The sequence below is a fragment of the Pleionea sp. WD8-19 genome (assembly GCF_055326765.1).
In genome coordinates this window covers 115,344-158,764 of sequence record NZ_JBUZOU010000011.1, presented here as the reverse complement: position 1 = coordinate 158,764, position 43,421 = coordinate 115,344, and the positions used below count along the sequence as shown (strand labels likewise).

Annotated in this window: 33 protein-coding genes (1 of these 33 only partly in view); 27 read left to right on the top strand and 6 right to left on the bottom strand. The window is 42.8% G+C overall.

Annotation, left to right across the window (positions count from 1 at the left end; genetic code table 11):
* Positions 1 to 124: 124 nt before the first annotated feature.
* Together barA and ACTUJY_RS14025 are read right to left on the bottom strand one after the other, a co-directional pair.
* Positions 125 to 2,929, bottom strand: a complete 2,805-nt coding sequence (gene barA, locus ACTUJY_RS14030) for a two-component sensor histidine kinase BarA (protein ID WP_463616732.1) — start codon at positions 2,927 to 2,929, stop codon at positions 125 to 127.
* A gap of 9 nt (positions 2,930 to 2,938) precedes the next feature.
* Complete coding sequence (locus ACTUJY_RS14025) at positions 2,939 to 3,910, bottom strand: ABC transporter substrate-binding protein (protein ID WP_463616731.1); 972 nt, start codon at positions 3,908 to 3,910, stop codon at positions 2,939 to 2,941.
* A 240-nt stretch (positions 3,911 to 4,150) separates the two neighbouring features.
* Between ACTUJY_RS14025 and ACTUJY_RS14020 the strand changes: the two genes are divergently transcribed.
* The 13 genes from ACTUJY_RS14020 (at position 4,151) to ACTUJY_RS13960 (ending at position 24,200) form a co-directional block, all read left to right on the top strand.
* Positions 4,151 to 4,930 carry a 3'-5' exonuclease gene (locus tag ACTUJY_RS14020; protein WP_463616730.1) on the top strand — a complete coding sequence of 260 codons (780 nt, stop codon included), beginning with the start codon at positions 4,151 to 4,153 and terminating at the stop codon, positions 4,928 to 4,930.
* 77 nt (positions 4,931 to 5,007) lie between these two features.
* Positions 5,008 to 6,339, top strand: a complete 1,332-nt coding sequence (gene rlmD, locus ACTUJY_RS14015) for a 23S rRNA (uracil(1939)-C(5))-methyltransferase RlmD (RefSeq protein WP_463616729.1) — start codon at positions 5,008 to 5,010, stop codon at positions 6,337 to 6,339.
* 154 nt (positions 6,340 to 6,493) lie between these two features.
* Positions 6,494 to 8,701 (top strand): GTP diphosphokinase, encoded by a 2,208-nt coding sequence (gene relA, locus ACTUJY_RS14010; RefSeq protein WP_463616728.1) that lies wholly within the window; start codon positions 6,494 to 6,496, stop codon positions 8,699 to 8,701.
* A 75-nt stretch (positions 8,702 to 8,776) separates the two neighbouring features.
* On the top strand, positions 8,777 to 9,577 hold the full coding sequence (gene mazG / locus ACTUJY_RS14005) for a nucleoside triphosphate pyrophosphohydrolase (RefSeq protein ID WP_463616727.1): 801 nt from the start codon (positions 8,777 to 8,779) through the stop codon (positions 9,575 to 9,577).
* Between the two features lie 152 nt (positions 9,578 to 9,729).
* Complete coding sequence (locus ACTUJY_RS14000; RefSeq protein ID WP_463616726.1) at positions 9,730 to 11,553, top strand: DUF885 domain-containing protein; 1,824 nt, start codon at positions 9,730 to 9,732, stop codon at positions 11,551 to 11,553.
* Between the two features lie 235 nt (positions 11,554 to 11,788).
* On the top strand, positions 11,789 to 12,097 hold the full coding sequence (locus ACTUJY_RS13995) for a hypothetical protein (protein ID WP_463616725.1): 309 nt from the start codon (positions 11,789 to 11,791) through the stop codon (positions 12,095 to 12,097).
* 78 nt (positions 12,098 to 12,175) lie between these two features.
* Positions 12,176 to 12,526, top strand: coding sequence for a hypothetical protein (locus ACTUJY_RS13990; RefSeq protein ID WP_463616724.1), 351 nt, complete (start codon positions 12,176 to 12,178; stop codon positions 12,524 to 12,526).
* Positions 12,527 to 12,593: 67 nt separating this feature from the next.
* A complete protein-coding gene (locus ACTUJY_RS13985) occupies positions 12,594 to 12,821 on the top strand; it encodes a hypothetical protein (RefSeq protein WP_463616723.1) in 228 nt (75 codons plus the stop codon).
* A gap of 262 nt (positions 12,822 to 13,083) precedes the next feature.
* The gene (locus tag ACTUJY_RS13980) at positions 13,084 to 20,700 is read left to right on the top strand and encodes an RHS repeat-associated core domain-containing protein (RefSeq protein ID WP_463616722.1); all 7,617 of its coding nucleotides are present in this window, start codon (positions 13,084 to 13,086) and stop codon (positions 20,698 to 20,700) included.
* Positions 20,675 to 21,322: a tetratricopeptide repeat protein gene (locus tag ACTUJY_RS13975; RefSeq protein WP_463616721.1), complete on the top strand. Its 648-nt coding sequence runs from the start codon at positions 20,675 to 20,677 to the stop codon at positions 21,320 to 21,322. Before ACTUJY_RS13980 ends, ACTUJY_RS13975 begins: the two co-directional genes overlap by 26 nt.
* Before the next feature lie 194 nt (positions 21,323 to 21,516).
* Positions 21,517 to 21,837: a hypothetical protein gene (locus tag ACTUJY_RS13970; RefSeq protein WP_463616720.1), complete on the top strand. Its 321-nt coding sequence runs from the start codon at positions 21,517 to 21,519 to the stop codon at positions 21,835 to 21,837.
* A gap of 66 nt (positions 21,838 to 21,903) precedes the next feature.
* Complete coding sequence (locus tag ACTUJY_RS13965) at positions 21,904 to 22,275, top strand: hypothetical protein (protein ID WP_463616719.1); 372 nt, start codon at positions 21,904 to 21,906, stop codon at positions 22,273 to 22,275.
* Positions 22,276 to 22,352: 77 nt separating this feature from the next.
* Positions 22,353 to 24,200: a M48 family metallopeptidase gene (locus ACTUJY_RS13960; protein ID WP_463616718.1), complete on the top strand. Its 1,848-nt coding sequence runs from the start codon at positions 22,353 to 22,355 to the stop codon at positions 24,198 to 24,200.
* Between the two features lie 428 nt (positions 24,201 to 24,628).
* Here the strand turns inward: ACTUJY_RS13960 and ACTUJY_RS13955 are convergent, their stop codons facing one another.
* Positions 24,629 to 26,557 carry an endonuclease/exonuclease/phosphatase family protein gene (locus ACTUJY_RS13955; RefSeq protein WP_463616717.1) on the bottom strand — a complete coding sequence of 643 codons (1,929 nt, stop codon included), beginning with the start codon at positions 26,555 to 26,557 and terminating at the stop codon, positions 24,629 to 24,631.
* Between the two features lie 550 nt (positions 26,558 to 27,107).
* Here ACTUJY_RS13955 and ACTUJY_RS13950 point away from each other — a divergent pair.
* On the top strand, positions 27,108 to 27,833 hold the full coding sequence (locus tag ACTUJY_RS13950; RefSeq protein ID WP_463616716.1) for an alpha/beta hydrolase family protein: 726 nt from the start codon (positions 27,108 to 27,110) through the stop codon (positions 27,831 to 27,833).
* A gap of 79 nt (positions 27,834 to 27,912) precedes the next feature.
* Here the strand turns inward: ACTUJY_RS13950 and ACTUJY_RS13945 are convergent, their stop codons facing one another.
* Positions 27,913 to 30,099, bottom strand: coding sequence for a S9 family peptidase (locus ACTUJY_RS13945; RefSeq protein WP_463616715.1), 2,187 nt, complete (start codon positions 30,097 to 30,099; stop codon positions 27,913 to 27,915).
* A 319-nt stretch (positions 30,100 to 30,418) separates the two neighbouring features.
* On the opposite strand from ACTUJY_RS13945, the gene ACTUJY_RS13940 reads away from it, so the two are divergent.
* The 13 genes from ACTUJY_RS13940 (at position 30,419) to ACTUJY_RS13880 (ending at position 42,057) form a co-directional block, all read left to right on the top strand.
* The gene (locus tag ACTUJY_RS13940; protein ID WP_463616714.1) at positions 30,419 to 32,053 is read left to right on the top strand and encodes a CTP synthase; all 1,635 of its coding nucleotides are present in this window, start codon (positions 30,419 to 30,421) and stop codon (positions 32,051 to 32,053) included.
* A gap of 17 nt (positions 32,054 to 32,070) precedes the next feature.
* Complete coding sequence (gene kdsA / locus ACTUJY_RS13935) at positions 32,071 to 32,913, top strand: 3-deoxy-8-phosphooctulonate synthase (RefSeq protein ID WP_463616713.1); 843 nt, start codon at positions 32,071 to 32,073, stop codon at positions 32,911 to 32,913.
* Positions 32,914 to 32,976: 63 nt separating this feature from the next.
* Positions 32,977 to 34,257, top strand: a complete 1,281-nt coding sequence (gene eno / locus ACTUJY_RS13930; RefSeq protein WP_463616712.1) for a phosphopyruvate hydratase — start codon at positions 32,977 to 32,979, stop codon at positions 34,255 to 34,257.
* 69 nt (positions 34,258 to 34,326) lie between these two features.
* Complete coding sequence (locus tag ACTUJY_RS13925; protein ID WP_463616711.1) at positions 34,327 to 34,608, top strand: septum formation initiator family protein; 282 nt, start codon at positions 34,327 to 34,329, stop codon at positions 34,606 to 34,608.
* A 101-nt stretch (positions 34,609 to 34,709) separates the two neighbouring features.
* Entirely contained in the window at positions 34,710 to 35,441 is a 732-nt protein-coding gene (ispD, locus tag ACTUJY_RS13920; protein ID WP_463616710.1) for a 2-C-methyl-D-erythritol 4-phosphate cytidylyltransferase, read from the top strand.
* Positions 35,438 to 35,917, top strand: a complete 480-nt coding sequence (gene ispF, locus ACTUJY_RS13915) for a 2-C-methyl-D-erythritol 2,4-cyclodiphosphate synthase (RefSeq protein WP_463616709.1) — start codon at positions 35,438 to 35,440, stop codon at positions 35,915 to 35,917. The genes ispD and ispF overlap by 4 nt, the downstream gene beginning before the upstream one ends.
* Positions 35,914 to 36,942 (top strand): tRNA pseudouridine(13) synthase TruD, encoded by a 1,029-nt coding sequence (gene truD / locus ACTUJY_RS13910; RefSeq protein ID WP_463616708.1) that lies wholly within the window; start codon positions 35,914 to 35,916, stop codon positions 36,940 to 36,942. Before ispF ends, truD begins: the two co-directional genes overlap by 4 nt.
* 51 nt (positions 36,943 to 36,993) lie before the next feature.
* Entirely contained in the window at positions 36,994 to 37,740 is a 747-nt protein-coding gene (surE, locus tag ACTUJY_RS13905; protein WP_463616707.1) for a 5'/3'-nucleotidase SurE, read from the top strand.
* On the top strand, positions 37,737 to 38,405 hold the full coding sequence (locus ACTUJY_RS13900) for a protein-L-isoaspartate(D-aspartate) O-methyltransferase (RefSeq protein WP_463616706.1): 669 nt from the start codon (positions 37,737 to 37,739) through the stop codon (positions 38,403 to 38,405). The genes surE and ACTUJY_RS13900 overlap by 4 nt, the downstream gene beginning before the upstream one ends.
* Positions 38,406 to 38,538: 133 nt before the next feature.
* Positions 38,539 to 39,123: a YqaA family protein gene (locus tag ACTUJY_RS13895; protein WP_463616705.1), complete on the top strand. Its 585-nt coding sequence runs from the start codon at positions 38,539 to 38,541 to the stop codon at positions 39,121 to 39,123.
* 129 nt (positions 39,124 to 39,252) lie between these two features.
* Complete coding sequence (locus tag ACTUJY_RS13890) at positions 39,253 to 40,182, top strand: peptidoglycan DD-metalloendopeptidase family protein (RefSeq protein WP_463616704.1); 930 nt, start codon at positions 39,253 to 39,255, stop codon at positions 40,180 to 40,182.
* Positions 40,183 to 40,286: 104 nt separating this feature from the next.
* Complete coding sequence (gene rpoS / locus ACTUJY_RS13885; RefSeq protein WP_463616703.1) at positions 40,287 to 41,237, top strand: RNA polymerase sigma factor RpoS; 951 nt, start codon at positions 40,287 to 40,289, stop codon at positions 41,235 to 41,237.
* Between the two features lie 127 nt (positions 41,238 to 41,364).
* Positions 41,365 to 42,057, top strand: a complete 693-nt coding sequence (locus ACTUJY_RS13880; RefSeq protein ID WP_463616702.1) for a DNA-3-methyladenine glycosylase I — start codon at positions 41,365 to 41,367, stop codon at positions 42,055 to 42,057.
* Positions 42,058 to 42,113: 56 nt separating this feature from the next.
* Here the strand turns inward: ACTUJY_RS13880 and ACTUJY_RS13875 are convergent, their stop codons facing one another.
* Together ACTUJY_RS13875 and mltF are read right to left on the bottom strand one after the other, a co-directional pair.
* Positions 42,114 to 42,674: a cob(I)yrinic acid a,c-diamide adenosyltransferase gene (locus ACTUJY_RS13875; protein ID WP_463616701.1), complete on the bottom strand. Its 561-nt coding sequence runs from the start codon at positions 42,672 to 42,674 to the stop codon at positions 42,114 to 42,116.
* A 111-nt stretch (positions 42,675 to 42,785) separates the two neighbouring features.
* Positions 42,786 to 43,421, bottom strand: partial view of a membrane-bound lytic murein transglycosylase MltF gene (gene mltF / locus ACTUJY_RS13870; RefSeq protein WP_463616700.1) — the final stretch only. The gene runs 894 nt beyond the window's last position; 636 of the gene's 1,530 nt are visible here — the last part of the coding sequence; its start codon lies beyond the right edge, outside the window; the stop codon is at positions 42,786 to 42,788.

The window sequence follows — 43,421 nt, the reverse complement described above, 5'->3', positions numbered from 1 at the left end:
ACTTAGAACTTAGAACTTAGAACTTAGAACTTAGAACTTAGAACTTAGAACTTAGAACTTAGAACTTAGAACTTAGAACTTAGAACTTAGAACTTAGAACTTAGAACTTAGAACTTAGAACTTTTCAAGCAAACTCAACAAACGACTGCTCAACTCGCTCCATTTCATCGATCAGTTTTTTATGATGACTGGTGATATCGTTTTTCAACCCATGTTTTTTTAACGTCGTTTCATAGGCATTGGCCAGTTGGGTCAATTGGGGTACGCCGACATAACAAGTGGCACCGTGAAATTTATGAACTGCTTTTTTGAGTTCTTCGAGTGACTGCGAGTCGTAAGCCGCGACAATTTGTTCCCGCGCTTCCGGAATGTGTTTGATCAACATTTCCAGCATATCTTTGGCAAGATCTTCCTTGCCTCCGGCCATTTTAATGCATAATTGCCAATCAATAGCGGCTTGTTCTGATTCTTTTACGTCATCTGATTTGGTTGGTTCCACCGCAATCGCTTTTTTACGAACGGGCTGCGGACGGTTGTGAGTCCATTTCATTAACGTTTCCTCCACCTGTTCTAAACTGATGGGTTTGGTCAGGTAATCGTTCATACCTTCCGATAACAGTTTTTCGCGTTCACCCATCATGGCGTGTGCGGTAAGCGCGATTATCGGTGTACGTTGATTTAAGCGGGTTTTACGAATGCGTCGCGTGGCTTCTACACCATCCATTTCGGGCATTTGTATGTCCATAAAAATTAAATCAAACCCTTCTTTTTGCGCATGTTCTACCGCTTGTGCGCCATTCGTTGCGGTTGCAACGGTTACGTCATAGTCTTGTAAAAATACGGAGATCAGTTTTAGATTGGCGTCATTGTCGTCAACGGCCAGAATATGCAGTGCCTCGAAAGGCGATTCTTCTTCAATGGTCACTGCACTGCGCATTTGCAATCGCTGTTCTTCGTCGAGCAGCTCTTGCAGTGCATTTTTCAGTTGATGATGAGCAATCGGTCGACTGATACATTCATGCGCGCCTAAAGCCATCAACTGGTTGATTTGCTGTGCTTCTGGTGTGGCGAGCACAGCTATAACCGCGCATTCCAGCTTTTCTTTTGCAAGCTTTAAGAGGTGCTTGATTTCTTCCTGATGTTGTTCAAAATCGCTGCAGTCGATCAGTAAAAAGTCGATGGTTTTTTCGGTATTCGCGGCGTGCTCCACCATACGAATAAATTCGTCCATATCACCGCATGCCCGTAGCCGCATCGCCCAGCGCTGCAGCATATGCTCTATTGAAAGGCGGGTCGCTTCAAGGGGCTCGTAGTAATAAATGCGCTTTTCTTCCAAAAAGTTTAACGCTGAATCGCTTTCAATAAACGATTCAAAATCGCGATTCACTTGAATATTAAAATAGAAATTGGAGCCTTCACCAGGGCGTGAATCAAGACCAATAGCACCGCCCATTTTTTCCACCAGTTTTTTGGATATCACCAGACCCAGACCAGTACCACCAAATCGACGCGTGGTGGTGGTATCGGCTTGACTGAACGCTTGGAAGAGCACTTTCTGTTGCTCCGGTGACATACCGATGCCTGTGTCACTGATGGTGAACTTTAAATTCACTTGTTGTTCGTTTTCGTCTTCCAGCATCACGCGAACAATGATGGAGCCCGACTCGGTGAACTTTACTGCATTATTCACCAGGTTAGTAAGTACTTGTTTTAAACGTACCTGGTCACCCAAAATGGATTGCGGTACATCGGAATACACCAGTGCGGCTAGCTCCAATTGCTTTTCTTGGGCCAATGGCGCGATTAAGTTAAGCACTTCATCGACGCATTCACGGATATCCAGCGAGGCTTCGTCGAGTTCCATTTTTCCAGCTTCGATTTTCGAAAAGTCGAGGATGTCATCAATAATGGAAAGCAAGTTGTTGGCCGACTTATGAATGGTGTAAAGAAACTCGCGTTGTTTGTCGTCGAGTTCGGTTCGAAGTAATAAGTTGGTAAAACCGATCACACCGTTCATTGGCGTTCGGATTTCATGACTCATGTTAGCAAGAAACTCCGACTTCACTCGACTGGCTTCAAGCGCTTGTTTACGTGCCATGTCCAGTTCAACATTTTGAACTTCGAGCGTTTCGAGGGTCTGACTCAAGTCGGAAGTGGCCTGTTCAATGGCCTGTTGCATTTCTTCACGGGCTTCGTACAAGGATTTGGCCATGTCGTTTACCCCGCCTTGCAGGGTACTGAGTTCGCCGGTCGCTGCGCCTTCTACGCGAGTATTTAGCTTGCCTTCCTTAATGCGATTCACTGCATGTGCCAGTTGAATGATCGGAATGGTCACCGCGCGTGCCATGCGTTGCGCTAAAAAACCACCCACCGATAATCCGGTGATCAAAATCACCACCGAAGCAATAATGGTTTCGTATTGACGTACGGCGGAGAAGTCTTTCGTCATGTGCAACGCGACATAGCCCAAAATGGGCTCCGCGGGTCGGTTGGAAGGATCGGTTTCGGTCAGGTTCAGCGGTTGGCTGTAAATTGGGTAACGGATAATCACGCCGGAATCCACATTAAACCATTGCTCAATGGAGGGCACAGCGTTACTTTCGGCCTGCAAGGTATTGATTTGTGAGCGTGTTCCGGTATGGGCAAATAGGCGGTTGTGTTTGTCGTAAATGGCGATTGAGGTTATGTCTTCATCGCCGTCGCGCGCCAAGTCGATTAAGCGTTTGAGGATAGGGTAGTTGGCCACCATGACACCGTACTCACTGGCGTAAGCGAGGTTTTTGGCGACCGTAAGGCCACGATCCAGCTGAGTGCTTTTTAAGTCATGCACGCGAGCGCCAATAAAGTACACACCCATGACCAGCGCAATAATACCCGTTGGCATCAGCGCCAGAAGCAGTACTCGAGTTCTTATTCCCCAATCAAACATAGTCCACAACTATTGATTTATTACTCTGGCGTTCTGAATAGACTGAACCAACGGTTGTTCTTCCAGCTGGTCCACGCCAAAAGAGCGCATGACATTGTAATTAATTTTAATTTCAAAGGTTTCTGGGTAAACCGGTATAAACGGTTTATTGCGATTATCCAGCATTTGTAACACTTGTTTTGCAGTTTGCCGACCCAGTTGATAGTTATCGGTGTAAATCGCAGCCACGGCGCCAACATCTGAGAAATTTCGCGTTACACCAATGACCGGAATTTGGTGTCGAAATGCGGTAAGTAAATGACTTTTTATGTTGTCCGCGGTGTAAATATGATCGTCAAAAATGGTGACGATCAAATCGCTTTTTAGCGCCAGTCGTTCCAATACGCGCTGCGGCAGGTCGTTGTTACGTACAATATTAACAATGGGCGACAGCTGATAGCTTTCCATCACTTCGTCAAACAGGGGCTTTAAACTTTTTGTATTTTGGCTAAGCAACAGGCCAACACGTCGGTATTGCGGTAACGCTTGTCGGATCAAAGTCGCAAATCGCTCAAAAGGTTGATCGAGAAAAATGCCACTGACCACTCTTTCTGTTTTAAGCGATGCTTTATGCAGCGCTCGCAGCTCAGCCTGATGAACCTTTATTGCGAATATCGGTAAACCGGTGTTGGCTTTTAATACCTCGCGGGTTGAATCGGTGCCCACGACGATTGCCAAGTCAAAGTCACCCGAAAGTTGTTCGCTTAACTCGGCATGTGTCAGGTTTTGGTTGTTAACCAGGTTCAGCCGCACCAATCGCCCGGCATTTTTCCGAGTGTATTCACGAAATCCTTTTAATATTGCCTGATAGCTTGCCGATTGGTTATCGAGTACAAACACCACACGAGGAATGTCCGTACTGCTGTCTTCCGCGCTTTCTACTGTGTTGGGAGCCAACATCACAAGTAAAAATAGCAAACTGATCAAGCGTAATAGAGGCAAATCATGGTCCTTAATACGAATTTCTAACCTTGACTGGTGAGTGGCAGAGCATCAGAGTACAATGCCGCTCCTAATAGTTTCCAGAAGCTGTTCAGCGGTTATTTCTTTGACGTACGACAAACACAGCTAGCGTTAATCACCACAGCTTTGAGTCGAATGGAGTTAAACCAAACCGAACGGCTACCCTATTCAATAATAAACTAAGCCTTTGAAAATAAGAAATATTACCAGAAACGACTGATGAATGTATTTGTATTTGATATAGAAACGGTGCCTGATGTTGAGGCCGGTCGCAAAATTTACGAGCTGGACGGCTTGTCGGATGCCGGTGTGGCCGAAGCGATGTTTCAGTTAAATCGACAGAAATCTCAATCGGACTTTTTACCGCATTATTTGCATAAAGTGGTCGCCATTTCGGCCGTGTTTCGCTATCGCGACTCGATTAAAGTATGGTCACTGGGTGATGAAAACTCATCTGAGCAGGAGATCGTTCGACGCTTTTTTGATGGCATCGATAAATATTCCCCGGTGCTGGTGTCGTGGAACGGCAGTGGATTCGACTTGCCGGTATTACACTACCGGGCACTCAAATACGGTGTTTGCGCTGCACAATACTGGGATATGGGCGAACTGGATTCCGGTTTTAAATGGAACAACTACATCAGCCGTTATCATGCGCGACATACCGATGTGATGGATCTGTTGGCTATGTACACCGGTCGTGCCAATGCACCCTTAGATCACATTGCCACCATGCTGGGCTTTCCCGGTAAAATGGGCATGAGCGGTGCAAAAGTTTGGGATGCCTATCTCAATGGCGATATTCGTGGTATTCGCAATTATTGTGAGTCCGACGTGCTGAACACCTACCTGGTGTATCTCAAGTTTGAATTGATGCGCGGTCATATTGATGAATTGACCTATGATAAAGAGTGCCAGTTGTTAAACGACATGCTTGCGAATGACACTGCACCACATTTACAGGAATTCCTGTCGATCTGGAATTCAACAAAAGTCTAGAGTGCAGTGGTTTAGGGTGTCGAAACGGATACGTCATCCTGAATATTGCATTCCTATAAATGAGAAGTAGCTCTACCATGCCAAGAAGACGTAAACGCAAACCCATTCCCGAACAACCGGTCGAAGTGACCATCGAAAAACTCTCACACGAGGGGCGCGGAATTGCGCATCTCGATGGCAAAACATTGTTTGTTGACGGTGCATTACCCGGCGAAAAAGTGGTCATGAAATACGCCGCTGTTCACGGTAAGTTTGATGAAGGTTACGCGCTGGAAGTGATCACTCCTGCCGACGAACGTGTGTCAGCTCCGTGCCCGCATTTTGAACAATGTGGTGGGTGTAGCCTGCAGCATATGTCGAATACCGCGCAAATAGCGTTTAAACAATCCATTTTAAAAGAGCACTTTTTACACTTTGGCAATATCGAGCCTGAGCAATGGCTCAGTCCTTTGCAAACCGAAACGCTTGCTTACCGAAAAAAAGCTCGGCTGGGTGTTCGTTGGGTTGCGAAAAAAGAATCCTGCCTGGTTGGTTTTCGTGAAAAACGCAGCAACTTTTTAACCGAAATAGAGCAATGCCCGGTGTTGATTGAAAAAGTGGATCAACTCATTATGCCACTGCGACAAATGATCAGCACGATGGATGCGAAACAATCCACTCCGCAAATAGAGCTGGCCGCAGGCGATGAGCAAATTGCGTTTGTGGTCCGTCATATGCAGCCACTAACCGATGAGGATCGCAGCAAGTGGTTAACGTTTGCAAAAACGCACCACATTGAACTTTACTTTCAACCGAAAGGTCCAGATACGGTGCATAAAGTCTGGCCGGAAGACAACAATCCTCGACTCAGTTATCGATTGCCCGACTTTAACGTTGAGCTGAAGTTTCATCCCATGGATTTTACGCAAGTGAACGCATCCATTAATCGAGAAATGGTGTCGTTGGCGATTCAACTGTTGGAACCTCAAAAGAATGAACGCGTACTGGATTTGTTTTGCGGGTTAGGCAACTTTACGATTCCCTTGGCAACCGTTGCGTCAGACGTCATTGGTGTGGAGGGCGTCGATGCGATGGTCAAACGCGGTTACGAAAACGCCGAACACAATCAATTAACCAATGTGAATTTTTATCAGGCCGATCTGCAACAAGACTTTAGTGATAAAAGCTGGGCGAAAGAAGGTTTCGATAAAATTTTGATCGATCCGCCGCGTAGCGGAGCACTCGATGTGGTGCAATACCTATCTAAGTTTGGTGCTAAACGCATTGTTTATGTTTCCTGTAATCCAGCAACCTTAGCGCGCGATGCAGGTGTAATGAAAGAGCAAGGCTATCGACTGGTGAAAGCCGGTGTGATGGACATGTTTCCGCACACGGCGCATGTTGAGTCCATTGCTGTGTTTGAAAAATAAGTTTGAGCTTGAAACGTTAAAACGTTATTTAAATAGAGGTTGTAAAACCCGTTTTAAAGACGTGTCATTGGCCTTTATGCCAATGACACGATCTGAATGACTTAATGCATTTTTGAGCTTAGCGGAACATTTACTTTTAATTTAGAGTAAACGCATGGTAAAAGTAGCAGAAGATCATTTCGTTGATTTTTCTCACACCGATGACCCGCAATTGTGGTTGTCGCGATTACCCCTGCAATACAGCGAAAAGCAGCAACAACTCATCGCCAATGCTTTTGCTTTGGCGCGCGAAATCATTGAAAAAAATGAAAAATGCAAAGGTGACTTCAAAGAAGGGCTTTGCATTGCCGATATCTTGATTCATTTGCATGTGGATGCCGCAACACTTTCTGCAGCGCTTTTGTACCCGCTTTACCAATCCGGACATTTAAATGACGAAATGCTTGCCGAGCGTACCAAAACCGTCGTTGCTAATTTATGCAAAGGCGTTAAAGGAATGGACGCCATTTCGACACTGCAACAAAAACAATCGAACAAAGCCGACGGTCAGCAAATGGACAATTTTCGTCGCATGTTATTGGCGATGGTGGATGATGTTCGGTTAGTGCTTGTGAAGTTGGCTGAGCGACTGTCGGTTTTACGTGAAGCTAAAAATGCTGATGAAGAAACCCGCGTGTTGGTCGCGCAGGAGATCAGTGATATTTATGCGCCTTTGGCGAATCGGTTAGGGGTGGGGCAACTGAAATGGGAAATGGAAGATCTCGCCTTTCGGTATTTAAATCCTGCGCAATACAAATACATTGCTAAGAGTCTTGATGAACGGCGCGTTGATCGTGAGCGTTACGTTAAGCGAGTGATAAAAACCATTCAGCAAGAGTTGGAAAAAGCCGGCATTTATGGCGCCGATATTATGGGGCGGGCCAAGCATATTTACAGTATTTGGCGCAAAATGCAGCGTAAAAATGTGGGCTTTGAAGAAATTTATGATGTGCGAGCGGTGCGCGTTTTAGTGGATGAAATTCCGCAATGTTACGCCACGTTAGGTGTGGTTCACGGTTTGTGGAAGCACATTCCAAAAGAGTTTGATGACTACATTGCGACGCCGAAAGAAAACGGATATCGATCGTTACATACTGCGGTGATTGGGCCAGAAGGTCGAACCATAGAAATCCAAATCCGAACCAAAACCATGCATCAAGAGTCGGAGCTCGGTGTCGCTGCGCATTGGCGTTACAAAGAAGGCGCTAAAGCACAACAAGCCGGTTTTGAAGCGAAAATTTCTTGGTTGCGACAGTTGTTGGAATGGCAAGAAGAAGTGGTCGATGCCAGTGAGTTTTTGGAAGAGTTTCGTAATGAAGTGATCGAAGATCGTATCTACGTGTTTACACCGCAAGGGAAGGTGATTGACTTACCTATGGGCGCCACACCGGTCGACTTTGCTTATCATGTGCATTCGGAAGTGGGGCACAACTGCCGGGGGGCTAAAGTGGGAGGCCGTATTGTTCCGCTAACTCATCAATTGCAAACTGGCGAGCAAGTTGAAATTTTAACCACAAAAAACGGTCATCCGAGTCGCGACTGGCTGAATCCGCACAACGGTTACATTCGTTCTTCGCGTGCACGTGCCAAAATCCATCAATGGTTTCGTCATCAGGATAAAGATAAAAACGCCGCTGCCGGGCGCACCATTTTGGAAAAAGACTTGCAACGCCATGGGTTGGAAAACGTCGACCTTGAGCGACTCGCAAATAAGTTTAACTTCCATCATATTGATGAGTTACACGCGGCAATAGGTGCAGGCGACATCGGCATGACGCAGGTGATCAACAGCATTCGGTCGATGCAGGGAACGCTGGAAACACAAAAAGAAAAGAAAGTTTTTCAACCGCCAACGCGTCGTAAAAAAGAAAATACCAAAGGTATTCAAATTGAAGGCGTCGGCAGTTTGCTCACGCGTATTGCCGGTTGTTGCCGCCCCGTTCCTGGTGATTCGATTAAAGGCTACATCACCCAAGGACGAGGTGTGGTCGTGCACCGGCAAGACTGCAATTATATTTTAAAAGCCAATGAAAACTCACCGGAACGGCTGCTGGAAGTTTCTTGGGGCGATCGTAGCGATGAAATATACGAAGTCGATATTTTAGTGGTGTCTTACGACCGCAAAGGGCTGTTAAAAGATATCACAACCGTTTTTGCCAACGAAAAAGTGAGCGTGGAAAAATTAACTTCTGGCATCGATAAAAAAACGCAAACCTCGCGCATCAATGTGCGCGTGAATGTTGAAAACACCAATAAGCTTTCGCGAGTATTGGCCCAGCTGAGTCAAATATCCAACGTGATTGAAGTGAAACGGCAAGGGTAACAAAAAGTACTAGGCTCTAAGCACTAAGCACTAAGCACTAAGCACTAAGAACTCAGAACTCAGAATTAAGAACCCATGAAAAAACACCCTATCACACAACTGATATCCATAATGGCCAAACTTCGCGATCCAGATGGCGGATGCCCATGGGATCTTAAGCAAACCTACAAAACCATTGTACCCTTTACCATCGAAGAAACTTATGAAGTCGCCGATGCGATTGAGCGGGAAGATTACGATGAGCTCAAAAAAGAATTGGGCGACCTGTTATTTCAAGTGGTGTTTTATTGTCGATTAGCCGAAGAAGAAAGTCGATTTGATTTCAATGACGTGGTTGAGGCTGTGTGTCACAAGTTAAAGGTTAGACATCCTCATGTTTTTGCCGATGCTTCATTCGATTCCGATGAAGCATTGCATAAAGCTTGGGAAGATCAAAAGCACAAAGAGCGACAAGAAAAAGACCATAAAGCGAGTTTGATGGACGATGTACCCTTCAGTTTACCTGCTTTAAAGCGCGCCCAAAAACTTCAAAAACGGGCGGCAAAACAAGGTTTTGATTGGCCAGACCTATCTGGTGTATGGGATAAGCTGGATGAGGAAATTTCCGAAGTGAAACAAGAAATAAAGCCCGAGCTTACCGAAAGTGAAAAAGAAAATCTTGAGCACGAAGTGGGGGATTTATTGTTTGTTGCTGTAAATTTAAGTCGCCACTTGGGGTTTGACGCCGAAACCGCTTTACGTAAAGCAACACGTAAGTTTGAGCGTCGTTTCCGAATGATGGAACAACAGATCGAGCGTGAAAATAAAGACTTGTCGAACTTGTCCCTCGACGAGATGGAAGATTTTTGGCAACAAGCAAAGCAGCAGAGTGATTAATTCGGTCATTAAAGTCGTATCCGGGGAATTCATACATGGATTTATGCCATTAGAACAACGCAGGAGCAGTTGTCGAGAGCGAAGCCTCTCCCAACAGCTGAAGTAATAATCCCAGGAATGAGAATATTATTCCTGAACGGCGAGGAAAGTTTATGTTAGCGACACTGTCTAAAATCCTATTTAAGAGGATATTTTTTGTTTTTGTAGTGCTCGTTTTTTTTAACCTTAAAACGGTTGAAGCGAAAAAACAATCGGAAGCTGAAAAAGCCAATGCGCTGTATGAACAATTTTACCAGACGGTTTTGTCGCTTAATCCTGTTTATGCCACTTATCTGGGAGAAAATAAATACAATCATATTCTCCTAAATTCCTTTTCAGAATCTTACGAAAAGCAATCGCAAGCTCAATACCAAAAATTGTTGAGTGAGGCTCAGTCCATCGATGCAACTCAATTAAACGATCAACAACAATTAAACCGCGAACTGTTAGTCCATCAGCTTCAAACGGAACTTATGTGGTTGCAATACAGCAATCGATTAATACCCATCAATCAATACCACAATTACATGAATAGGATTGCAGGGTTAGGATCTGGGAACGATGCACAACCATTTAATACCTTAAAAGACTACGAAAACTGGCTACAGCGTATTGATTCAATACCGGAAATTGTTGATCAAATGATTATTAATATGAAACAGGGGATTGATCAAGGGTACGTGCAACCAAAAGTGGTGATGCAAAAAGTATTGCCCCAGTTAGCATCGGTTATCACGCCTATGGTAGAAACCAATATTTTTTATCAGCCTATTGCCCAGTTTCCAAAACACTTCTCGGCGAGTCAAAAACAGTATTTGATTAATTTTTACAGTAAAGCGATAAAGCAAAAAGTCATTCCCTCGTACTTAAAACTGCATAACTTTATTAAAGACGTCTACATTCCACTCGCACGCGAAAGCGTTGGTCTTTATGCTTTGCCCGATGGCAAACAACGTTACCAGGCGTTAATTGCTTATTATACCGGAAGCCAGCTTTCAGCAGACGATATTCATCATATTGGCTTAGCCGAAGTTGAGCGAATACAGCTCGAGATTCAGCAAATCATGAAACAAGTTGAATTTGGCGGAAGCTTAAACGCGTTTTTTAAACACACGCAAACGGAAGCCGAATTTTATTATGATTCTAAAGAACTTATGTTAAGTGCTTACCGCGATTTGGCAAAGCAGGTGAACCGACAAACGCCGCGGCTTTTTCAACATTTTCCGCGTGCAACTTACGAAGTGCGTGCCGTAGAGCCCTACCGCGAACGTTCGGCGTCCAGTGCGCAATATCAACCGGCGTCGCTCGATGGCCGACGGCCTGGCATTTTTTATGTGAACACTTACCATTTGAAAGCCTTGCCAAAGTACGAAACCGTGGCCACCTTTTTACATGAAGCCTCACCCGGGCATCACTTTCAAATCTCGTTGCAACAAGAGCTGGAAGACATTCCCAAATTTCGTAAGTTGGCGACGGAAAAGTCGTTTATTGAAGGTTGGGGGTTGTATGCCGAATCTTTAGGGCATGAGTTGGGGTTCTATAACGATCCTTATCAACATTATGGCTCTTTGACGATGGAGTTATGGCGGGCGATCCGTTTGGTGGTGGATACTGGGATTCACGCGAAGCAATGGAGTCGAGAACAAGCAATTAATTACGCAATGAAAAATGCGCCGGTTACCGAGCACACCGCAATCGCCGAAGTTGAACGCTATATTGCTAATCCGGCGCAGGCGTTGTCATACAAAATGGGGCAGTTGAACATTCAAAAGCTAAGAAAAAAGGCCGAACAACAGCTTAAGGAAAATTTCGACATTAAAGCGTTTCACAATGAAGTGCTTAAAGATGGCGCCTTACCGTTATCGATTTTAGAGCGAAAGATTGAGCGTTGGATATTGAAGCACCAAAAGTGGGCAGCGAGGGAAGCGAAGGATTAAGCACAAGTAGTATTTGTAAACTATAAGAAACAGGTTGATATAACAAAGTAAACGCTATTTAAAATGTACTCGAAACTTAGCGCTTTTAAGGTGTGTAATATTACACATTTATGACAATTTTTATTGGCTTTGCCAATGCGGATTTGTATAATTGCGCAAACTTTAGTCGAAGCTACACGCCTAGTGTTTACTACGGATGGTAAAAGCTGTAACCAAACCTTTGGGGAACCCATTAATGCGAACGCTGTTTCTCGCAACTGCACTTTTTTCTTGTTTGTTGGCCTCAGCCGACTGGCATCACGGTAAAATCAATATGATCGCCATCGGCTACGATGGCAAAACCATATCCATCGGCCAAGATGGTTTCACCAAAAATGACTGCACCTGTTACAGCACCTGGCCCAACCGCTACTGCCTCGATCGCACCCGCGAATCTTTTAAAGACGAATACGCCTTACTGTTAGCTGCCAAAGCACGTGATAAATCCGTTTCCATCAATATCGATGAGACCACCTGCAAAATCATCGCAGTTTACGAAAGCTAATCTTACACTCAATTATTTTATTTAACCGTAGCCTGGGTGCAGCGTAGCGAAACCCGGGAGTAACTCGGAGTTTACTCAATGAAAATGCCGTTCCTTTTAGCCATCACCTTATCATTCATAAGTTCTTTTTCCTATGCTGCCAACACTTGGTATTGGGGAAAAGCAACCATGGTTCAAACCGTAGAGCCCGATGGTAGTTTTCTGGTTTATATTGAAAACAACACATTAAAGGAAACCTGCAAATTTGAACGTATAAGAGCGAATGTTTCTGACTTAGGATTAGAGCGAACAAAAGCTGCTTTTTCTATGGCACTGACGGCGGTTGCTTCTAGAAAGTTATACGGTGTTGTGGTTGATCTTCCTGCTACGGGTGAAATTTGTACGATAAGCCCGACGACCTCGCAAGGTGCGGGAATACGAGCAAACTAATATTACTTTTTAAATTGTAGCCTGGGTGAAGCGTAGCGAAACCCAGGATTACCCCGGAGTTTATTTAATGAAAAAATTAACGCTGATTATTTGTTTACTACTGGCAACTGGCATTCAAGCAAACGATAAGTATGGTGATTGGACGAAAGTAGATCTGATTTATTCGAATACAAAAGGAAGTCCTTACATCCAGTTTGGTGAGAATAGTATGCCTGGTTGTTATGGAAATAAAGGGGGTATCTCCCAAATGTTGACAACAGTGAATTCTCTAGGTTGGTTTATTCGACAATATTAGCTGCAAAAATGTCGCAAAAAAATATACGCGTTTATTATTCGATCAACGATCGGCCAGAAGGGTACAACGGTTGGGGGCTTTGTAATATTGATGCTGTAAGTATTCAATAAACGCCATAGCCTGGGTGCAGTAAAGCGAAACCCTGGAAACCGAAATTTAAAAACTCAGCTTCTGCTTCTGTATAACAGCTGAGTTACACAAGTTTAAAACTTAACCACACTATCTTCACGGATAGATTCTAAAAATCGTTTTGGGGAAAATGATGAGAAGTATTAGCTCTTATATATTAATCACTCTAACCTATTTTTTATGTGGAGCTAATTTAGCTCATGCTACGGAGTCTTCTATTACTGTAGGAAACTGTAATATTCCTCAAGGTCAACAAACCTGTGAAGTTAATTTGGTGTGGACTAGTCCTACTAATGGTGGGGGATGCGAGCCCAATCAGTTTTGTGAAGACCCGAAAGCAACGAGCTCAGGGCCTAATACTACCTGTGTTTATCAAGGTGTTTTCCCCAATCGAAAAACATTGTTTTGCGCGGCTTCAGGAAACGAAACGATAAACATCACTGCAGGTGACCACAGGTTTGATCTTGAGAACGAAATCAACGGTGTACTTGCTTATACCAATGTTTCCATCAGCTACGACAGCTTCAATTACCCCTTCAACTGGACGACTCAAACGCATAAAGAGATCATCGGTGATTTCGATGGTGATGGCGATAATGATATTTTTGTACAGCCGCTTCTTAAAACGGCTCAGGCTGGCTTGTTTCCCCAAAGTCAGAATGATTATTACAACTCCGCTATTCACCGTGCTTGGACAGGTCAACATCCGCAAGTATCGGTCATTGAAAACTGGAGTGATGAAGTTTATTCCGCTTACGCTTCTAACTTGAGTAGCCACCCCGGCGATGAAATTCTTTTAATTGGTAAACGTGATATCGTCTTAATTCATGGAGATGTAATTACTCCTATTGTGTTAAAGCCAGATGTTGATAGTGCCATTATTTCATTCGATTCTAATGGAACCGCACATTTGAGCGAGTTTGATTTTGGAATGGATATTTCTAGTTACGAAATCAAATTTGTAGACCTTAATGGTGATGGCTTAAACGAAATTTTTGTTCAAAGTAAAACTCGTGGCAGCGATTCTTATCTGTTAAATAACGATGGCAGTTTAAATCAACGACTACAAAGCGGCATTTATGGATTTGATTGGTCGATTTATGGAAATGCTGAAATTATCGACTCGGATGGCGATGGCGATTTAGATTTAGTTATTTATGATTCGAATGGCTTTAGATATAGCATTGAGCCAATTCCATCGGGTGAGTTGGCTGTTATACCTGAACGTGACCTCGAATCTGATGCTGTTGGTGCGATTGCAGGAGATTTTCGTGTTGACGAAAGTGGGCAAGCGAACTATGTAATACCTATTTATACGCCTACTGGTGTAGCGGGGGTTAAGCCATCCATCAGTCTGACATACAACTCTGGTGCTGGTAATGGTCATATAGGTGTGGGCTGGAATATTACTGGACTATCTTCAATTTCACGTTGCCCAAAACACCATATTGTTGATGGGGAGTTTGGAAGTGTTAATTTTGATTATGAAGATCGCTTTTGTCTTGATGGCCAGAAGCTTGTTTTAATATCCGGAGAATACGGCCAACCTGGATCTGAATACAGAACTGTGATTGATTCTCAAACGAAGATCATTGCTGTAGGTACATCCGGAAATGGGCCTGATTATTTTAAAGTTTGGAGAAAGGATGGTTCATATAGTGAATTTGGCTCAGAATCAACTTCACAATTTAGAACAAACTTGAATGGAGTTGTTAAGGATACTGTATTTATTTGGGGGCGAAGCTTTACAGAAGATCGGTTTGGTAATCGTATAAATTACTACTTTAATAAGAATGAAAATGAAGGTGAATTCCATTTAGATAAAATTGAATATGGTCCAAACAATAGAATCAAAATCGAGTTTAATTATTCTAACTATAGAACGGATTCTAAACAAGGTTACTTTGCAGGTGCAAAAACGAAAATCAGCAAGTTACTCGATAACATTGTTGTCACTGATAATTTTATAGAAGTTAGAAAGTATGATTTAACATTTACTAAAGGGAATTCAAAAGCTAATCGATTGTACCAGATTAAGGAAAGCAAGGATGGAGTTGAATTGCAGCCGACAACTTTCTTTTGGGCGAATCCTGAAAAAGGTGTGGTTGGTACTCCACAGGAAATAAATGGAGTTGTTGGTTTATTTGTAGGGACTTTCTACAACGATGGAGATGACTATACTCCCGAATGGGCATATTTTAAGAAGAATGAAGTTGGTGGGACCGGTTATATGGTATCTAGAAAATATCGGTTTGACACAAATACAAATATGTATGTTGCTGAGTGTGAAAAATTTATTAGAGGAAGTTTTATAAATAGTGAAACAAACTACTTGCCAATTGATCTCAATGGGGATGGTGGCGATGAGATTGTGTATGGCGCACAAAATGAGCTATGGCGAGTAAACATGAGCGACTTGTGTGAATATGAAAATGGATTTGATAGAAGTGAACTAATCGCATGGATTGACTCAGGTGAAAGTTGGACATTTGGAGATGTTGACGGAAATGGTGAGCCTGATGTTATTTATGTTAGAGACGGTATTCGTTACGTTCGTTACAACAATGCTGGTGAGTTTTCAGATGAGGCTGAATTAACAATAAACTTAGATTCGGTTGTAACTGATAACACTGATCCCGATAGGCTGGTTGATGAAGTAATTAAGATTGACTTGAAAAATGGGTCAGATGCAGACTTGAATTTAGATGGCCGTCTAGATTTATTTGCAAAAGTAACGAAGTCATACAAAATAAATCAAGAAAATATGGACTTTCATTGTCAGAAAAATCCAAGGGACCCAGTTTGTTATGATATGTCAGCACGTCTAGCTTTGCTAGATGAGGATGAAGATAGTTGGGTTACTTTTATCTATGCTGGGGACAATGTTTTTAATGAGTTTATGAACATCGGCGATTTAGGAAGCGCAGTTCAAACAAATAAAGATTTCATACTCGTAGATATTAATTTGGATGGTAACGTAGATTTAGTTTATAAAGGTCCAAACTATTGGAGATATCGTATTTTTACGGGTAGAGAATATTTGGCGATTCAAGATACTCCCGTATCAATATATGGAGCGGTTTTCTTCGCGGATCATAATCAAAATGGGATAGGAGAGCTGATCTACGCATATGATGAGCGACTTCATTATAGAGAAATTTCTGGTAGCGGGGCTCTAAGTAATACTCAAGTTGATATGAATATTCACTATGACACTTTTGCAACTCAAGTAGACTTAAATGGAGACGGAGAACTCGATTACTACACTACCCGGAAAAAATCTGACCATGATGGTGCTCACTATCGAAACTACGCAAGTAAAAATAAATCTCCTTTTGAAGCTACAGATCGAATTACATCAATTGATAATGGAGTTGGAATAGAGACAAATATTACCTATAAATCGATTAATGATCCTGAACAACCTGATCTGTATGAAGAACAAAAAGGCTGGTTTATGTATGAAGGATATAAAACTCACTACATAAAAGGTGCAAGATATGTTGTTCAGAAAGTTGAGAGTTCTTCACCTTCTCATGACGATCCCAGCAATATGATTGGCATTGAGTATCGATATGGAACAGCTATGGTTCAACCATCTGGATTTGGAAATTTGGGCTATAGCTGGCTAGAAACTATAGACCTACAAAGCAATATGATTGTTCGTACGACTTATTCTCAGAAATATCCGCTTATAGGATCTCCTGTGGAAACAGTTACTTGGTTTGGAGAACGTACGGATGAAAAACGCGTAAGCAAGGCTAAAAGTGAGTATATAGTTCATGATACAGGTGATTATTTTGACGCACATGACAATGTAAAAGATATTTTAATGCCTACTCTTGAGAGAAGTAGTGAACTATTTTGGGATATCAATGTAGATGATGCTGGAATCTTTACTCAAGGGAGCATTATTAATCAAAATATTACGATTACAAAACAGAATGAGTTTGGTGAGGCTACTGAAATTAGTGTATTTGAGTGTTATGGGGACCAATTAGATTGCGACGAAAATAGCACTTGGAGAAGTAAAGTTCATACAGACAATATGTATTACACCGTAGATAAAGATTTATGGACTTTTGGTCGACTAGAAAGGGTAACTGTTACACATGAAAAAAATAACAAACGAATGGTTAAGCGGACAACTGCTTTCGAATATTACCCATATACAGGTGCGCTAAAAGCAGAAATTATTGAGCCTGATTTTATAGTAGAAAATAAGTATCTAAGAACTGAATATGAATATGATTTACATGGAAACATAGTAAAAACTATAACATGTAGCGTGAATGTGGATTGTCAGAGTGAAATGAAAGATACTTTAGATAATGTTTTCCATATTCATCGCGTTTCTTACACCGAGTATGACTCTACTGGCCGGTATGTAATTAAAAAGAAAAATGGTTATGGGCAAACTACGAGCCATATTATTAGTCGTAATGAGTTAGGTCAGTCAACAAAAATAAAAGATATTTCTGGCAACGTGACTGAATCTCGATACGGAACTTTCGGACAAGTATACTTTACTCGCAGTGATACAGGTTCTTGGACGAAAGTTACGAAAAAGAAGTGTTCTTCAATTTCAAATTGTCCTGCTTCAGCGGAAATAGAAACTAGAGCGGAACAAGCCGGAGGCGGTTATTCGTTTACTTATCATGATGCATTAGGAAGAGAAGTTCAGACACTTACCCGCAACTTCACTAACGATGGATATATTAAAAAGACTAATAGTTTTAACTCTAAAGGTTTACTATTTCAAAGTTCTGTTCCATATTTAACGAATAAGCAAAGTGATGGTGAACTAACAACTTATTATTATGATTTATTAGACCGAATAATACGTATTGATCACCCAAATGGTGGAAAAAGTTACAAGTATTATGATGGATATGATGCTGACAAACAGTTAGTTGTTACGCGTATAGAAAATGAACTGCAACAAATCAAAACGGAATACAAAAGACCTGACGGAAAACTACGAATAGTTAAAGACTTTATCGGAAATGAATTGCGATATGGATATGACGCAACAGATAACTTGCTGTGTGTATGGCTTAATGATGTAGAGCAAAATTGTTCTTCTTATGACCAGTTGGGCAGAAAAACATGGATGCGAGATATCGATAAAGGTGCGAGAAATGAAAAGGAATGGTCGTATCAATATAATGCATTAGGTGAATTGGTTAACCAAAAAGATGCGAAATCACAACTAACTAAAATATATCGAGATCGATTAGGTAGAGTGATAAGAAAGTCTATGTTAACTCACGCTTTGGGCGAATATACGAGTGATGCTCGGTGGACCTTTGATAACAGTACAGTTATTCGCGGCTCCACAGGAAAATTAATTGAGCAATTTGATGTTGTGAATACTGAGCTGACCACAGAGTTTGAGTATGACAATTTCGGTCGAAATGACGTTACTAAAACTATTATCAATGGAGAGTTTTTTGTTTCTGAAACAAAATATGATCAATTTGGTCGTGTATTTCAGTCGTTTGATATAACTGGTGGGGACTATGGTTTGCGCTATGTTTATAACAATACTGGGTACCTCTATCAAATTAAAGAAACCCGCGGCGGAATAAACGGAAATATTTACCGAACGATTAACGATATGGACGCCTATGGAAATATTATTAGTGAAACACTGGGTAATGGTCTTACTACAACTCGAACATTTTTTCCTGATTCTGGACTCGTGAATACTATTTTTACCCAGAATGAGGCGGGTAATTCAATTCAAGATTTAGAATATTCTTGGGATCTAATTGGCCGTCTGGAGTATAGAAAAGAACACAAGCATTCATTTGATACTATTTTAACGGAGAGTTTTGGATACGATGATTTAAATCGAGTTACCCATATTAATGGGGATGAGCACTTTATTTATGATGAACTAGGAAATATTCGAGAAAAACTAGGTGTAGGAGAATATTCTTATGGCACGAAATGTGGAGAAAACAATGTATTGGCGGGTATACATGCTGTTACTAAGGTTGGAGATATTGAATATTGTTATGATTTAAACGGCAATATGATTAAAGGAGATGGTCGTTTAATGGAATATACTACTTTCAATAAAGTCAGTCGAATATCAAAAGACGGACACATTACAGAGTTTGAGTATTCCACTTCAAATAACCGTTACAAGCGTGTCGATAACGGAAGTAATGGTACAACTACAACTTATTATATTGGAAATGTTGAAGTAGTTAGAAAATCTAACGGTACAACGAAATTTAGAAGAAATGTTCCTGGTGCAATTGTTGAAGTTGACTCTAATGAAATTGCGAGTACAAGTTATTTGCATATCGATCATTTAGGCTCAACAGATGTAATCACGGATAATAATGGAAATATTGCAATTGATTCGAATGGAAACCCTGCTGACTACAGCTTTGATGCCTTTGGACAAAAGCGAAACTCTGCAGAGTGGAATCCATCAATTATTCCAAGTGCTTTCAGACCTGGTGACATCACAACAAGGGGTTACACGGGTCACGAAATGCTAGAAGATGTTGGTGTGATTCATATGAATGGGCGTATATATGATCCAAAGCTTGGGCGATTTATGCAAGCCGACATATTGATTGACGGTGCTACTGACTCTCAAGGTTACAATCGTTATACGTATGTTCGAAATAATCCTTTAGCAAATACGGACCCAAGTGGTTATGCACATATTAGTGGCGGTATGCAAAATTGGTCGAGTGTTGTTAGGGCGCTTGACCCAATTCAGCGATATGGAGCCGACCATTACGATTGGTGGGCAGGAGCTAATATATTCGCAGCAGGTGTAGCCGGTGCCTATGCATGTAAAAATCCCTCTTGTGCAGCATGGTTTTCTGCTGCGGCTACTGCTCATCAAACAATGTTGGCAGGAGGCAATCTAAAAGATAGTGCTACTGCAGGAGCAAAAGCTTGGGTCACAACATATTTTGTAGCTTCCGTTTCTCCCGAAATAGGGGCATCGAAAGGCACTCTTTTTGAAAAATCTTTGGCTCATGGTGTAGTTGGAGGCGTTTCATCTGTAATTAATGGTGGTAAATTTGGACATGGATTCGCTAGTTCTTTTCTTTCGAAGTATTTGTTAACTAAATCAGGGTTAAGAGGAATGGGGGATGAAAGTATCAGTGCCAAAGCAACTCGCTCGGTAGTTGCTGGAATAATAGGAGGAACTATTTCTGAGGCTACTGGTGGTAAGTTTGTGAATGGTGCAGTGACGAGTGCTATTCAGTGGGCTTTGAATGCTGAAAGTCAGGGAGGAAGAAAAAGGAAAGGTGCGGATTTTATCAAGTACACTCAAAAAGATGGTGCGTTATATGATGTTGCCGTCGCTATGGAGAATATGTCTGGTGTTCATGAAATGGCCGCGCATGGCGGTGAAGAGCACCTTACTATTGAAAATGCAAATACACCCTGGCAAGTTGATTGGGTTGCTGAAGATATCATTACTCTTATACATGAAGGTAAATTACCAGGTTATATTAGTGGTAATGACATAATGTTATTGTCTTGTTTTGGAGGTGTTGAGGGGGGATTAGCACAACAAATTTCCAGCAGGTTTCCTGAAATTAAAGTTGTAGGACATACGGGGTTTATTGCTGGGTACACGCATACAGACGGAGTTGTTGGCTTCAGTGCAGCCCCGCAAAATCCTGAAGCAACATGGAATATTTATCAAAACGGCAAACTAATTAAATCTTATGGAGGGCATCATGCTAAATTTAAGTTGTATAAATAAAAAAAATATACTTTTGCTGTTCTTCTATATTTTTTGTAGCTCTTTGTATGCTTGTTTGTGTAACCTGGATGAATATGAAGAGCGAAAAACGTCACTTGATAGGCGCTTGTCTGATAGTGATGTAAATACTTTATGGATGGACTTCATATTTTTTAAAAATTGCTCTGATCGTGAACTTATGAAAACAGTTGGTCGAGAGCTAAATAAATATGATGATGCTCGCTCGAAATACTTCCATTATGTAGCATTTATTAAAGATGAACCTCAAGTGGCGATAATAAGTTTAAAACGTTCTGCTGAATTAGGGTATGCAGAAAGTATGAGGCGTATAGCTCAGTATTATGAATCTGGAAGGTATTTTAATAAGGATGTTAACCAAGCATTTAACTACTTTGTTAAAGCTGCTATGGCTGGTGATTTGGTGGCAACTGTTTCATTATTAGGTGGAAAATATGCAGATAAAATGAATGATGACTTGAAGCGAAAAATTACAATCATCAATTATATATATTCAAAAAAATACGATTTGAAGCCGCATGTTGAAATTGAGCAAATTAAAAAAGAAATTAGGAGTTCTGATAAAAATGAATTAATAGAATATTTAGAACACTTGCTTAAATAAATCGATGGGGTCAGAGACAATTGATTTTAAGCTTATTCTGGCTTCATTGTTGATAAGGTATTGAAAAGACAAAGTACGAGGTTAGCTTAATTAAGTTTTTAATTAAGTCTCGTAAAAATTCAAATTGAAAGATGATGGGTTACGCGGAAGCTTCACCCATCCTACGTAAAGCAAGTTGAGATTGGAGTGAAAAGTTGAAAAAGTTTATTTTATTAGTTGCTGCTTTTATGTCGAGCGTATCGTTTGCCGAGCTTAGCTGGGTGCAAGATGCAAAAGTAATTAAAGTGGAGTTTTACGGTAATCAATTTACGGTGTATTTCGATAAAGCGCATCAAGCCAAAGCATGCGGTCATGCTGGTAATGTGGTCGCCTTGAACACAGCATCGGAGCCAGGAAAGTCTCATTACTCATTCTTTTTGGCGGCGTACACTTCGGGCAAACCGGTTTCCGTAAGAGTGAATGATGGTGTATGTAACGGTGATCGTCCAACGATTGCCCAAATTATAGGTAAGTAAATTAATCTTTTCTGTAGGGTGGGTGTTAACCCACCTTTTTAGTTTTGTTCTCAATGAGTTTGAAGTATGAAAAAAATATTGATTTTGAGTGTTCTGTTTATTTCAATGTCGGTGTTAGCAGGTAAGCCAACTTGTTATTCAACCAGTGGAGGCTACTGCGCATATAATGGAAAAGTGAGCAGAATTTATGTAAATAAAGGAAATATGATAATTTTGTATTTTGATACTGCCATGGATGACGGTGAATGGGAGAAAGCGGGGTATTCCGCCAATATTAACTACGCTGCAGCCATTCCAATCGATGAGCAACCTGAATTTGCAAAACATTTTTACTCTACGGCGTTAGCCGCACAGTCAACTAAAAGAGATATATCCATTCAAATGCGTGGTGTGCACTCAGGTTACTTAAAAATCGACCGTATTTGGTTGTCAGAGTAATTTTTACATCATCTAAATGTGCCACAGTATTTTTATATGACAGGCTGTCAGTATAGAGTTTTAAGAGGATTATTTTAATGGAATTGTCAGTATTTGAGACAACGGCGTTGAAAGCCGAAAAGCTTGCAGAAAAAAACTTTAAACTTTATAAAGCTAAATTGATTTTATTTGCCTTGCTAGGATATGTCTTCATATTTACGGTGTTACTTTTGGCCATTGGATCGGTTGTTGGACTTGGGTATTTAGCTGTTTTTCACACTGCAATCATTTTAATTTTACTTAAAAAGAAAGTGATCTTTCTATTATTACCGGTTATTTGGATATTACTTCGAGCTTGCTGGGTAAAGATAGAAGCTCCGAAGGGGTTTGAATTAAAGCAAGCCGACTATCCTGAGCTTTTCGATGAGTTAGATAGTCTCAGACGGTGCTTGAAAACCCCGAAAATACATAATGTTATTCTCACACCGGAACTAAATGCGGCAATTGCACAAACACCAAGGCTGGGTATTTTTGGTTGGCAAAAAAATACACTTGTTTTGGGTATGGAGCTGTTATTGATACTTTCGCCTGAACAAGCAAGGGCCGTCATTGCCCATGAACTCGGCCATCTTTCGGGTAACCACAGTCGTTTTAATGGTTGGATATACCGAGTGAGATCTACTTGGTATCAAATTATGTACTCCTTCGACCAACAGCAATCGTGGGGTGGGGCATTAATGGCAAAGTTTTTCGACTTTTATACGCCACGTTTTGCCGCTTATTCTTTTGTTCTTGCTCGCCAAAACGAATATGAGGCTGATGCAATATCAGCGGAGTTGACGTCAGTGAAAGTTACGGGAGAAGCATTGGTTAATACTCATGTAACGGCTGGGTTTGTTGAGAAAGATTATTGGAAAGTATTTTTTAAAATGGCCGATGAAACCCCTGAGCCTCGACAGTTACCTTGGTCTGGGTTAAGACAGTTTTTAAATAATAATTCATTGTGTCAAGCTGCGATTGCAGAGGAGCTAGAAAATGAGCTTAAGGTTCAAACTCAACTAGACAACACACACCCAGCTTTAGTTGATCGTTTAAAGAATATTAACTATGAACCGACTGCTCCTGTAGCAGTAGAGTATACAGCCGCTGAAAAACTGCTAGGAAAAAAGTATATCGACGTTGTTAATCAGTTTGACGCACAATGGCTAGATGAACAAAAAGCAAACTGGAACGCTCGTTATGAGTATGTACAAAAAAGTAAAAGAGAGCTTAATGCATTGCAAGGAAAGTCTTTGGAAGAGCTTACGGAAGATGAATATTGGAGGCTGTGTCAATTAACCGAAGAGTTTGTATCTCACGAAGATGGTGTAGCGTTGGTTAGTCAGTTTCGAGAGCGATTTCCAGATGCTCCACAAGCCGCCTTTGTGATTGGTTGTGAATTGTTTAATGAGAATGATCCGGAGTGCCTAAAGCATTTTAATATTGCGATTAAAGACCCTGCATTTATAGTAGAAAGTTGTCAAATGGCTTATTCACTATTAATCGAAGCGCAGCAACTGGAAAAAGCAAATGTGTGGAAAGCACTGGGAGAGAAACAACTGCGTATAAATGAAGAGGCGCATAGAGAGCGCTCCGAATTAAATATCAAAGATGAGTATGTTAAAACGACCAACGACGATTTGAAAAGAATAGTTGAAGATACTTTGTCACAACATAAGTCGATAAAAGCAGTTTGGATTGCAGAGAAAAAGGTAAAGCATTATCGCGAAGCTCCCATGTTGGCTATTGCTGTGAAAGTGAAAGGTTTGTTTTTTAGTGACGAAGCTGCGTTTAAAAAGGTTAATGTTGATTTGCCAATAGAAGCATCGTATTTAATTGTTCCTAAAATTGGAGATTATAAAAAGCTTGCAAAGAAAATAATGGAGGTAGGTGATCGACTTTGTTGATTAATAAAGGTATTGTGATTAGCGGGAACTTAATCTCGATGTTGCTGAATAGCCCGGATGATCTGTCGAAAGAATTGTAATTAGACATCGCGTCACTTAATGGAATCAAAAGGCAGATATAACTGATTTTCAAATTATTCTGACTTAATTGTTAAAAGCTATGGAAAAGGTAAGTGCGAGTCTAGTTTAATTAGGTAAAATTCCAATTATGATCTGAAGAGATATCAGGGGGAAGTTGATGGGTTACGCTGAAGCTTCACTCATCCTACGTAAAGCACGATGTGCAAGTGGTTAAAGTTGAGGTTTTATCAATCAATTTATGCGGTACTTCGATAAACCGCATTGTTAAACGAATAAATGGTTTATTAGAGCCGCTGTCGCGACCAAGCCAGACAAGAGAATGGTGTTGCCTGGCTTGGCTGATAGGGTTACGCCAGTCGGCCTGCACGAGCGGTGTAGTTTTTATTGTTGGATTTAATATGAAACTCAACAACGCTTTCTGAGTTGTCATTATTTAAGGCAATTTCGAGCACTCCTCCTCCAGAACCATACGCGACTTTCTCGCTTTTCCAAAATACAAAGAGCCGATCGGCATCGATTATACCTGTGCGTTGGTAAACGTTTCCGCTGCTCGCGCCTCGATTAACGATGATGCAATTGCCATTATCATCAAGAGTAACCGCGCAATGGCTGGTGTTGGTACCTAAAAGAAAGCCGCTGCCCCATTCTATAGTATGGCTGTTGTTATTCAGTTTACCGACCCGATATCGTAAGTTATCACTGCCGGAAGTGTATCCGAGCAAAATATTTCCGGAGTTATCCATGTCAATGGACACTTTTTTACCAACCGAAAACTTACGTTCTTTACTGGAGTCGGTATCGTACCATTTAATCAGGTTAGTATGAGAGTCGAGATGACCCACTCGATACCACAAAAAGTCACTGGAACTGCCTCGATGAACTTCCACAATATCGCCATTATCATTCATTGCAATGGCAACATGCCGACCCGTAGAGGGGCTGTCTTGTTCTTTGTCCCAGGTAATGGATTTCGATAACGGGTTTAAATAACCCACTCGGCAATGCATGTTGTTATTGTTACAGCGAATGCATATCAGCTTGTTGTTCGCATTCATTGCGAGTTCAATGTAGTCTGCATTCTTGCTGCAAAATTTTTGGCTGTCTTTTTGCCATTGAATTTCATTATTGGTGACTTCGCCAACGCGAGAATAAATAGCACTGCTGTCCTGCGCTTTATGAATTTCGACACAATAGTTGCCGTTAAATGTCAGCCCTGCACCACTACCGGTGGAAGGTGTTTGGGTGCCACTCGATGGCGCCAACCAGTTTTTAATGGAACCCGATTTATCTTGCCCTAACTGTTTGAGTTTTAATGTTGCAATAACGGGTAAATGATCGGAGCAGTTTTTTTGACTTTGTCCCCACCCATAATTGCTGATGATGTGTGTATCTTCAATGTCAACATCGTTGGTAGTGAGTAAATAGTCCAATCGCTTGGTGCTTGGGTTTTCCTCATAAATAGAGCTTGTGCTCACTGTGGTTCCTTTGGCCAATATGGGGTATGGTTCTGCATCGCCGCCCCAACGTACAAGGTAACTGTCGTTGTAGCCGCCTTCATAGCCTGAGTTAAGAATTTCCATCATTTCTCCGTATTCGACCCCCTCTGCTGGGCCCACCGGAGGTTCTTTACTCAAATCCATATCGCCATTTGCGTTCACGTTTAAATCACCGGCAATAATGGACGATACGCCTTTGCAGAAGCTACTCGCAATGTCTTGCAGTTGTATTAAGTTGTTTCTTCGTGCACTTTTTTTATCATCGCTGTTGCCCGCTTGCGCATGGGTGGCCAGTAATGAAAAGCAGCCATCGTTGCAACGAATGTACGCCGATAAAACGCCTTTTTGCGATAAGTAATCTTCCATTGCAAGATCGCTATATTCAACAAATCGACTTGCGATAATATCAAAACTGGAGCGTGCTAATATGACTAAGCCATCACCCATGGCTTTATCAATACGACCATCGGATTCATCGGTATCGGTACCGAGCCAATCTTCAATGGTTTCGCCAAACTCGTTAAATTGTTTGAGCACTTCCCAGCTATCGGCCGCATGGTATAGTGATTCCGGATACCATGAGGCTAACCCTTTAATAAACTTCTTTTTTCGGCTGTCTGCCCAACATTCATTTAACACGATGATATCGGCATCACAGGTTTTTAGGTGCTCAATGATCGCTTGATAGCGATCTTCGTCATTCTCTGAGCCAGAAGGATAAATGGTGTCGTCGAACATTTGAACGTTATAGGTTAAAACTGTAATTTGCTTTTCGCTCATGATGAACTCCTATGGCTTTAAAGTCGTTCATACTCTACATGGTTCTGGAGGTTGACTTTCGTAACCAGAACGATGCGCCCGCTGCTTCCTTTAAACGCGTTATTACTGACAGAATAGGTGATACAAGGCGTGCTAGTCATTGCGGCTAAAAAAAGGAAAGTGCCAAAGAGGTATTGCGAGTTGCTGCTATTGTAAAGTTAGAATATGTACGCGTTTTAAAGCACCTAATAAGTATAGTGAGATATTATGGATGCGATGTTTGGTTGCTATAATATTTTCGAAATTAAAGGTTCGTTTTTATAAAAATAAAGTCGGGCGATCATAATCATCTCAATGTTGAAATGAGTGACTGTTGTTTTAATTCGAGCGGGGCTCGATTAAAGCCTCAGCGAAAAACTGATGAACAAAGGCAGCAAGACAATTCCAAAAATAATGACGTATCCGTTGATCACATTGAATATGGAATTAATGAAAACCTCATGGGCTATGCTTTAGTTATCAAATTTTAAACCTAACGTGTGACGGTAAGCGAGTTTAATGGGTGAATGTAATGAGACCTCTATTCTTGATGATTCTGTTGGCTCATTGGTTGATTGGATGCGGCGGCGGAAGTGATGTTTCGTCTGAAGTGAATGATACAAATGTTCGAAGTTCGGTTGAAGTTCAATCGTTAAATGACGGTTCATATTTCTGTTTACCGGAAGGATTGCCTCCTTTTCCTGCCGCTTTGTACAACCATGGTGGGTTAGGCGACCAAGTCGGTGGTGATTTATTCGCAACATGCGAGGCGTTAGCTCAAGCCGGTTATGTGGCAATGGCGAAAAAACGAAGAGAGACGGTGTCACTAGAGGGGCATTTAGACGATGTGCTCGATGGTTATAACGTGTTAGTTGCGCATGCTGAAGTTGACACCAACCGTGTTGTGGTATTGGGTTTTTCGAGGGGCGGATTGCTGTCGCTTCAACTCGCGCTCCAAGTTGATGGTTTGGATGGGCTAGTGTTGATGGCGCCTGCTTCCGGGAATGGCGCATTAGATCAAGCGTTAAGTCAAGCCGATGCCCTTACGGCGTCTTCGTTGATTTTAGTTGCCGAGAATGATGTGTATCAAGACGATCATGTGGCACTGGCACAGCAGGTTTACGACACCCTGGTGGAGTTAAATAAGTCGGTAGCGTTGATGCTGTATCCACCTTATCAGAACGATGGGCATACGTTGTTTTTTACTGTGAATGATGACTATTGGAACGATGTGACGGCATTTATCAATCAGTTCTGAGATGCTCTATTCGGACCGAATAAAGAAAAGCGGTGAGCTACACGAAACTCACCCACCGCTAGTACAGATGCGTTAAATTTTATTCTTTAATTCCTGCCAAATCTGCAAAAAAGGCAAATTCCAAAGCACGTTCTTTATTACGACGGAATCGACCTGATGCGCCTCCATGTCCTGCTTCCATATCGGTTTTAAAGACCAAAATATTATTGTCGGTTTTCATTTCACGCAGCTTGGCAACCCACTTGGCCGGCTCGAAGTATTGTACCTGCGAATCGTGTAGTCCCGTAGTAACCAGAATGTGTGGGTAATTTTGCGCTTTCACCTGATCGTAAGGGGAATAAGTCAGCATGTATTCGTACGAATCTTTATTATTTGGGTTGCCCCACTCGTCATACTCGTTGGTGGTCAGTGGAATTGATTCATCGAGCATGGTGGTGACCACATCGACAAAAGGCACGTGAGAACCGATGGCTTTATAAAGATCGGGAGCCATGTTAATCACCGCACCCATAAGCAGTCCGCCTGCGCTACCACCCGAGGCAAATACTTTATCTTTTGCGCCGTATTTTTGTTTTACCAAAGCTTCGGTCACATCGATGAAGTCGGTAAAAGTATTCACCTTATTGAACATTTTTCCGTCTTCATACCAGGGGCGACCAAGCATTTGTCCACCACGAATGTGTGCAAGTGCGAAAACAAATCCGCGATCAAGCAATGAAAGGCGAGATGGAATAAAGTAGGGCTCCATGGTTGCGCCGTAAGAGCCGTAACCGTACTGATAAAGTGGATTGGTGCCGTCTTTTTTGAATGTGTCTTTGCGGTAAACAATGGAAACAGGCACTTCCACACCATCGCGTGCTTTAATAAAGAGACGTTCGCTGGCGTAATGTTCTGGGTGGAAGCCACCAAGCACTTCTTCTTGTTTTAACAGCTTTCGTTCACCGTTAGTGAGGTTGTAATCGTAAGTACTCATCGGTGTTGTGAGTGAGCTATAGTACACGCGCAGTACATCGGTTTTAATTTCCGTATTTCCGGTGAAGCCGGCAACAAAGACCGGATCGTCAAACTTCAATACCTGCTCTTTTTTGGTTTTAAGGTTTATCGCGCGAATACGAGTTTGCCCGCGTTCTTTTTCATTTAATGCCAAGTAATTTTCAAACAGCTCAATGTCTCGTAAGAAAACATCTGGGTTGTGTGCAATCACTTCCTGCCATTTGGATTTATCGGCGGTTTCACCTTGCTTCACTTTCATTAAACGGAAGTTAGTGGCTTCCCAGTTGGTCAGCACATAGTACCAGTCGCCCAGTTTTTCGAAGGAGTATTCGTGATTGTCTTCAAGTGGTAAAAAAGGCTCAAACGTCGCATCTGGTTTGTTGGCATCGATTAATGATGCGCCCCGTTTGGTAGTGCTACTGTGGTAAATATAGATGACCGAATCGTCTTTCGTTTTGCCAAGAGCGGTATAAAACGCTTTATCGGCTTCTTCATAAACCAATACGTCTTCGTTTTGTGCAGTACCCAGCTTGTGACGATAAACTTTATCGCCAAGCAGTGTTTGCGGGTCTTTCTTTATGTAAAACACGTGCAGGTTGTCGTTGGCCCAAACGACTTGACCAGTTGTACCTTCAAGTTTGTCGGATAATTTTTTACCGATTGCCAGATCTTTAAACTCAATTATGTAAACGCGGCGACTGACGGTATCGGTTGAGTAAGCGAGCAGTTGATTATTCATACTGACTTCATAATCACCAATACTGAAATAATCGTGGCCTTCCGCCATTTTGTTGCCATCGAGCAACACCTGCTCTTTTGCTTCTAATGAATCTTTTTTACGGGCATAGATTGGGTATTCCTTTTCACCTTCAAAACGGCGATAGTAAAAGTAGCCTCGCTCTTGCACAGGTACCGAAGCGTCATCTTTTTTAATGCGGTTATTGAGTTCTTCAAAAATTTTATCTTGCAGTGGTTGCGTGTGTGCAAGCATGGTTTCGGTGTACTGGTTTTCTGCCTCAAGATGGGCTAATACTTCCGGTGTTTTACGCTCGTCATCACGCATCCAGTAGTAGTTGTCGATTCGGGTATCACCATGAATCGTTATTTCATGAGGAACTTTTTTCGCAATCGGAGGTTGAATGGATTTCATCGATACGTCTTTTTGGGTTGATTCTGCTATTTTTTCTTGTGGTTTAGCGACGGGTTCATCGCTTTTTTGCTGACAGGCCACCATAACAATGGTTAGACCGGCGAAAAGAATTTTTTTTAACATCTCGCATTATCCTTGAAGGCGTTGAAATAAAGCGCCCTATAGTAAATTAATCGTTTGGGGTTTGCCTACTTAAAATCGTTTGTTAATTTTTCTCGATTGGATACCCCATTCTTTGGTATACTAGTCTCCCGTCTAAATGTGACTCTTCACAAAGATACTCCAAACCATCGTTTTTAATGCTTCGCAACAACTAATTCTCTGAAAATTCAGGGCGTTAGCGCTTTATTTTGTTGTTGCAGCACTTCGGTTTGCGAACGATACAGCAGCAAATTGGCCCCGCTATGGGCTATAGTCAAAAGATTATTTAATGGGTGTGTGAATGGCTACAAAATTTATCTTTGTTACCGGTGGTGTGGTTTCTTCGTTAGGGAAGGGGATTGCTTCGGCATCGCTGGCGGCCTTGTTGGAATCGCGTGGCCTGAAAGTCACTCTGTTAAAACTGGATCCTTATATAAATGTGGATCCAGGAACCATGAGTCCATTTCAACATGGCGAAGTGTATGTGACTGAAGACGGTGCCGAAACCGATCTTGACCTGGGTCACTATGAGCGATTTGTGCGTACTCGTATGACGCAAAAAAATAACTTTACGACCGGTCGTGTTTACGCTGATGTACTTCGAAAAGAGCGACGTGGCGACTACTTGGGAGGAACCGTACAGGTTATTCCCCATATTACCGATGAAATTAAACAAAAAGTGATTGAAGGCGCGGGCGATGCGGATGTTGCCATGGTCGAAATCGGTGGGACGGTCGGTGATATCGAATCTTTGCCGTTTCTTGAGGCCATTCGTCAATTAGGTTACGAGCTGGGTCGAGAGCGCGCTCTGTTTATGCATCTTACCTTATTGCCTTTCATTAAAACTGCCGGTGAACTCAAAACCAAGCCTACCCAGCATTCAGTGAAAGAGTTACGTTCAATTGGTATTCAACCCGATGTGTTGATTTGCCGTTCTGAGCAACCGCTGCCTGCGGGAGAACGTGCCAAGATTGCACTGTTTACTAACGTGGAAGAAAAAGCGGTCATCTCTATGAAAGATGTGGACAGCATTTATCGCATTCCATCGTTACTGCAGCAACAAGGGCTTGATGATTTAATTTGTGATCGATTTAAGCTCGATGGCGGTGAAGCCAACCTCGAAGAGTGGGAACAAGTGCTTTACGCCCAAGCCAATCCAAAAGGTGAAGTGACCATTGCGATGGTGGGCAAATATATGGATCTCACCGATGCGTACAAGTCATTAACGGAATCGTTAATTCATGCCGGTTTAAAAACACGCTTGCAAGTGAATATCGATTACATCGATGCCGAAGACATCGAGAAAAAGGGCACCAAGTTACTGGAGCACGCCGATGCGATTTTAATCCCTGGAGGATTTGGTGAACGAGGTGTGGAAGGCAAAATTATGTCTGCTCGATACGCACGAGAAAACAATGTGCCCTATTTAGGCATTTGTCTTGGCTTACAAGTGGCGGTGATTGAATACGCACGTCATGTGGCGAATTTAGAAAACGCGCACAGTACGGAGTTTCATCGTGAAACACCTCATCCGGTTGTGGGATTGATCACCGAGTGGGTGAATAAAGACGGATCAACCGAAACGAGAAATGAAAGCTCCGACTTGGGGGGCACCATGCGATTGGGTGCACAACCTTCCGAACTGGTGGGTGGTACTTTAATTCGCGAAATTTACGGCAGTGATGTGATTAACGAGCGTCATCGTCATCGTTACGAAGTAAATGATAACTACATTGCACAATTGGAGGCGGCAGGCATGAAATTTTCCGGATTCTCTGCTGCACAACATCTGGTCGAAACCGTAGAGTTACCCGATCACCCTTGGTATGTGGCTTGCCAGTTCCACCCAGAGTTTACATCGACGCCGCGAGATGGCCATCCATTGTTTTCGGCATTTGTCGATGCAGCGCGCACCGCCCAAGGTGAAAAGAACTAGAGCGTAAAGGTGAAGTTATGAAATTATGTGGATTTGAAGCAGGGATCGACCAACCGTTTTTTTTGATTGCAGGTCCTTGCGTTATCGAAAGTGAACAATTGGCGTTGGATACCGCTGGCTACTTAAAAGAAGTGACCGAAAAGCTGGGCATTCCTTTTATTTATAAATCGAGCTTTGATAAAGCCAATCGATCATCGCATACCAGCTTTCGAGGTCCAGGGCTCGAAGAAGGCTTGCGAATATTGCAAGTTGTTAAAGATCAGCTAAAAGTGCCTGTCTTAACCGATGTGCATGAAGACACACCAATAAAAGAAGTGGCTGCAGTGGTTGACGTGATGCAAACGCCCGCATTTTTAGTGCGACAAACCAATTTTATTCAACGAGTGTGTGAAGCCGGTATTCCGGTGAATATCAAAAAAGGGCAGTTTCAGGCACCGTGGGATATGAAAAACGTAGTGAATAAAGCCAAAGCGACCGGTAACGAGCAAATTATGGTTTGTGAGCGCGGCGTGTGTTTTGGTTATAACACTTTGGTTTCTGATATGCGTGGATTAGCGATTATGCGTGAAACCGGTTGCCCGGTTGTGTTTGACGCAACCCATTCGGTACAGCAACCCGGCGGTATGGGCACCAGCTCAGGCGGGCAACGCGAATATGTGCCGGTATTGGCTCGTGCAGCGGTTGCGGCTGGTGTATCGGGTATTTTTATGGAAACACACCCTAATCCGGCAGAAGCAAAAAGCGATGGTCCGAATTCATTTCCGATGCATGAAATTGAATCGATGCTGGAAACTTTGAAGCAAATAGACACTTTAGTAAAAGCGAAACCGTTTGCTGAAGACCGTTTATTAAAAAAATAATGGAGTAAGAGTTCAAACTCTTTACCTTTCATCATTTAACCGAAATAACAGGATAGGAAAGCAATGTCGAAAATTGTTGATATTAAAGCTCGCGAAGTGCTTGACTCACGAGGTAACCCCACCGTAGAGGCTGATGTGATTCTGGAGTCTGGCGTAACCGGAAGTGCGTGTTCGCCTTCGGGAGCGTCAACCGGTTCTCGTGAAGCATTGGAGCTGCGAGACGGGGATAAAAGCCGCTATTTGGGTAAAGGTGTATTGAAAGCGGTTGCTAATATCAATAACGACATTCGTGAGGCCTTGGTTGGTCGATCTCTTGATGACTTAAATGCCATCGATCAAATCATGCTGGATCTCGATGGGACTGAAAACAAATCCAAGTTGGGTGCCAATGCAATACTGGCAGTCTCTTTGGCTGCTGCAAAAGCGGCTGCTGCGGATAAAGGGCTGGCTCTGTTTGAACACATCCATACCGGTAAATTTGCAATGCCAGTACCCATGATGAACATCATTAACGGCGGCGCACACGCGGATAACAACGTCGACATTCAAGAATTTATGATTTTGCCTGCTGGCGTTGAATCTTTCTCTGAAGCACTGCGTTGCGGCACCGAAATTTTTCACGCATTGCGCAGTGTATTAAAAGAGAAAGGATTGAATACGGCGGTAGGGGACGAAGGCGGCTTCGCACCCGATTTAGCGTCTAACGAAGAAGCGTTAGCGGCCATAGCCGAAGCGACCAAGCGTGCGGGTTATACATTGGGTAAAGACGTTTGGTTAGGGTTGGACGTTGCATCATCTGAGTTTTATAAAGACGGTCAATACCATTTGGCAGGTGAGAACAAATCGTTGTCTTCAGCGGAGTTTGTTGATTATCTCGCGGATTTGGTGGCTCGTTATCCGATCATTTCCATTGAAGACGGCATGGACGAAGGCGATTGGGACGGCTGGAAACTGTTAACTGAAAAATTAGGCGATAAAGTTCAACTGGTGGGTGACGATCTTTTTGTCACCAATACCAAAATTTTAAAAGAAGGAATCGATAAGGGTATTGCCAATTCCATTTTGATTAAAGTGAACCAAATTGGCACATTATCAGAGACTTTGGCAGCAATTAAGATGGCGCAAGACGCTGGCTATACGGCTGTGGTTTCCCATCGAAGTGGTGAAACCGAAGACGCAACCATTGCTGACTTAGCGGTAGCCACTGCTGCCGGTCAGATTAAAACTGGATCGCTTTGCCGCAGTGACCGAGTTGCAAAATACAACCAATTACTTAGAATTGAAGAAAAGCTGGGCGAAAAAGCCATTTATCCAGGCAAATCCGCTTTTAACTGTTTTAAGTAAACATCGGGTTTTGAAAGTAAGAAAGGAGCGGTTAACGGCTTCTTTCCTGCTGATCCGAAAGGTATCATTATGAAGTGGTGGGCAATACTGTTATTAATTCTGTTGGCGGGGTTACAAGTGCGCTTGTGGTCTCCTGATGGTGGTATTGCCGAACAACGCAAGCTCGAAGCACAGGTGGCGGAGCAAAAACACGCCAACCAACGCTTGCGCGCCCGTAATGACGAATTGATTAAGCAGGTAAAAGCGCTTCGTAATAATGATGAAGCCATTGAGCAGTACGCTCGATTGCACCTGGGAATGATAAAGCCGGGTGAAACCTTTTATCGTTTTGTTCCGACAAAGTCGCAATAAATCTTTTCAACGCTTAAATGAATCGCCCGCTTAGGCTCCATTGGTTTCCATGTGCAGGTTTCTATTCGACTCCTTCCGTTTATACGAGAATTTAAAGGATTATGGATATTTCCACTGAACCTGTTTGGGTGGTGATCCCCGCCGCCGGTAATGGCACACGCATGGAGTCGGAAACACCAAAACAGTTTCTGACATTGGCTGAACGCTCCGTTCTCAATTACTCCATCGATCTGTTTTACAAACACCCTTTAGTACGTGGAATCATTGTTGCGGCTTCAGCGTCGGATCCGCGCATTCATCATGCCATCGAAGATTATCGTGATAAGGTGCAAATTACTCCGGGTGGTGAACAGCGTATGGACTCCGTCATCAACGGATTGGGTTGGGTTAAGCGGCGTTGTGATCCTTCCGAGCGTAACTGGGTTATGGTGCATGATGCCGCGCGCCCATGTTTGGTCAAAAGTGATGTTGACGCATTGCTGGCGTCACGAAAAATTCATTTGCAAGGTGCTATCTTAGCCGCACCGGTAGTCGATACGTTGAAAAAAGTGGATCAACAACACATCGAGTCGACGGAAGATCGACGTTTGTTTATGCGCGCACTTACGCCTCAATTGGCACCGCTAAATGAACTCTACGACGCTTTGAACGATGCACGAAACAACCATTTTTACGTTACCGATGAAGCGCAGGCACTCGAGCGCGTCGGAATTAAAGTGGGCGTTGTTGAAGGACGTCGTGACAATATCAAAATTACCTATCCGGAAGACATTGCGCTCGCGGAGTTATTTTTAAAACAACAAATTAAAGCAGGATTGAGAGAACAGTTATGATCCGAATTGGTCACGGTTTCGATGCCCATAAGTTTGGCTCCGATAAACCTTTAGTGCTTGGTGGTGTTTTGTTTGAACATCAACCCGGCTTGCTGGCTCACTCTGACGGCGATGTGGTGTTGCACGCTATTTGCGATGCATTATTAGGAGCTGCTGCACTGGGTGATATTGGTCGGCATTTTTCCGATCAAGACGCGGCGTTTGAAAACATCGACAGCCGAGAGTTGTTACGACGTGTGGTTGCGATGCTACATCAGCGGCATTGGTATCCTGCAAACTTGGACATAACCATTGTTGCTCAAGCACCAAAAATGGCACCTCAAATTGAAGCGATGCGCGCAGTCATTGCAGATGATTGCCAGTGTGATGTCGATCAGGTAAACGTAAAAGCCACTACAACCGAAGGTATGGGGTATATTGGTCGTAAGGAAGGTATCGCCGTTCATGCCGTGACTCTTTTGGAAGCTCGCTCGTGACGGCCTTTTATCGAGCGTATGCATCGTCCATTTCCTCCGCGCTGTATAAGCAATCTCCGGAAGACTTTATCGTCGAGGAAGAGCTGTCTTTTGTGCCATCGGATGAAGGCGAGCACTGCTTTTTGTGGGTCGAAAAAGTTGGCGCAAATACGGTTTGGGTTGCGAAACAATTGGCGCGGCGTTTTGATGTCAAAGAAATGGCCGTTGGTTACGCTGGGCTTAAAGACAGGCATGCCATTACGCGACAATGGTTCAGTGTCCATATTCCAGGACAACCGCTTCCTCAGTCAATAGAGCCCGCTGAAGATTTCCGAGTACTCGCTATTACGCAAAACAGTAAAAAGTTGAAGCGAGGAGCCATTAAACGGAATCAATTTACGCTCGTACTGCGTGAAGTAAAAGGAGACCAGGTTGCGATTGACCAGCATTTATCATCGATAAAAAAAAGCGGGTTTCCGAACTACTTTGGCGAACAGCGATTTGGTCACGAAGCCAAGAATGTTGAAAAAGCCATCGCTATGCTTAACGGTGAGCGGCGAGTTAAAAAGCATCAGCGGTCGATTTATTTATCCGCCTTACGTTCGTGGTTTTTTAATCAATATTTAAGTCATCGAGTTGAGCAACAGAGTTGGAACTCTCCAACTACAGAGGATCGCTTAATGTTAGAAGGCAGTCACTCCTTTTTCGAGTATGACGATTCAGACCTAACCGTTTTGGAACGGTTAGTACAGGGAGATTTGCATATAGCGGGGCCACTACCGGGCTCTGATTTTAGGCAAAACTACCCACAACTGGAACGCAAAATGTACGAACATTGGCAGCCTTATGCCGAACAGCTGGATAAAATACCCGTGAAGACCGATTGGCGCGCTTTGCGAGTGTTACCAACGGATATGCACTGGCAATGGCAAGATGAGCAAACATTGCAGTTGAGTTTTGCGTTGCCCAGCGGTTGTTATGCCAGTGGGTTATTGATGGAGTTAGGAGAAGTAACTGATGCATCGCAAAGCAAAGCGACTTCGTAAGAAACGAGCAAATTAAAGGCGTTGTTAAGACATTAAAAAAATAGAGCGAATATGAAAATTTTACTGAGTAACGATGACGGTTATTTTGCTCCAGGTTTAATTTGTTTGCATGGTCATTTATCGCAGCACCATGAAGTGACTGTTGTGGCACCGGATCGAAATTGCAGTGGTGCATCCAACTCGCTTACGTTGGAAGTGCCTATTCGCGTGAAGCAAACTGAGTCGGGTTTTTATTCGGTGACGGGTACACCAACCGACTGCGTGCATGTTGGTACTTACCACGTTATGGACAAGGCGCCCGATATCGTGATTGCCGGTGTGAACAGTGGTGCTAATTTGGGTGATGATGTACTTTACTCTGGCACTGTCGCTGCTGCGATGGAGGGGCGTTCCCTGGGTTTTTCGGCGATTGCTGTTTCACTGGTAGGGCGTGAGTTACGTCACTTTGATACCGCGGCGCAAGTGGTTGTTCATATTTTAAAACGATTAAAAAACAATCCTTTGCCGAGCGATAAAATTTTGAACGTTAACGTGCCCGACATTCCTTTTGAAGAAATTGCCGGATATCGATTAACGCGTTTGGGAAGTCGCCACAGAGCTGATACTATTGTACCTGCAGAAGATCCCAAGGGGCGCAGAGTGTACTGGTTAGGCCCAACGCCTGACGTGCAGGATGACTCCGAAGGGACAGATTTTAATGCGGTCGAGAGAGGGTATGTGTCGATTACACCCATTTCGGTTGATCTCACCGCTTACGAATGTTTTGAACAAGTTGGGGATTGGATTTCTGAGTTATGAATTCTATTCAGCTGAGCGGAATTGGAATGACTTCGCAACGTACGCGGGAACGCCTGGTTAAACGTCTTCAAGATGAAGGCATCCGTAACCCGCAGGTGCTACAGATCATCAGTACAACACCACGCCATTTGTTTGTGGATGAAGCACTTTCTCATCGTGCGTACGAAGATACTGCATTACCTATTGGAATGGGGCAAACCATTTCTCAACCCTTTATTGTGGCGCGCATGAGCGAGCTGTTGCTTGAGAGTGGCTCGCTCGACAAGGTGCTTGAAATTGGTACGGGTTCTGGTTACCAAACAGCTATTTTGGCGCAAATGTTCAATGAAGTGTATACCGTAGAGCGCATTGGGCCGTTGCAGCGAATGGCCCAAAAGCGACTCAGAAACCTGCGAGCATTCAACGTGTATTACCAACACGGCGATGGATTTTTGGGGTGGAAAGATAAATCACCTTTCGATGCCATCATTGTAACCGCGGCACCGGAATCGGTACCGCCGCCACTCATCGAGCAGTTAGCCGAAGGGGGACGCATGGTGATCCCGGTTGGACGACAGGATGGGGTCCAGGAGCTGCTACTGTTACAAAAGCAAGGTGGCGAATTAACCGAGTTGAAACTGGAAAAAGTCCGGTTTGTTCCTTTAGTAACGGGTACGGTAAGTTAAACTGCTTTCAATGAGCCATCATTAATCCAGAGTTGATTCGAAACCGTTAAACCTTGAGTCGATATAAAAGGAGTGAATATCGACGGCACCGTTCTCTTTCCTGTCATTTCTGATTTTAGAGTCGAATAACAACATGAAAATTTTCAGTCCTTTGTATGAAAAATGTTTAAAGTGGGCCGCGCATCGTCATGCGGTTTATTACCTCAGTGGTATGAGTGTCGCTGAGTCGATATTTTTCCCTGTACCTGTTGACGTTATGTTGGCACCCATGGCACTCGCAAAAAAAGAGCGCGCCTGGTTTTACGCGACCGTTTGTACATTGACCAGTGTTGTCGGGGGAGTGATCGGGTACTTACTGGGGTATTTGGCTTTTGATTCGCTGGTTTTACCCGTGCTTGAATCAGCAGGCTATATGCCACGTTATGAAAGAGTCGTCGACTGGTTTGAGGCTTACGGTGTCTGGGTTGTGTTTATAGCGGGCTTTTCCCCTATCCCCTATAAGTTGTTTACCCTGAGCGCAGGTGCGCTGCATATGGCATTGTTGCCGTTTCTGGTGGCTTCGATAATCGGTCGAGCCGGTCGATTTTATCTCGTTGCAGCCATCATGTATTGGGGTGGGGAAGCTATCGATAAAAAATTGAAGCAGACCGTTGACTGGTTGGGTTGGATAGTGATTTTGCTTGCGATAGCCGGTTATTTGTTGTACAAATATTTATAGTTAAATAAATCATGGAGTTACCGTAAATTCTTAAAGTAAATATTTAAAAAGTGAATGGGGTATTTACAGTCATTAAGAAGTGGGTATGCTCTGCAAGTAAGAAGTGCCGTTTCAATCAGGTGTTGTTCAGTGACCGGTAACATCCAACAGACAAGCAAGCTGGCTATGATCGCTCTCGTGGTAGGTTATTTGCTGGGTTGCAGTCACTCTATTCCGGCACCGGTGGTCAACTTATCTTCTCATCCAGCCAACGCGTCGGATGCATTATCGGACTCTCCACATTCTGAATTACCCTCCTTTTATGAAGTTGTGCTTGGCGACACGCTTTACTCGATTGCCTGGCGATTTGGAGTCGATTATCGTCAATTGGCTGAAATTAATGCAATTGAAAATGATTATCGAATTTATCCCGGACAAAAGCTGCGTTTTGCGTCGCATCAAATTCCCTATCAAGCAGAAGACTTTGACGGCGCTAAACTACAGGTCGCTGTTCGTGAGGCTTTGGGCTTGCCTATACAAGTGAATACGAGTGATAAATCGTCTGGTAATGGTCAACAACAGGTAAGCAGTTACTCTCGCCAAAAGGATACAGAAACAGTAAAAAGAATAAAAAACAGTCGAGAAAGATTAAAAAGTACTCGACAAGTGCCTACAAAATCGGTTAAAGGTCAATCAACAGCAACCGAAATTAGCCAGTGGTATTGGCCTGTGAAGGGGCCCATTATCGCTAAGTTTTCGCGAGAACTGCATGGCAACAAAGGGCTGGATATATCCGGTAACCTTGGACAGCCAGTGAGAGCTGCCGCATCAGGTCGTGTCGTTTATCGCGGAAATGCACTGAAAGGTTATGGCAACTTAATCATCGTTAAACATAATGATGACTTTTTAAGTGCATACGCTCACAACAGTCGAATTCATGTCCAGGAAAACGAAATTGTTAAAGCTGGGCAAGTTATTGCCGATATAGGAAACAGTGGTACGGACCAAAATAAATTACATTTTGAAATTCGTTACCGTGGTAAGCCTGTTGACCCAATAATGTACTTACCAAAACTATAAAAGAAATACAGTTTGTTCCGAGTGGGTTTGCCGAATGGAACTGAAGCAACCGGCCCGGTAAATTAAACGGCAAAATGCCGTGTATTTTAGTGGAGAGGTGAGTTATGAGCAAACAACAAGAAAAGCTGTACGAGAGCGATGTTGTAGAAGCCTCAGAAAACGAATCGCTGTCTGATTCTTTGTCTGAAGAATACGCTGAATACCATAAGGTCCATGAAAAATCCCTAGATGCCACTCAGTTATACTTAGGTGAGATTGGTATCAACGCTTTGTTAACCGCAGAAGAAGAAGTTTTCTACGCCCGAAAAGCACAACGTGGTTGTGATAAATCTCGTGCCAAAATGATCGAAAGTAATTTGCGTTTGGTGGTGAAAATTGCCCGTCGTTATACCAACCGTGGATTAGCATTATTGGATCTCATTGAAGAAGGCAATTTAGGGTTGATTCGTGCCGTAGAAAAATTCGATCCTGAACGTGGTTTTCGCTTTTCTACCTATGCTACTTGGTGGATCAGGCAAACGATAGAACGCGCGATTATGAATCAAACGCGCACCATCCGGTTACCCATTCATGTGGTAAAAGAATTGAATGTTTACTTACGTGCATCACGCGAATTGGCCCAATCTCTCGATCATGAGCCAACCGCTGAAGAAATTGCCGAGAAGCTGGATAAACCGGTCGAAGATGTTTCAAGACTACTAGGATTAAATGAACGTATTGCATCCGTCGATACACCATTTATGTCGGATTCCGAAAAGTCGTTATTAGAAACCATTGCTGATGAACGCGATATGGGACCTGCAGAACAATTGCAGGACGATGATCTTAAATTGAATATTGAGCATTGGTTAGGTGAGTTAGGTGAAAAACAACGAGAAGTTATTGCGCGTCGTTTTGGTTTGTTGAATTACGAACCTTCAACGTTGGAAGAAGTAGGCGTTGAAATCGGTTTAACTCGCGAACGTGTACGTCAAATTCAAGTTGAAGCACTTCGCCGACTGAGACACATTTTGGAAAAGCAGGGACTGTCGCTGGAAGCACTGTTCAAGTCCTAATGATGTTTTAAGTTTCAAATTGCTGTAAAAAGATACACCTCCCAAAAAGCCTGCTTTGCAGGCTTTTTTATTGTCTATTGTTTTCTATTGGTTACAATACTCACACTTCAAACAGCACTCTAAATGTATGACTCTGAAACTTGAATCTTTCGAAAGCTTGTATCAACGAGCGGTAAATCGAAAAGGCAGTGAGCAATCGTTACAGCAATTACTTGGGCAACCTTTGCCTGTAAAAAAGCTGGAAAAAATCGCAGATAGTGAAATACTCGCTGAATTTACCAAAAAAGTTTTTCAGTCCGGTTTTGTTTGGCGAGTCGTGGAAAACAAATGGCCTTCATTTGAAGAAGTATTTTTTAATTTTGATATTGAAAAAATATTAATGATACCGCCCGATATGTTGGAGCGTAAAGCGAGTGATAAACGTATTATTCGAAACTTACGAAAAGTTAAAAGCATTCAAAATAATGCATTGATGATCGATGAAATTGCAAAGTCTCAAGGGAGTTGTGCCAAGTGGATTGCACATTGGCCCAGTAATAATATTGTTGGTTTGTGGTTAGAATTGAAACGACGCGGTGATCGGTTGGGTGGCAATACCGGACCTTATAGTTTACGCAGTATTGGGAAAGATACTTTTTTGCTCACTCGAGATGTGGAAGCTTACTTTAGAAATCATAAACTGATTGATGGTGGGTTAACGAGTAAAAAGTCTTTGGAGAAAATTCAATCATGTTTTAATCAGTGGCAGGATGAGTCGGGGCTTCCCTTACAGCAGCTGAGTCAGATTGTTGCTTTTGGAGTGGGTGAGAATTGGGTTTGATTTTTATTGTTTTGGTTTCGCACACAGCATAGCGGTGCGAAACCAAAAAACAAAAACTAATCTAAATCGTCAGTCCTATGGGACTTCCACAAAGTCTCCTGAGAATTAGAAGCACGCCCCAAAATCCGGCAACACACAAACAGAAAATCAGACAAGCGATTCAAATACTTCTGGCCTAATAAATTGATCGTTTCTTCCGAAGCCAAAGTCACCACACGACGTTCTGCCCGACGACAGACCGTACGAGCAAGGTGACAGCAAGCCGTAGCCATGTCGCCTTTCGGTAAAATAAATTCTTTTAACGGTGGAAGTGTATCGTTCAGTTCTTCTACCCAAGCTTCCAGCTTGGTTAAATCTTCTTCTTTAACCAATTGATATTCTGGCATTGCCAATTCGCCGCCGAGATTAAATAAAATATGCTGAATGGCTTCGAGTTTTTCGGCAATGGTTAGGTCAATAGGATGAGCGATTACCATGCCAATAGTGGAGTTGAGTTCGTCAACTGTCCCTATCGCTTCAATACGCGCGGAGTCTTTGGCAACACGCTTATTTTGGCTGATGCCAGTAGTGCCGTCATCGCCGGTTTTGGTTACAAGTTTAGAAAGTCGGTTTCCCATTTTGTATGCATCACTAAAATGATTCGGTGATGCATTGTAAACCTTTATGGATGAAAATAAAAAAGAGCGACGAATCGCTCTTCAATATTATTTTATAACTTGTCGGTTTGACTACTCAACGGCGCTCTCTGTCTGTACCGGCTCTAAAATGTTACCGTCGCTGTTCTCTTGAATTTGCGATTTATTGGGACGATTGTCCGCAACCATTTCTCCAGCATCGAGAATTTCGATGTTGCTGGGCTGATCTTCATCCAGCCACACCAATACATCGTAATAGCGTCGGATGTTTGTTACATACTCAACGGGCTCATCACCACGTGCGTAACCGTATCGGGTTTGTTTATAATGTTTTTTCTGCTTAAGCAAGGGTAGCCTTTCTTTTACATCGACCCATTTATCCGGATCTCCGCCTTGTCGTTCGGTAATAATACGTGCGTCTTCAAGATGACCGTAACCAATGTTATAGGCGGCCAACGCCAGCCAGGTACGATCGGGTTCTGTAATGCGGTCTGGTAGTCGAGCACGCATTTTTTTGAAGTACTCAGCGCCTCCTTCAATACTTTGCTTTGGATCAAGTCGGCTTTTGATGCCAAGTTGCTTGGCGGTATTTAACGTCAACATCATTAAGCCGCGCACACCGGTATGAGACTTTGCTTTTGGGTTCCAGTGGGACTCCTGATACCCCATTGCTGCCAGTAATCGCCAGTCGAGCTCTTCTCCTGCTGCGGATTCAAACAAGGGTTGATA

Bases quoted from the DNA above. Each gene is read 5' to 3' on its own strand.
- barA (WP_463616732.1), bottom strand. From the start codon at position 2,929: ATGTTTGATTGGGGAATAAGAACTCGAGTACTGCTTCTGGCGCTGATG.
- ACTUJY_RS14020 (WP_463616730.1), top strand. From the start codon at position 4,151: ATGAATGTATTTGTATTTGATATAGAAACGGTGCCTGATGTTGAGGCC.
- rlmD (WP_463616729.1), top strand. From the start codon at position 5,008: ATGCCAAGAAGACGTAAACGCAAACCCATTCCCGAACAACCGGTCGAA.
- relA (WP_463616728.1), top strand. From the start codon at position 6,494: ATGGTAAAAGTAGCAGAAGATCATTTCGTTGATTTTTCTCACACCGAT.
- mazG (WP_463616727.1), top strand. From the start codon at position 8,777: ATGAAAAAACACCCTATCACACAACTGATATCCATAATGGCCAAACTT.
- ACTUJY_RS14000 (WP_463616726.1), top strand. From the start codon at position 9,730: ATGTTAGCGACACTGTCTAAAATCCTATTTAAGAGGATATTTTTTGTT.
- ACTUJY_RS13995 (WP_463616725.1), top strand. From the start codon at position 11,789: ATGCGAACGCTGTTTCTCGCAACTGCACTTTTTTCTTGTTTGTTGGCC.
- ACTUJY_RS13990 (WP_463616724.1), top strand. From the start codon at position 12,176: ATGAAAATGCCGTTCCTTTTAGCCATCACCTTATCATTCATAAGTTCT.
- ACTUJY_RS13985 (WP_463616723.1), top strand. From the start codon at position 12,594: ATGAAAAAATTAACGCTGATTATTTGTTTACTACTGGCAACTGGCATT.
- ACTUJY_RS13980 (WP_463616722.1), top strand. From the start codon at position 13,084: ATGAGAAGTATTAGCTCTTATATATTAATCACTCTAACCTATTTTTTA.
- ACTUJY_RS13975 (WP_463616721.1), top strand. From the start codon at position 20,675: ATGCTAAATTTAAGTTGTATAAATAAAAAAAATATACTTTTGCTGTTC.
- ACTUJY_RS13965 (WP_463616719.1), top strand. From the start codon at position 21,904: ATGAAAAAAATATTGATTTTGAGTGTTCTGTTTATTTCAATGTCGGTG.
- ACTUJY_RS13960 (WP_463616718.1), top strand. From the start codon at position 22,353: ATGGAATTGTCAGTATTTGAGACAACGGCGTTGAAAGCCGAAAAGCTT.
- ACTUJY_RS13955 (WP_463616717.1), bottom strand. From the start codon at position 26,557: ATGAGCGAAAAGCAAATTACAGTTTTAACCTATAACGTTCAAATGTTC.
- ACTUJY_RS13950 (WP_463616716.1), top strand. From the start codon at position 27,108: ATGAGACCTCTATTCTTGATGATTCTGTTGGCTCATTGGTTGATTGGA.
- ACTUJY_RS13945 (WP_463616715.1), bottom strand. From the start codon at position 30,099: ATGTTAAAAAAAATTCTTTTCGCCGGTCTAACCATTGTTATGGTGGCC.
- ACTUJY_RS13940 (WP_463616714.1), top strand. From the start codon at position 30,419: ATGGCTACAAAATTTATCTTTGTTACCGGTGGTGTGGTTTCTTCGTTA.
- kdsA (WP_463616713.1), top strand. From the start codon at position 32,071: ATGAAATTATGTGGATTTGAAGCAGGGATCGACCAACCGTTTTTTTTG.
- eno (WP_463616712.1), top strand. From the start codon at position 32,977: ATGTCGAAAATTGTTGATATTAAAGCTCGCGAAGTGCTTGACTCACGA.
- ACTUJY_RS13925 (WP_463616711.1), top strand. From the start codon at position 34,327: ATGAAGTGGTGGGCAATACTGTTATTAATTCTGTTGGCGGGGTTACAA.
- ispD (WP_463616710.1), top strand. From the start codon at position 34,710: ATGGATATTTCCACTGAACCTGTTTGGGTGGTGATCCCCGCCGCCGGT.
- ispF (WP_463616709.1), top strand. From the start codon at position 35,438: ATGATCCGAATTGGTCACGGTTTCGATGCCCATAAGTTTGGCTCCGAT.
- surE (WP_463616707.1), top strand. From the start codon at position 36,994: ATGAAAATTTTACTGAGTAACGATGACGGTTATTTTGCTCCAGGTTTA.
- ACTUJY_RS13900 (WP_463616706.1), top strand. From the start codon at position 37,737: ATGAATTCTATTCAGCTGAGCGGAATTGGAATGACTTCGCAACGTACG.
- ACTUJY_RS13895 (WP_463616705.1), top strand. From the start codon at position 38,539: ATGAAAATTTTCAGTCCTTTGTATGAAAAATGTTTAAAGTGGGCCGCG.
- rpoS (WP_463616703.1), top strand. From the start codon at position 40,287: ATGAGCAAACAACAAGAAAAGCTGTACGAGAGCGATGTTGTAGAAGCC.
- ACTUJY_RS13880 (WP_463616702.1), top strand. From the start codon at position 41,365: ATGACTCTGAAACTTGAATCTTTCGAAAGCTTGTATCAACGAGCGGTA.
- ACTUJY_RS13875 (WP_463616701.1), bottom strand. From the start codon at position 42,674: ATGGGAAACCGACTTTCTAAACTTGTAACCAAAACCGGCGATGACGGC.